This is a genomic window from Microcoleus sp. B4-C2, assembly GCF_036705265.1.
In the GTDB taxonomy this organism is placed as follows: Bacteria; Cyanobacteriota; Cyanobacteriia; order Cyanobacteriales; family Microcoleaceae; genus Microcoleus.
In genome coordinates this window covers 1-42,029 of record NZ_JAUBUB010000057.1, presented here as the reverse complement: position 1 = coordinate 42,029, position 42,029 = coordinate 1, and the positions used below count along the sequence as shown (strand labels likewise).

34 protein-coding genes and 1 pseudogene are annotated in these 42,029 nt (G+C 46.7%); 17 read left to right on the top strand and 18 right to left on the bottom strand.

Annotated features, from left to right (window positions below; translation table 11 throughout):
• A partial coding sequence (locus QUB20_RS17335; protein WP_333247593.1) for a transposase occupies positions 1-1,067 on the top strand: 1,067 nt, incomplete at its 5' end.
• Positions 1,068-1,242: 175 nt separating this feature from the next.
• Here the strand turns inward: QUB20_RS17335 and QUB20_RS17330 are convergent.
• On the bottom strand, positions 1,243-2,946 hold the full coding sequence (locus tag QUB20_RS17330) for an NAD(P)/FAD-dependent oxidoreductase (protein WP_333247595.1): 1,704 nt from the start codon (positions 2,944-2,946) through the stop codon (positions 1,243-1,245).
• A 93-nt stretch (positions 2,947-3,039) separates the two neighbouring features.
• On the opposite strand from QUB20_RS17330, the gene QUB20_RS17325 reads away from it, so the two are divergent.
• Complete coding sequence (locus QUB20_RS17325) at positions 3,040-3,954, top strand: PPC domain-containing protein (RefSeq protein WP_333247597.1); 915 nt, start codon at positions 3,040-3,042, stop codon at positions 3,952-3,954.
• Positions 3,955-4,032: 78 nt separating this feature from the next.
• Here the strand turns inward: QUB20_RS17325 and QUB20_RS17320 are convergent, their stop codons facing one another.
• From QUB20_RS17320 to ribD, 5 genes are all read right to left on the bottom strand, one after another.
• A complete protein-coding gene (locus QUB20_RS17320; RefSeq protein ID WP_333247599.1) occupies positions 4,033-5,514 on the bottom strand; it encodes a DNA-processing protein DprA in 1,482 nt (493 codons plus the stop codon).
• A 4-nt stretch (positions 5,515-5,518) separates the two neighbouring features.
• Positions 5,519-7,399, bottom strand: a complete 1,881-nt coding sequence (locus QUB20_RS17315) for a RecQ family ATP-dependent DNA helicase (RefSeq protein ID WP_333291520.1) — start codon at positions 7,397-7,399, stop codon at positions 5,519-5,521.
• 24 nt (positions 7,400-7,423) lie between these two features.
• Positions 7,424-7,615, bottom strand: a complete 192-nt coding sequence (locus QUB20_RS17310; protein WP_333247600.1) for a hypothetical protein — start codon at positions 7,613-7,615, stop codon at positions 7,424-7,426.
• 95 nt (positions 7,616-7,710) lie between these two features.
• Positions 7,711-8,322, bottom strand: a complete 612-nt coding sequence (locus QUB20_RS17305; RefSeq protein WP_333247602.1) for a hypothetical protein — start codon at positions 8,320-8,322, stop codon at positions 7,711-7,713.
• 52 nt (positions 8,323-8,374) lie between these two features.
• The gene (ribD, locus tag QUB20_RS17300) at positions 8,375-9,550 is read right to left on the bottom strand and encodes a bifunctional diaminohydroxyphosphoribosylaminopyrimidine deaminase/5-amino-6-(5-phosphoribosylamino)uracil reductase RibD (RefSeq protein ID WP_333247604.1); all 1,176 of its coding nucleotides are present in this window, start codon (positions 9,548-9,550) and stop codon (positions 8,375-8,377) included.
• A 148-nt stretch (positions 9,551-9,698) separates the two neighbouring features.
• Here ribD and QUB20_RS17295 point away from each other — a divergent pair, with 148 nt between their 5' ends.
• The 3 genes from QUB20_RS17295 to QUB20_RS17285 all read left to right on the top strand — a co-directional run bounded on the left by QUB20_RS17295 (position 9,699) and on the right by QUB20_RS17285 (position 11,278).
• Complete coding sequence (locus QUB20_RS17295; protein ID WP_333291518.1) at positions 9,699-9,854, top strand: hypothetical protein; 156 nt, start codon at positions 9,699-9,701, stop codon at positions 9,852-9,854.
• 20 nt (positions 9,855-9,874) lie between these two features.
• The gene (locus tag QUB20_RS17290; RefSeq protein ID WP_333247608.1) at positions 9,875-10,735 is read left to right on the top strand and encodes an FAD-binding domain-containing protein; all 861 of its coding nucleotides are present in this window, start codon (positions 9,875-9,877) and stop codon (positions 10,733-10,735) included.
• 129 nt (positions 10,736-10,864) lie between these two features.
• Positions 10,865-11,278, top strand: coding sequence for a hypothetical protein (locus QUB20_RS17285; protein WP_333247610.1), 414 nt, complete (start codon positions 10,865-10,867; stop codon positions 11,276-11,278).
• A gap of 167 nt (positions 11,279-11,445) precedes the next feature.
• On the opposite strand, the gene QUB20_RS17280 is transcribed toward QUB20_RS17285, so the two are convergent.
• Positions 11,446-11,982 (bottom strand): cyclic nucleotide-binding domain-containing protein, encoded by a 537-nt coding sequence (locus tag QUB20_RS17280; RefSeq protein WP_333247612.1) that lies wholly within the window; start codon positions 11,980-11,982, stop codon positions 11,446-11,448.
• Positions 11,983-12,640: 658 nt separating this feature from the next.
• Between QUB20_RS17280 and QUB20_RS17275 the strand changes: the two genes are divergently transcribed.
• The 7 genes from QUB20_RS17275 (at position 12,641) to QUB20_RS17245 (ending at position 24,352) form a co-directional block, all read left to right on the top strand.
• Positions 12,641-13,750, top strand: a complete 1,110-nt coding sequence (locus QUB20_RS17275; protein WP_333236578.1) for a hypothetical protein — start codon at positions 12,641-12,643, stop codon at positions 13,748-13,750.
• A gap of 232 nt (positions 13,751-13,982) precedes the next feature.
• Entirely contained in the window at positions 13,983-14,258 is a 276-nt protein-coding gene (locus QUB20_RS17270) for a hypothetical protein (protein ID WP_333236574.1), read from the top strand.
• Positions 14,251-14,592, top strand: coding sequence for a type II toxin-antitoxin system PemK/MazF family toxin (locus QUB20_RS17265; protein ID WP_333247616.1), 342 nt, complete (start codon positions 14,251-14,253; stop codon positions 14,590-14,592). Before QUB20_RS17270 ends, QUB20_RS17265 begins: the two co-directional genes overlap by 8 nt.
• Positions 14,593-14,656: 64 nt before the next feature.
• Positions 14,657-17,908 (top strand): AAA family ATPase, encoded by a 3,252-nt coding sequence (locus tag QUB20_RS17260; protein WP_333247619.1) that lies wholly within the window; start codon positions 14,657-14,659, stop codon positions 17,906-17,908.
• A 377-nt stretch (positions 17,909-18,285) separates the two neighbouring features.
• A complete protein-coding gene (locus QUB20_RS17255; protein ID WP_333247621.1) occupies positions 18,286-21,594 on the top strand; it encodes a PAS domain S-box protein in 3,309 nt (1,102 codons plus the stop codon).
• Between the two features lie 159 nt (positions 21,595-21,753).
• Positions 21,754-23,628 carry an adenylate/guanylate cyclase domain-containing protein gene (locus tag QUB20_RS17250; RefSeq protein ID WP_333247623.1) on the top strand — a complete coding sequence of 625 codons (1,875 nt, stop codon included), beginning with the start codon at positions 21,754-21,756 and terminating at the stop codon, positions 23,626-23,628.
• Between the two features lie 121 nt (positions 23,629-23,749).
• A complete protein-coding gene (locus QUB20_RS17245) occupies positions 23,750-24,352 on the top strand; it encodes a Uma2 family endonuclease (protein WP_333247625.1) in 603 nt (200 codons plus the stop codon).
• A gap of 9 nt (positions 24,353-24,361) precedes the next feature.
• On the opposite strand, the pseudogene QUB20_RS17240 reads toward QUB20_RS17245, so the two are convergent.
• The 5 genes and pseudogenes from QUB20_RS17240 to QUB20_RS17220 all read right to left on the bottom strand — a co-directional run.
• A pseudogene (locus tag QUB20_RS17240) lies at positions 24,362-24,556 on the bottom strand (YebC/PmpR family DNA-binding transcriptional regulator); the annotation flags it as partial.
• 242 nt (positions 24,557-24,798) lie between these two features.
• Entirely contained in the window at positions 24,799-26,316 is a 1,518-nt protein-coding gene (locus tag QUB20_RS17235; RefSeq protein ID WP_333247627.1) for a hypothetical protein, read from the bottom strand.
• Between the two features lie 661 nt (positions 26,317-26,977).
• Positions 26,978-27,745 (bottom strand): YebC/PmpR family DNA-binding transcriptional regulator, encoded by a 768-nt coding sequence (locus QUB20_RS17230; RefSeq protein WP_333247629.1) that lies wholly within the window; start codon positions 27,743-27,745, stop codon positions 26,978-26,980.
• A gap of 148 nt (positions 27,746-27,893) precedes the next feature.
• On the bottom strand, positions 27,894-28,532 hold the full coding sequence (locus QUB20_RS17225; RefSeq protein WP_333247632.1) for a histidine phosphatase family protein: 639 nt from the start codon (positions 28,530-28,532) through the stop codon (positions 27,894-27,896).
• Positions 28,533-28,697: 165 nt separating this feature from the next.
• The gene (locus tag QUB20_RS17220; RefSeq protein ID WP_333247634.1) at positions 28,698-29,690 is read right to left on the bottom strand and encodes an endonuclease NucS domain-containing protein; all 993 of its coding nucleotides are present in this window, start codon (positions 29,688-29,690) and stop codon (positions 28,698-28,700) included.
• 182 nt (positions 29,691-29,872) lie between these two features.
• Here QUB20_RS17220 and QUB20_RS17215 point away from each other — a divergent pair, with 182 nt between their 5' ends.
• The gene (locus QUB20_RS17215; protein ID WP_333247636.1) at positions 29,873-30,226 is read left to right on the top strand and encodes a DUF4864 domain-containing protein; all 354 of its coding nucleotides are present in this window, start codon (positions 29,873-29,875) and stop codon (positions 30,224-30,226) included.
• 16 nt (positions 30,227-30,242) lie between these two features.
• Here the strand turns inward: QUB20_RS17215 and QUB20_RS17210 are convergent, their stop codons facing one another.
• The gene (locus QUB20_RS17210) at positions 30,243-30,938 is read right to left on the bottom strand and encodes a class I SAM-dependent methyltransferase (protein WP_333247637.1); all 696 of its coding nucleotides are present in this window, start codon (positions 30,936-30,938) and stop codon (positions 30,243-30,245) included.
• Between the two features lie 333 nt (positions 30,939-31,271).
• Here QUB20_RS17210 and QUB20_RS17205 point away from each other — a divergent pair, with 333 nt between their 5' ends.
• Positions 31,272-33,134: a polysaccharide biosynthesis/export family protein gene (locus tag QUB20_RS17205; protein WP_333247640.1), complete on the top strand. Its 1,863-nt coding sequence runs from the start codon at positions 31,272-31,274 to the stop codon at positions 33,132-33,134.
• Positions 33,135-33,586: 452 nt separating this feature from the next.
• Here QUB20_RS17205 and larE read toward each other — a convergent pair whose 3' ends face one another.
• From larE to fraC, 5 genes are all read right to left on the bottom strand, one after another.
• Entirely contained in the window at positions 33,587-34,414 is an 828-nt protein-coding gene (gene larE, locus QUB20_RS17200) for an ATP-dependent sacrificial sulfur transferase LarE (RefSeq protein ID WP_333247642.1), read from the bottom strand.
• A 20-nt stretch (positions 34,415-34,434) separates the two neighbouring features.
• A complete protein-coding gene (locus QUB20_RS17195) occupies positions 34,435-35,214 on the bottom strand; it encodes a Uma2 family endonuclease (RefSeq protein ID WP_333247645.1) in 780 nt (259 codons plus the stop codon).
• 123 nt (positions 35,215-35,337) lie between these two features.
• Positions 35,338-36,111, bottom strand: a complete 774-nt coding sequence (locus tag QUB20_RS17190) for an ABC transporter permease (protein ID WP_333236544.1) — start codon at positions 36,109-36,111, stop codon at positions 35,338-35,340.
• 189 nt (positions 36,112-36,300) lie between these two features.
• The gene (locus QUB20_RS17185; RefSeq protein WP_333247647.1) at positions 36,301-37,299 is read right to left on the bottom strand and encodes a DUF5357 family protein; all 999 of its coding nucleotides are present in this window, start codon (positions 37,297-37,299) and stop codon (positions 36,301-36,303) included.
• A gap of 5 nt (positions 37,300-37,304) precedes the next feature.
• Entirely contained in the window at positions 37,305-37,823 is a 519-nt protein-coding gene (gene fraC / locus QUB20_RS17180; protein WP_333247649.1) for a filament integrity protein FraC, read from the bottom strand.
• Positions 37,824-38,050: 227 nt separating this feature from the next.
• On the opposite strand from fraC, the gene QUB20_RS17175 reads away from it, so the two are divergent.
• The 3 genes from QUB20_RS17175 to QUB20_RS17165 all read left to right on the top strand — a co-directional run bounded on the left by QUB20_RS17175 (position 38,051) and on the right by QUB20_RS17165 (position 41,648).
• The gene (locus tag QUB20_RS17175; protein ID WP_333039380.1) at positions 38,051-39,184 is read left to right on the top strand and encodes a cob(I)yrinic acid a,c-diamide adenosyltransferase; all 1,134 of its coding nucleotides are present in this window, start codon (positions 38,051-38,053) and stop codon (positions 39,182-39,184) included.
• 280 nt (positions 39,185-39,464) lie between these two features.
• A complete protein-coding gene (locus QUB20_RS17170) occupies positions 39,465-39,641 on the top strand; it encodes a hypothetical protein (RefSeq protein WP_333142473.1) in 177 nt (58 codons plus the stop codon).
• 6 nt (positions 39,642-39,647) lie between these two features.
• On the top strand, positions 39,648-41,648 hold the full coding sequence (locus tag QUB20_RS17165; protein ID WP_333247651.1) for a calcium-binding protein: 2,001 nt from the start codon (positions 39,648-39,650) through the stop codon (positions 41,646-41,648).
• The last annotated feature ends 381 nt before the right edge of the window (positions 41,649-42,029 follow it).

The following is a 42,029-nucleotide window of genomic DNA, read 5'->3' as shown; positions in this document are numbered from 1 at the left end:
AATTGCTGAAATCAGCATTTTATAGGATTCGTATGTCTATTTTCAGAATCCTATCAATAAGCGTTCAACACTTCTGCTTTCTGGGACTAATGAATGCGTTTAAGAATGGGGTAATTGCAGACCGCCCTAAATTACCAAAATATCGTCAAGGCCCAATGGCTGTAGTGACGTTTACAGGCAGGTCGGTAAAGCTTAAAGACGGAATGTTGAGATTTCCCCTAGGCAGTAAGGTTAAAGCGTGGTTTGGTTTAGATGCGTTTTACTTGCCTATGCCTTCTAATCTTGATTTCAAGGAGATTCGAGAATATCGCATTCTTCCTCGAAACGGCTGCTTCTACCTAGAATTTGTCTACAAAACTACTGAAGTCCAATCAGATGTAGACCCTGCCAGATGCTTGATGATTGACCACGGTATCGATAATTGGCTAACTTGTGTGAGCAACGTTGGTACAAGTTTTATTGTCGATGGTAAGCATTTAAAATCTCTCAACCAAGGTTACAACAAGCAAGTTGCATTTCTGATGAATGGGAAAGCTAACGGGTTTTGGTCTAAAAGACTTGCCAGTATAACCGAGAAACGAAATCGTCAGATGAGAGATGCCGTCAACAAGGCAGCCCGGAAGGTAATTAATCATTGTTTAAACAATCAAATAGGAACGGTTGTATTCGGATGGAATAAAGGACAAAAAAATTCTGCCAATATGGGAAGCAAAACTAATCAAAAGTTTGTGCAAATCCCTACGGGCAGATTGAAAGATAGGATTGCTCAACTGTGCGAGCAATACGGTCTGAGATTTGTTGAGACTGAGGAGTCTTATTCGTCGAAGGCTTCGTTTGTCGATAATGATTTGCTACCTACAATCGGCGAGAAACCCGAAGGGTGGCTTCCAAGTGGCAAACGAATTAAGCGTGGCTTGTACCGAACTGCACAGGGCTGGCTAATTAATGCAGATTGTAATGCCTGCGGAAATATTGGTAGAAAAGTAGCGGTGATGCTTGGACTCGCTCTAAGCGGAATCAGTAGGGGTGAATTGACAGCACCTTTAAGACAGAAATTGTGGTCTTAAGAATCCTCGTCGCTTCAGCGCGAGGAGTGTCAAAATCAGTAAAATGGCTTTAAGCTGTTGGGCATCTAAATTGTATTTTTGGGCGGGCTAGAAGCCCAACCCCTACTCCCCACAAGAATTAGATGCACGGCCTATAAGCAACGGCAAACAATAATTAGATGTACACCTGACGAGATTATCTAATACTAGGCTTTCTATTCCTAAGATTCCGCGCTCCGGGAATTTTCCGGCTGGGACGGCGATTGTTCAAACTGCTCGCAGTTCGAGTATTCACAGCATCAGCAGCAGCTATTAAACCTAAATCTTGCAAGATTTCAACAGCCGCCCTTTGTCCAGTTTCGCAACCGCCTTCCATGTAACCTTGATTTTCCAGCGAAGTGTGTTCTCCGGCAAAATATAAATTGCCAACTCGTTCGCCTTCAACGCCGTACATTTGCGTCCACTGTCCGACTAAATAGCAGGAATAAGAACCTTTAGAAAAGCGTTCTCCCGGCCAATATGCTCGCACAGCTTTGCCCGATCGCAAATTTCTCACTCCGGGAAAAACTCTTTCAAATTGGTTCAAAAATCTTTGTGCTTGGTCTTCTGGAGTTCCGGCACCGATCGACAAACCCTGCTTTCCTCCTGTAAAATTAGTAACTAAACCGTTAGGAGTAGGAGCGAAAGGCGTAGCTTCCCAGGTATTCTGGAATCCTAAATCGCTATAAACAGAAGCAGTCGATCGATAAGGTTCCCGCCAAATGCGGCTGCGGTAGCCAGTAATTAACTTAGAATTAGTACCGTAACCCAATTGCTCGATCGCCCTGCGCTTTGGTTGGGGCAAAGGTACGTTAATTTTAACGTCTCGCAGAGTGCTGAACGGTAAAGTTAACAAAACTCGCTCGTAAGTGCGATCGAACGCGCTTAGTCCCGATCGCAAATTTACCCGATAGCGGCCATCCGGCAAAAGAGTAATCGCTTCCAAAACCGTCCCCGCCTCGATCGAACCAGACAATTGACCCGCCAAACGGTTGATAATTTGACTGTTGCCGCCGTCAATTTGATAGCGCTCATCGCTGTCGCCGTACAATTCAAAACTGCCCGCTTCAGAACTGATTAAAAACAGCAGATTTAACGCCGACTGCTCCTCGGGATCTCGACCGTATTCCGTCGTGTAAGCAATGCGGAGTAACTGCCGGACAATCGTGCTAATCTCGGCTTGGTCTACATATTCAGCGATCGAAAGATTGTCCAATCTTTCCGCTGCTTCCGTAAAATCAAGATAGCTAATTTCATCGCCAACCGCCTGCAAATCAGCAGTAATTTTACTCGCTAGTGGCGCAAATTCCGCGATTAATTGCTCAAGAGAAAAGCGCCGTCCTTGAAAGAAAAAAGTATCCTTCACCAATCCACTCTGCACTTGGGCTAAGTCGATCGCCCGCAAACCCAATTCCGTCGCCAGCGAGATTAAATTAGTGTGGCCGGTGTCAATAAATTCTCCCCCCAAATCCGCCGGAATCAGCGTTCCAGCCACCTTGGGAATAGTGCGTATCCGCCCCCCCACGCGGTTCGTTGCCTCGATTATATCGGCACGCACACCCGCTTGGCGCAAGCGATAAGCCGCCGTCAAACCAGCAATTCCCGCACCCACAACCAAAATCGGCGATCGTCCACCCTGTTGAGCAAAAGCTCCCCCTCCATCCCTGGTAAAAGTCGCAGCAGTGGCAGCCCCCGCAGCAGCTAAACCCCCGTGCAGCAAGCGGCGCCGAGATATGGCAGAATTAGGAATGCGATCTGTCAGCATCCCCAGCAGTTCATCAGCCGGAATGCCCGTTTCCCTTGATTTCTGGGCAATGCTTGCAGCGCGGCGCAGCATTGCCATCAGTGCAGATTTAGCCATAATTAAGACATCCTCACAAAACAAAACTTTGATGTAAACTGGATTCTCGATCGTGCAATTTCCAGACTAAAGTCCAGAGAGATTTTTTTAATAATGCTAACCCTCAGAACACTGTTCGACAGCAAATTTTATCTCGAAAACAACCCAGATGTCGCCGTAGCAGTTGCCAGAGGCACGGTATCGAGTCCCTTCGATCACTACCGAAAAATTGGCAAATTTGAAAATCGCGACCCGAATGCCCTGTTCGACGCCAGCTATTATTTAGACACCAATACAGATGTAGCGGTATCAGCCAAACTCAATGGCTTTTCAGGGGCCGATCACTTTATCAGATTCGGTCAATTTGAACTACGCAACCCCAACCCATTCTTCGATGTTAATTTTTATCTAACAAGCAACCCAGACGTGCTGACTGCAGTCCAAACCAATCAATTTACCCCATTTGAACACTACTTCAAAGCCGGTCAATTAGAAAACCGCAAAGCCAGCATTTTCTTCGATCCCAGCTTTTATCTAGAAAAATATCCGCTGGTAGCAGCAGCAGTCAATAGCGGCGCAGTTAAAAGTGCGATCGACCATTACATTCAATTCGGTCAACAAGAAGGATTGTTGAGCACTCTCCCCGATCCCGCCGACAATTTGAACGCAGCAAAAAGCCTAGGCATTCTCACAGAAATTCAAACGGCGAGCGATTTTGTGGGAGAGGCTGAACCTGCCGACATTTACAGTTTTATCCTCAATACTCCCAGCCTTTTCAGTGTAACTGTTGACGGTTTGAGTGCAGATGTTGATGTTGAATTAATTCAGGATCTCAACGGCAACGGCGCAGTTGGATTAGACGATATTATTGCTTCGTCTAACAATTTAGGCACGGCTTCAGAAACAATTGTCAGCAATGGGCCTTTACCTGCGGGGACTTATTTTGTCCGCGTTTCTCAATTTCAAGGCGATACAAATTATGACTTGAGATTGCTATCTGCTCCCTCAGAAATAGCGCCCCAAATTTAAGAAGTCAATCGATTTTAAACTTTAAATTTTCGAGGGATAATTGCAGAAATTACCCACGGAAGTCTGAGACACCGTGGGTTATGCACCTTCCTCCAGCAAAGATAATAAAGCTGCTTTTTGATGGGCTACATAAGCCACGGGATTCTTAGTTTTTATCGCCTTACCTTCTGCCACTGCTCTTTTTAACCATAGCCGCATTTGCCCTATTTGAACATCCAGAAGTTCCGCAAGAGATTTATCATCTAACGGTTGCTCTAAATTACTGAGAATCAAGGGTAAAACTGCTTCGTAAATATCTTTTGGAGGAAATTGGACTGTTGGTGTTTTCTCGTGTACGCGCGGCGAAGCTATCCCGTAGGGAATCGCATCTTCCGAAGTTCCATTAGATGCAACATCTATTTCTTCCGAGGCTGGCACTGCCACTTCTGTTTTTGTAGATACAATGGTCGATTCCGAGTTTAACGGCACTGGATCTGCTGCAATTTCTGATGTTAATGAGCCTGTTATTTCCACTTCTGTAACTGGGGCTGCAATTTCTAACAGCGCACTTTGCTCTTGTGGATTTCTCTCCGTTTCTCTTGCAGTTTCGATTGCTCCAAATTCTGATGCTTTAGCCTCCAAAATTTCCCTTAATTTTCCCCTTATTGAGCTCCCAGGTATAAATGGAAATGTCAAAGGTTGTGCTCCTCGCTTTAGTAATTGCCTATTGCCTTCTGGCACAGCATCATCTAGCACAAAAACCGGGATATCTTTGATCTTTTCTAGCGCTTCCACCGCACCCGCCCAAGTACCGCCCGTACCGACTGAACAACTGATGACAAGGGCGCGATCGGCTAAAGCATAAATATATTTATTTCGCCCCATCGCATTGCCAACATTAAAACTAGCATTCGGATCGCAAGCAGATACTAAAGTCAGTCTGCCTTCTTTAATACCAGTGCGATATTTTCCAGCAACAGCAGAAGCTGCCAAACTGTCAGCCAGCACACCAACAGCCGTTCCTCCCGCCTCCAGCGCGCTTAACATTGCCGCCGTATCTACCCCGCGCGCGCCACCGGAAACTACCTGCATTTCTTGTTCGGCACAAGTCTGTGCAACTTTCTGAGTGCGATCGAGTCCTTCTTCATCAACATCGCGAGAACCGACAATAGCTAATCCTCCCTGACCTAGCAATTTTATGTTGCCAATTCCATAGAGAATTGCTGGTGCTAAATGTTTCAAGATTTGCTTGAGGCGCTTGGGGTATTGAGAGTCGCTTCTTCCCAATATCCACAGCCCTTGATTCGTCCATTTTTCAACAGCTAAACTCAGCATTACCCCTCGTTCTAATAATGCCGAAACTCTGTTAAAGTCAATCCTACTTGCCGGAATGGATTGTAACAGGTTTAAACAAGTTGGACTTAGCAAATCCGCAGGGCGCATCTGATTTTCGCGCAGCCAACCAGCCAAATAATTATATTCGCTAAGCGTTAGAGGCTGCGGTTCTGTTTGCCGATTTTGCCCGAAGCTGGCGCACAAGAGTAAAATTGCTTGAGTATCTGGTGGTAGTACATGATTCATATATCTAATCGGCGAGAGAGTTGAGGGATAATGCTAGCGGAAAAACTGACCCGCTACCACGTTGACGTAAAAGTGCAGCAATGACTGTAAAAGTCCACCGGGAATCTACCATATCGTCAACTAAGAAAACTGTTCCTTTTATTCCTTCCCAAGTGTCTATCGCAAATGCACCATCCAAATTATGAGCTTGCTGATAACTATTATTCATCTCTTTTTGAGGTCGTGTTGGGTTAATTTTCCGAATGACTGGCTTAAAAGGCAAATTTAATCGATCAGCCAGCTTTTGAGCAAAATTTGGTACTAACTCGGGACGATTTAAAGAAGGTACGCAAGTCACCCAAGTGGGAAATGGTTGAGGTTGCCAGCGCTGAATCATTTCAAAAGCCCCCTCAACCAGTACATCATTAAAATTATTATCCCGATACTTACCCAGTTTAACTAATTCTCCCCAACCTGCGTCGCCCCACAAAGACAGCGCCCTTCCGCCTTCCGCTCTTAAATTAGGTTGAATATTTCCCGAATAACGGTAAATTAGAAATGCTTTTGAAGGCCATTGTTTGCGGGGTTCGATAATTATATCGCACCGCCGTAGGTACTGAATTGCTTGATTTACAATTTCCAGAGAAGGGGTTTCTGGCAGTAAAGATTCACCTAAACATACAGCACATTTGCCACACTTAGTTGGATTGGGATCATCTAATTCTTTGGCAAGAAAAGCCATGAGGCATTGTTTTTTTTCGCCCATGTATTCTCGCATTTTGTCTTGTTCTTGGCGACGAATTTGCGTCAAACGTTCAATCTTATCACTGTCTGGCTGATAGTTAACAGGGGTAGCATACCACTTGGAATTTTGCTTGATCACCGGGGCTGGTGATTCCAGGGATAGCAGTTTTAAAACTTTCTCAATTTTACCTTTAGAAAAATTTAGTTCTTGCTCTAACTGGGGAACAGATAAGCCATTATCGGCTTGGTTAAGCGCCATTAAAACTTCCTGCGTATGGGCTTGTGGAGGAAAAGCTGTTCTGATAAAATAGTTTGTAATTTCGTCATCTTCATCGCCGCTTAAAAGGATACCATAGGCTTGTTCTACGGCTCTACCCGCTCGCCCTACTTGTTGATAATAATGAACGGCGGAACCGGGACGCTGGTAATGAATGACAAATCCTAAATCGGGTTTGTCAAAACCCATTCCTAAAGCGGTAGTTGCAACTAAGGCTTTAATTTCGCTGTTGAGAAGTTGGTCTTCTAAGGTTTGCCTCTCTAGATTTTCTAGATTGCTATGGTAGGTTTTAGCATCAATCCCTTGACTTATTAACCAGTCAGCAACCCGTTCGGCATCTTTGATAGTTAAGGTGTAAATGATTCCACTTCCCGGTAAGTTGGGCAACTGTTCTGCTAACCATGCCATTCTTGCTGCTGAACTTCCCAGAGCGATATTTTGGAGTTGCAAGCTTTCTCTAATTAAGTTTCCTCTGATGACGCGGAGATTTGAACTTAATTGCTCGACGATATCGTTAACAACTCGGTTGTTAGCTGTAGCGGTTGTGGCTAAAACAGGTATGTTTTGAGGAAGAGCTTGCAAAATTCGGACAATCCGGCGATAATCTGGTCGAAAATCATGTCCCCAGTCGGAAATGCAGTGGGCTTCATCGACGACAAATAACCCAATATTCTGAGAAATTGGTAACAGTATATCCTGGGTAAATTCTTCATTGGCGAGTCTTTCGGGGGAAATTAGGAGAACATCTATTTCTCCTGCTAGCAACTGAGTTTTTACGAGTTGCCATTCGTCTGTATTGCTGGAGTTAATTGTTGATGCTTTAATGCCCATTCGATCGGCGGCGGCAATTTGGTTTCGCATGAGAGCGAGTAGAGGTGAAATCAGGATTGTGGGGCCGGCTTCTCTATCTCACAGCAGCCAAGTTGCTAAAAAATAGACTAAGCTTTTACCCCAACCAGTGCGCTGTACCACCAGCAGTTTCGATCGCTCTTCGATTAACGAGGCGATCGCTTCCCACTGGCCGTCTCGAAAGTCAGCTTGTGTGTTGTTGAGGGCTATCTGGAGAAGCGCTCGCGCCCTATTTCTTAATTCTACTGTCATATTGTTAACCTGTTAGTGAAAGTTCCTCATCTTGTAATTTAGTTTTAAAAATAACAGGACTAATTACTAAGATGATATCACCAACTACCCAAGTCTTAATTCGTACTTGCTGGCCCGCTGGGAGAGGGCAAAGATTGAACAGGTGCCGGAGGCCAATTAGAGCGACTTCTGCTTAGAGTAGTAGACACCAAAGCATAGCCCAAAACAGCAGGAAGGACGATCGCACTCAGAAACACGATCGCCATAGCCCAAGTCATCGCATTCGAGATCGGGCCGTAATGAGTGCGGTAAGGGTCAAACATTGGTAAATTAGGCATCGGCGCGTCCCGCAGCGCGATCGGACGTTTGAACCGCACCCGCCTGTCGTCTAGCTTTTCGAGCAAAATCCAGCCAACTTCCGCCTCTTCCTCGCAAAGCTTGTGAAAAATCGCAGGATTGCGGAACAAATCGTTGCTAGCCCGCACAATCTTGTACTCCCAAACCGTCAAATCAACAGCATTAGGTTCTGATTTGGGATTGCCCTTGGATGGCGCATTTTCAGGCGCATTAAAATTATCCTCTTGAGATTCGTACCGAGTCAAAACTTCCTCCTCCTCATCGCATTTTTGCCCCGCATCCAATTGCTCGTGGCTCACCAAAAGACCCACAAGCGCAGCCTCCAAGCCGAGACTGCCAAGCATCAAACTCCAAATCAGAATTTCCACCATAAAAGGAGTTAAAAGTTAAAAATCAAAAACTCAAAAGACTCGCTTTTAACTTTCAATCTTTAATTTTTAAATAGCCTTCTACCACACAATCTGCACCCACTGTGCGCCAAGAAACCCGCTCTAAAGTCAAAGCATCAGTCATTGCCGAAAAGCCCAAATCTCCCACAGGAGTTGGAGCTCCTTGACCACCGACAATTTTAGGAGCAATAAAAGCCATAATTTTTTGAACTGCACCCTCAGCAATTGCCCTCGCGGCCAAAGTGCCGCCGCACTCCCAGAGTACAGAAAGAAAAGATCGATCGTACAAATAAGCCATAACATTAGTCGGTGTCAGAGGCGAGAGCTCCACAACTTCCACCCCTTTGGCGATCAAAAATTCCTGAAATTCCGGGTTAACCCCAGGCTCAGTCAGCACCAAAGTAGCCGCCACAGAGGTTTCCCACAACCAAGCCGACTTCGGCAAATCCAAAGTGCGGCTCATCACCACCCGCAGGGGATTATTCCTATCAGGCTGGTGGCTCGTCAGTAGGGGATTGTCCAGACGCACCGTATTTCCCCCAACAATCACAGCATCGCAGCCGACGCGCACCCGGTGTACCTCGCTCCGAGCCTCCTCGCCTGTCACCCAAGCGCTGTGGCCGCTACTGGTAGCAATTTTACCGTCCAAAGTCATTGCATATTTCAAAATTCCAAAAGGCCGGCGGTGCAAAATCCGGTGCACAAACGCCTCGTTGAGTTTCTGGCAAGCTTCCCCTTCCACTCCCGCCACCACTTCAATGCCAGCCTCTCGCAACCGGGCCAGCCCAGTTCCAGCTACCAAAGGATTCGGATCGACCATGCCAGCCACTACTTTTGCCACCTTGGCCTTAACTAAAGCTTCGGAACAGGGAGGAGTCCGGCCGTAGTGGTTGCAGGGTTCCAGGTTCACGTAGACAGTCGCTCCTTCGGCGAGTTCCCCCGCTTCCCGGAGCGCAAAAACTTCGGCGTGAGGTTGACCGGCACCGGGATGAAACCCTTCGCCGACAATCTTGCCGTCTCGGACAATTACAGAACCGACAAGGGGGTTGGGTGCGGTTTTGCCCAGAGCACGGCGAGCCAATTCTATGCAGCGGCGCATCATGGCTCGATCGAACTCTTGAATTTCGCTGTTTTCCAGTTGTGTTGTACCTTGCTGCTGTCCGTTAGCTAAGCTGGCGATCGCTTGAGCGTGCGCCGGAAAAGTTTCCATGAGATTTTGCTATGATATCTATCCCTGAGTGTACTGACTTTGATGCTAATTTTGGCTACGAACCGACGATCAATTGCTGCTGGGGCAAACTGTACGTTACCACTGAGATATTGCACCATTCTCAATTAGCCTTTTATGAACAGGCAAGATGCCTGTTCCCCAAGAAAATTTATCTTTTGTGGAACAGGCCGGACAGCCTGTTGCTGACAAGGGTGCAAGATGTGAGTTACCAGGAGTGAAAAGCAATTTAGGGCGATCGACCCCGCACGCCCGATCGCATAGCTTTAACATTAAGAAACAATAGCAGGTGCTTGAGAAAAAACAATGAGTCAGGACATGAAGCGGGAATTTGCCAGCCGCGACGAATTAATTGCCTACGTGCGCCAACAGTTCCCCGAAGCCGGGGCCCGGGACAGCAGCGTACCCCCGATCCTAGGCGGGCGGAAAGCAGCCGAGACAGCCCTGCAACAAATTGACCCCGGCAAATACGCCTCAACCCGCAATTTCCTCAACGGTGCGGTAACGCGCTTGTCGCCCTATTTGCGCTACGGCGTTTTGAGTCTTGCCGAAGTCCGGGATGCCGTGCTGGAGAAGGTGCGGCATCCAGAAGATGCTGTGAAACTTGTCAACGAGTTGGGTTGGCGGGATTATTGGCAGCGACTCTACGCCGAATTGGGCAACGGAATTTGGCAAGACCGGGAACCCTACAAAACTGGTTACACTGCTAAAGATTACAGCGAAACTCTGCCGCAGGATGTCGTCGAGGGCACGACTGGTTTGGTTTGCATCGACAGTTTCAGCCGCGAGTTGCGAGAAACTGGTTATTTGCACAATCACCAGCGGATGTGGACTGCCGCTTATCTCGTACACTGGCGCCGCGTGCGTTGGCAAGCCGGAGCTCGCTGGTTTTTGCAACATTTGCTAGATGGAGATCCGGCGAGCAATAATCTTTCTTGGCAGTGGGTAGCAAGCACTTTTAGTCACAAACCTTATTTTTTTAATCGGGAAAATTTGGAGCGTTACACTAAGGCGGTTTATTGTCGCGATTGTCCTCTGTATGGGCAATGCGATTTTGAGGGAACTTACGAATATTTGGAAGGGCAGTTGTTTCCTAATGGAGAAAAGGTCGATCGTAGCGGCGGTTCTAAAAGTTGGGATCGGCCTAAAAAAGGTCGCAGAAATTAAAATGTCAGTAGTCAGTTGTCAGTTGTCATTAGTCATTAGTCATTAGTCATTAGTTATCAACAGTTAACAGTCAACAGTCAACAGTCAACAGTCAACAGTCAACAGTCAACAGTTAACAATTACTAATTTATGAACAATCCGATTATTTGGCTGCACGGTGATTGCTTGAGTCCTGAAGGCCCGGCTTTTCAAGCGCACCCAGAGGCACCGGCCATCTGGGTTTGGGATGATGCGCTGATTGATGAATGGCAGTTGAGTCTCAAACGAATGGTGTTTATTTACGAATGTTTGCTGGAGTTGCCGGTAGTTATTCGGCGGGGCGATGTGGCTGCGGAAGTTATCGCTTTTGCGATCGAATCCGGCGCGAATCAAGTGGTAACTACCGAAAGTCCCAGTCCTCGGTTTCAGGATATTTGCCGGGAAATTAAGCGATCGCACCCAGTAGAAGTTTTGCCACCGGAACCCTTTGTCCGCTACGATGGTTACATTGATTTGAAGCGTTTTTCTCGCTATTGGCGCGTCGCTGAAAAATATGTTTTCTAATTGTAATTGGAAATTGGAAATTGGAAATTGGAAATTGAAAAGAGGTGTTCTTTTCTCTTCTTCCCTCTTCCTTCTTCCCTCTTCCTTCTTCCTGAAATCCGTTACATCCGTTACATCCGTTACATCCGTTACATCCGTTACATCCGTTACAGAACTTCCTTCTTCCTTCAACTCCCCTTCAAACGCTCCAACAGCCATTGAAATCTCGATGCCGCCAAATCGGGATTTTCGACATTTTGCGGGATGCCGTCCTCGCCGGGATCTTGATATATTAAACAATCACTCTCATCGCCGAAGCGTTTGACTGTACCCCGCAGTCTCGACGACAGAAATTTGGTAATCGCCCGATAAAACCGCAGGGAAAAAAGCACGTCTTGCTCGAGTTTTTCAGTTAACAGTCGCCGGGGAATTGACAGGATGAGGCACTCTTCAATTGCCGTGACGCTAGCAGAAGGAAGCCTCCCGTCTACAAAAGACATTTCGCCTAACACTTCCCCGGAAATAATTTTTCCAATTTCTTTGTCGCCCAAAGATGATACAGCAACGCTCAAAGTTCCCTCCAGAACTATGTACAGGGCGTCTAAGGGCTTACCTTCGGTGATCAGGGTTGTGCCGGGGAGGACTTGGGTGCGGGTGCCGTTGGCGAGCATCCAATCGATGTCGCGATCGCTCAATTCGCCTAATATCACTAGAACTTTGCTCATAAAGTCAGGTTGAGATGAGATAATTTGTATTTTTTTACTTGTTTAGTTGCGTGCTGTTGTGAGATGGTCAGACCCTGAGCGAAAGCGATGGCTAAACTTTACAAATAGAACACTAAATTTTACACAATTTTCATAATATTCAGTAATTTTGACACGATCGAGCCACAAATCTTTCTCCAATCGGTGGTATTATTCTACATTACTTGTCAGGAACCCTGCAGCAGCCGATCGCGTTGTATTAACTGCACTTGCTTGGGACGGCGGGGTTGCCCAAACTGTTTTAAAAGCTTGTTGTCTCTTGGTTTAGAGCTGGTGCGCCCTCAAAAACCGGATTTTTCCGGCGTGGCTGCGAGTGCAGCGCCCCCAAGTAAAGTATTGTAGGATGCAAGCGAGGCGAACGATCGACCCCTCAATTAAACAGGATTAAGGATGAAATCATCCCTAGGATTGATTTTTTGCCGATCGATCTGTAAATTAAAATTAGCCTCTAAACCCACCGTCCGTTCTTGAATCTAATCAGCTTGAGAGTTGACTATTCAACGGTAAAATGGCAATCTAGGAACAACACAACTCATATTTGTGTCTTTTTTTCCCAAAGCTCTCGACGTTCTCCCTCAAACACTTACACTTTTAACACACCCTTCATTGAGGAGTTGCTATGAATAGTCTATTTTCCAAGTCTACTTTTGCGTTAATAAATCTTGCAGCTTTAGCTGTTTGTTGTAGTACCATGTCAGCGAAAGCTGAAACTGGCAACTTGCCCGATGTCGCTACAACTGCAACAATCGCAGCTCAAAATATTGACCAAACTTCTGAGCCAGCGGCAACTTCAGCAGTTAAACCCGACGCAGAAACAACGGCTAGTAATAAAAAAATTGATTCAATCAGTTGGAGCGAACTAACAGAAGCGGCAGAGCCAGCAGCCTCTGAACCTGCCGCCAACTTGCAAGTATCTATTGCTGCACCCGAAAAATCGGAAGCAGCAACATCTGAAATTGCTGAGACAGAAACAGCGCAAAATACATCCATTGCTGCTGAGACCCAAAAGTCGGAAGAAACCGCTAAAATTGCTGATAATGGTGTCAAAGTGCAGTCAACAGTCGAGACTGTCAAAAAGAGCGATCGACCTACCTCAATTGTTGCCCAGAGCAATAATCTTGAAGTAACAGCAACAAAGGAAGAAAAAGAAGTCCAAACAGCACAAGAATTGTTGAGCAATCCTGTCAGCACTTCCGCCTCAGCTCTGACAAACCAACCGAAAGTTGCCCAAAAACCTGCAACTGTCTCCGAAGCAACTGAAAAAGTAGCTCAAGGAACTCAAATCCGACCAGGCCGAGCAACCCGTTCTGGGCCCAGCTACATCGGCATTGGCGGCAATCTAGGTTTTGGCGGAGATTCAGCTTTAGGCGACGGTTCATTTGCCATTATTAGCAAAATCGGTTTGACGAACAATTTGTCGGTGAGACCGACTGTTTTGTTCCAGGACGACTTAGCTTTTCTAATTCCCGTTACCTTCGATTTTGTATCTCAAAATACCGTCGAAGTCACCGAGGATTTTGTGATTACTGCTGCTCCTTATGCAGGTGCTGGCGTGATAATTTCTACCGGGGATGACGGTACTTTGGGCTTCCTGATTTCGGGGGGTGTAGATGTGCCGCTGACGAGAAATTTTACAGCCACAGCCGGACTGAATATTGGTTTTGTAGACGGAGCTGAAGTGGGATTGTTGGTCGGTGTCGGCTATACGTTCCCGAATATTGCCCGGTAGTGTTGCTGTTTGAGCAAACGCATGACAAATAAATAAGCGCGGGGTTGGCTGTAGGAATACAGTCAACCCTTTTTGATGATGGAAAATCTGCCTATGCGATCAATGTAGGGTGCGCCATAAGCACAGAGCGGTAATGTAGGTTGCGTCATAAGCACAGAGCGCCGATAGGGATTTTTGTGAAAGATATAATGATGGTGCGATCGCACTTTCTCACCAACCACCCGAAAAAACCGTGACTAAAACAGAAATCTTAGCAGCACTCAAAAATCTGACAGCAGAAGAACGCCTAGAAATCATTGAAACAGCTTCGCGGATGATGCGCGAAGAAATAGAAGAAAAAGCCCAGCGCAAAGTTGAGAGAAAGCGGAGACTCAGAGCCGCAGCAGAAGCAGCGGTTCCTTTGTATGAACCAGGAGGGCCACTGCACGATTTGTGGTCGCCCGACAGCGAACCCTATTTCGATTCAGAGGAAGAATACCTGAGCGCAGGGGTAGAAACTAATGCGTAAGGGCGAAATTTGGCTTGTCAGACTAGATCCAACGGTGGGAGATGAAATTGGGAAAACTAGACCTGTTGTGGTTGTCAGCGATGATGAAGTGGGAAATTTGCGGCTCAAAGTAATTGTTCCAATTACAGCATGGAACGATCTTTTTTCCCCGCTTGATTGGATGGTGCAGCTCGAACCGACATCAGAAAATGGCTTGGCGAAACTCTCCGCCACCGATACTTTTCAAGTCCGTTCCGTTTCCCAACAAAGATTTGTCCGACAACTCGGAACCCTGTCCGAGACAATTATGGAAGAAATTGCAGAAGCACTGACAATTGTTCTGGATCTAGATTGAATAACTAGGCAACAGCGTACAAATAGTGTTATTTATAGATAGATTGTATGGCGCGATGGCCTAAATGATTCCTATACAACTTACACTCAAAAATTTTCTCAGCTATCGCGAAGCTGCTTTAGACTTTCGCGGCCTGCACACCGCTTGCATTTGCGGGCCTAACGGTGCTGGCAAATCCTCCCTCTTAGAAGCCATATCCTGGGCACTTTGGGGCTGTTGTCGCAGCGATACGGAAGACGATATCATCCATATCGGCGAAACTGATGTGCGCGTTGATTTCACTTTCTCCACCGGCGGCCAAATCTACCGGGTGATTCGCAACCGCCGGCGCGGACAATCGGGAAGTTTGGAATTTCAAGTAGCAACAAACCCCCCCTTCCCCCCCCTTGGTAAGGGGGGGCCACAAGAAGTGAATTCTTCCCTTGGTAAGGGGGGGCCACAAGAAGTGAATTCTTCCCTTGGTAAAGAGGAACCCGAAGAAGTAAATTCTTCTCCCCCCCTTAGTAAGGGGGGGTCGGGGGGGGTGAATTTTCGCACGCTCACAGACAAAGGTCTGAGAACAACTCAGCAAAAAATCCTCGAACACATCAAACTAGATTACGATACTTTCATCAATTCGGCATATTTGCGGCAGGGGCGAGCTGATGAATTTATGCTCAAAAAGCCGATCGAACGCAAGCAAGTTTTAGCCAACCTACTCAAACTCGACTCCTACGACACTTTATCCGACCAAGCCAAAGATACGTCCAAACAATTTAAAGCTCAAGTCGATGTACTCAAACAGAGTTTGCTAACCGTACAAGAGCAACTGCAACAAAAAGAGACCATCGCCGCCGAACAAACTCAATTGCAGCAAGCAACCGATTTGCTTCAGCAGCAGCAGCAAGCCGACACAACCGAGTTACAGCAACTGCAACTCCAGCACCACAACCGTCAAACTTGGCAAAAACTCCTCGCCGGCCACCAGCAACAGCACTACAATATCACTCAAGAATGCCGCCGCTTGCAGCAAGAACTCAGCGCCGCCAAACAGCAGCAAAATGAGCTACAAGCCCTCCTAGTTCAAGAAAATGAAATAACAGAAGGGATTGCGTATTTCCACAGCTTGCAAGCCACTGAAGAGACTCTGGCTGGTAAATTCAAAGCTAACCAACAAGCCCAAAACCAGCGTCAACAATTGCAAGAACAGCAGCGGCAAGAACTGAGCTTTTTGCAAAGCAAAATTCAGCAGTTGCAAGCTCAATTAGATGTTTTAGAACAGGATGAAAAAGATGTTCTGGAAATTCTCAAACAGCAGCCGGATGTTGACAAAGGACTCGCACAGTTGCAAGCAGTTCGATCGCGCCTCAACGAACTAGAGCAACTGCAACTGCAAGTTTCGCCGCTGCTACAACAGCAGCAGCAAAAGCAACAAAAGCTCGATCGCGCCCGCGCCGGTTTAACCGCCCGCTTAGAGGAAATCAACCGACAGGTGCAAGTTCAGCAGCAGCAGCGACAACCGCGATTACAGGAGGAAATCTCCGCCATCGCCAATCAAATTTTGCAGTTGGAAAACAAGCGGGTTTATCAGCAGCGAGTCCGCGAAAAAGGTCAAGAAAGGCACGACTTTCTCGGAAACCTGCAAGCCAAAAGCCGCGACTATCAAACCAGACTCGCTGAAATCGACCAAAAACTGCAACTGCTGCGGAAACATGAAGGAGAAAAAACCGCAGGCGAAGGTAAAGCCTCGAATTTTGCGGAAAACGAGCCATCGAATTCGCCTTTAATGGTGCGGGATACAAATTTTGGCAATTGTCCTTTGTGCGATCGACCTTTAGACGAACACTACTGGAATTTGGTAGTCACAAAACACCATACCCAACAGCAGGAAATCTGGAATCAACTGTGGGTTGTGCGCGAACAGTTGGCCGTCTCCGAGCGCGAAATTCAAGTTCTCAGACATGAATACCGCGAACTAGAAGAGGAATTAGCGCCCTACCAAGAATTGCGGGAACGTCGCAGTCATTTGCAAGCACAATTAGATAGCCTGAGTCAAGATGAAAATCGCCTGCAAAGTATGCGTCAAGACGCGGCAGAAATAGAGCGGTTGCTACGCACCGGCGAGTATGCAGCGGAGGATTTGGGCGAACTCCAGCAAATCGAACAGCAACTGCAACAGCTCAATTACAGCGATCGCAGCCACTCCCTCGCCCGCAGCGATGAAAAGCGCTTGCGGTGGGCGGAAATTAAGCAAGCTCAAATCAAAGACGCTCAGCAGAAACTGAATAAAATTAATGCCCGCCGCCCGGATTTGCAAACTCAATTAGCCACAGTACAGCAACAGTTAGAACAGCAAAAAAATAGCTCGGAAATACAGCAGCAAATTCTGTCTTTAGATAGATACATTGCGGAAATTAGCTATAATTTGGAACAGCACGAACACGTGCGGAGCGAAATGCGCCGATCGCAGTTTTGGATCGCCCGCGCCGAAAAATTGCGCTCGGCAACTGTGCAGTACCCACAAGTGCAGCAGCGCGTTAATGAAATAGCAACTTCCATCGCAGTGCGCGATCAAGATTTGCAAGCTGTCAGCGCTCAAACTTCCGCGATGAACCAGCAATTGCAAGAACATCCCGATCCCACAGCCCGCATAAGTGCGATCGAACAGCAAATCAGTCGCCGCCGCCAGCAGCTAGACCAACATTTGGGAAGTCTTGGACGCCTTCAGCAGCAGCAGCAAAATCTGGAAAATCTGCAAGTTCAGCTAGTAGCTCAAAAAGAGCAAATGCAAGTTGCCAAACGCCAGCAGCGAGTTTATCAAGAGCTGGGTCAAGCCTTTGGTAAAAACGGCATTCAAGCTTTAATGATTGAAAATGTTTTGCCTCAACTCGAAGCTGAAACTAATCAGATATTGTCGAGATTGAGCGCCAATCAATTGCACGTTCAATTTATTACTCAGCGGGCTGCTGCTTCTAAAAAAGCAACTAAATTGATTGACACTTTAGACATTTTAATTGCTGATGCTCGCGGTACTCGCGCCTACGAAACTTACTCTGGCGGTGAAGCTTTTCGGATTAATTTTGCGATTCGGCTGGCGCTGGCGAGACTGCTTTCTCAGCGGGCGGGTACGGCTTTGCAAATGTTGATTATTGATGAGGGGTTCGGGACTCAGGATGCTGAAGGGTGCGATCGGCTGATTGCTGCAATTAATGCGATCGCCTCCGACTTCGCCTGCATCCTCACCGTTACCCATATGCCCCACCTGAAAGAAGCTTTTCAAGCCAGGATTGAAGTCAGCAAAACTGCTCAGGGTTCTTGCATTAGCTTGTCAATTTAAAAGGGTTGATGAACCGGATAAAAGGAGGATAAGAAAAAAAGTTAAAAATATCAGTATTTTCACCTTCTATTTTCTTTGGGCATTCGGTATTTTTACCTTCTGTTTTCTGGAAAAGTGCCTAATGCCTTCGGTGATACTAATTTTCCAAAAGAAGGCAACTGTAGACCCATCATCCAAACCATGATGGAATCAGTCATTGCCAATCCCAAATCTAACATCTAAAATGGTATTAGTCGTCTCCATCGCCGACTTTTTTGGGCTGCTGACTTTGTTCACAAAGCTAAATTAAAAATAAGATTATAGAATAAGAATAGCTTAAGGTGTGTATAATTTTTTATTCTTCTGTCCGCTCCGCAGGAGCGTGAATATTGCTACAGATGACAACAGACTCTTTCAACCTGTCTCTCCTAGAACGGGCGATCGCAGCCTCGAGCAACAGCATCCTCATCGCGGATGCTACTAAGCCTGACACACCTATTATCTACTGCAATCCTGCTTTTGAGAAATTGACCGGTTACAGTGCCGAAGAAGTTATTGGACGCAACTGCCGGTTTTTGCAGGGCCCCGATACCGATCAGGCAGAATTAAATAAACTCCGCCGCAGCTTGGAAGCGGGAACGGAAATTCAGGTAGTGCTCAAAAATTATCGCAAAGACAAAACTCCTTTTTGGAACGAATTAATGGTTTCCCCCATCCTAGACAATGAGGGAAAAGTAACTCATTTTATCGGAGTTCAGAACGATATTAGCAAAAGAGTAGCAGCCGAAACTGCCAGGGAAGAAAGCGAAGAAAGATTGCGCGTGATCGCCAGTACAACTCCCGTTCCCCTGTTAATTACGCGCCTAGAAGACAGCATTATTTTGTATGCAAATCCTGCTCTTGGTGAAAGTTTAGGTTTGAGTAACGAAGAACTAATTTTTGGCAAAAGAATTGAAATTTATGCTAATATCAATGACCACATTCAATTGCTAGAATTAGTCCAAGAAAATGGCTTTAGCGACCGCGAAGAAATCTGCCTCAAGAAAGGAAATGGCAGTTTTTTTTGGGTAAAAATGTCGATGCGAGCGATTAATTTTAATGGCGAAGCCGCAATTTTATCGGCATTTTACGATATTACCGATCGCGTAGAAGCAGAAACAGCACTACGGCAAAGCGAAGCGAGGTTTCAAAAACTAGCCGCCAATGTTCCGGGAATGATTTATCAATTTCAGTTAGCAGCAGACGGCACTATGTCATTCCCCTACGTCAGTTCCGGCTGCCGCGAACTCTGGGAATTAGAACCTCTTGTACTGCAAAACTCAGCTATTCCCGCGCTCGAAATGATTCATCAAGACGATGCGCCAAGCTTCCATGAATCTGTTGCTATCTCAGCTAAAACTTTAGAGCCTTTGCGGTGGGAAGGCAGATTTGTTTTTCCGGGCGATCGGATTAAGTGGGTTAGCGGGGCTTCCCGGCCAGAACCGGGCGAAAAAGGTGACATTATTTGGGACGGCGTGTTGATTGACATTAGCGATCGCAAACTTGCAGAATCAGCACTGCGGCAAAGCGAAGCCAGATTTCAAAAAATGGCCGCCAATGTGCCGGGAATGATTTATCAATACTTGCTGCATCCCGACGGTTCAAATGAATTCATTTATCTCAGTTCCGGCTGTTGGGAACTCTACGAATTAGATCCTGAAAAAGTTCAACAAAACTCCGATTTAATTTGGGCAAGGGTGCATCCAGAAGACCTAAAAAATCTGTTAGAATCAATCGCCCTTTCCGGCAAAACTCTCAAACCTTGGATATATGAAGGGCGGATCATAACCGGATCGGGAAAAGTGAAATGGATTCGTGGTATTGCCCGCCCCGAAATGCAGCCTGGGGGTGATATACTGTGGGAGGGAGTGACAATCGACATCAGCGATCGCAAGCTAGCAGAAATCGCCCTGGGCCAGTCAAAAATCGCCCTACTGCAAGTCAATCAAGAACTTGAAAAGCGCGTTCTAGAACGCACGGAAGCCTTGCAAACATCCAAAAAAATGTTGTGGTCGGTAATCAACAACATCCCTCAGTTAATCGCCTGGAAAGATCGAGATTTAGTTTACTTGGGAGGCAACAAAAACTTTGCCAAAGTCGCAGGTTTCAATCACCCCAGTGAAATCGCCGGTCTCACCGACTTCGATATGCCCTGGAAGCCGGAAGAAACAGAATTTTTTCGAGCCTGCGACCGCCGGATTATGGCAACCAACACCCCAGAATATCACATCATAGAATCTAAAATGCAAGCCGACGGCACCCAGTGCTGTCTGGATACAAATAAAATACCTTTACACGACAATTCCGGCAATGTTGTCGGCATTTTGTCTACCTTTGAAGACATCACCGATCGGCTTTCGCTAACAGCTAAAGTCCGGGCTAGCGAGGAACTATTTCGCACAATTTTTGAAGATGCACCCATCGCTATCTACTTAGCTAATTTAGATGATAACAAGTTAGTGAGAGTCAATAAAACTTACTGTGAAATGCTGGGATATACCGCAGCAGAATTGCTAGCCAAAACATTTATTGAACTTGGGCATCCCGACGATTATCCCAAAAATGTCCAAGTTGCTGATTCTCTCGATCGGGGAGAAATTACTCACTATCAAATCGAACTCCGCCAGATTACCGCTACAGGTAAAATTGTTTGGGTAAACGTGACAGCTACTTTGATTCGAGACGGTGAAGGACAACCTATTTACAACTTAGGGATGATTGAAAATATAACCAATCGCAAAATTTCCGCCGCCGCACTCCAAGCTTCCGAATCTCAATTAAGAAAACAAGCCGCCCAATTGCAAGAAGCCTACGAACAACTACAAAACGCTCAAATCCAATTAGTTCAATCAGAAAAAATGTCGAGTCTTGGTCAGATGGTGGCTGGGATTGCCCACGAAATTAACAATCCGGCAACTTTTATTAACGGCAATATTTCTCATACTTACAACTATTTTCACGATTTAATTGAACTGTTAACTCTCTACCAGGAATGCTACCCGTCCCCTGGGCCTCAGATTGCTGAAAAAATTAAGGACTTAGAGTTAGATTTTCTGAAGGAAGATTTGCCAAAAATGCTAAATTCCATGAGAGTAGGAGTAGAAAGAATCAGTAAAATTGTGTTGTCGCTGCGGAATTTTTCGCGACTGGATGAATCTGAAATGAAGTTGGTAGACGTTCATGAAGGGATTGACAGTACACTATTAATTTTGCAGCACAGATTGCATCAGGCAAGTATAAAAAGCGGGATTGAAATTATTAAAGAATACGGAAAGATATCCAAGATTTACTGTTGTGCGGGTCAGTTAAACCAGGTATTTCTCAATATTATCAGCAACGCGATCGACGCTCTAGAAAACCAACCGCAACCTCGGACGATCGTGATTCGCACCCTCATGAAAAAAGCTGGGTTGAAAAGCCACAGTAAAAACCAGCTCAGTAATTGCGATCGCATTGTAATTTGCATCGCCGACAGTGGGCCGGGAATGAGCGAAGAGGTTCGCAAGCGGCTATTTGACCCGTTCTTCACCACCAAGCCCGTAGGGGCTGGAACCGGCCTAGGATTATCCATCAGCCATCAGATTGTGGTAGAAAAACATAAGGGAAGCCTGCGGTGCATCTCAGCGCCCGGACAGGGAGCGGAATTCTGGATTGAAATCCCCTGCTGAGCGATCGTCGATTAATCTAAAAGTTTAAATATCTAACTTTTAACTCCCAATTGCCGTCGGTGCTTGAGTTATCAGGGTTTTGAATTAACCGCACTCAGAGACCGGAACAAATCGCACTCAGCGGTGTGCTAATCTGCTGCCCTTATTCGCTAGGCAATTATGCTCAAAAAACTACCTTTATCCTGGTCTCGCTACATTCCAGCCGGGTTGACGCTGGGTTTGGGTGTGGGACTGTCGCTTCTCACATTCGCCTTGGTTTGGGACTGGGAAGACAAGCGCCGCGACTACGAAATGCACCGCCGCATTGACGATATTTCGATCGGCATCGAACGCCAGCTCAACTCCGACTTAGATACTGTTCTCGCCCTCAGCGACTACATGAAAGCCTTCAACACCGTCGAGCGTTCCTCTTTTGCCCGGTTTGTCGCCCGTCCCCTATCCGTCCACCCTAGCCTGCAACTCCTGGCTTGGGCCCCCCGCGTCCCCCAGGACGAGCGGCCGGGCTACGAAACCAAAGCTAGAACCGAAACCGACCCCAGCTTCGAGATTACAGAGCGCGGGCCGCGAGGAGAACTCCGCAAGGCCCTCCAGCGTTCCGAATACTTCCCGGCTTTCTACGTCGAACCACCAGCCGGAAACGAGACAGCATTAGGCTTTGACCTCGCCTCCCACCCAGAAATCCGCGCCGCGCTCGATCGAGGACGCGATACAGGAGAAATGATTGTCACCAACTACATCGGCTTAACTCAAGGCAATTCCCCGGAACTAGGTCTTTTGGCCATAGTTCCGATTTACGAAAACAGCAGTAACCCGACTACCCTGGAATCCCGTCGCCAACTGCTACAAGGATTTGTTCTGGGCGTATTTCGAGGCAAAGATATTTTCCAAACCTCTTTAAAAGGACGCAATACCGAATACCTCAATATTTATCTCGTTAGCGAGGCTCCAGACAAGCAACAAGCAGCGTCACTGTTACCCCAAACGGCCAACCCGGTTCTCAAAAATCTCCCTGCTGAGGGCCAAATTCAGCAATTTGCGGTGCAGTTCCAATCCGCGAGCCAACAAGTGCTTCCAGTATCAGCCGCTGCTGACCGATCCCTCATGCAAAACTGCCCGATTCTTGACAATCCAGGCCCGAACTATACAGCTTGCAGAAGGCGGCTAAAAATTAGCGGCCGCCAGTGGTCTATGTACGTGTCGGCAACCCCGGAAATTCGCAGGCTTCGCAAGCACTGGCGCTCTTGGGGAACTCTGACGATGGGGATGCTGTGGACTCTGATTCCGGTGACATATATGCTGACATCTTTGAGTCGCACCGCCCAAATCGAAAAGCTAGCCGGAGAAAGAATTCGCCAAGCCGAACAGTTGCAGGCTGCTTACCTACAGTTGGAACTCGAACAAGCTAAATCCGAGCAACTGCTGCTGAACGTTTTGCCCGCAGCGATCGCCCTGCGTTTGAAGGATAATGAACACAATATCGCCGAAAGTTTTGCGGAAGTAACTGTGATGTTTGCCGACATTGTGGGGTTTACAGAGCTTTCGTCGAGAATTTCAGCGACGGCAGTGGTGGAAGTGCTCAACGATATTTTTTCGGCTTTTGACCACTTGGCCGATCGCCACGGTTTGGAGAAAATTAAGACTATTGGTGACGCTTACATGGTTGTCGGCGGTTTGCCTACGGCTAGAGAGGATCATGCCGAGGCAGTTGCGAACATGGCGATCGATATGCTACACGAAATTAGGCTGCTGAGTTTAGAACATTCGGAACCTTTCAGCATTCGGATCGGGATTAGCAGTGGGCCTGTCGTTGCAGGCGTTATCGGCTTAAAAAAGTTTATTTACGACCTCTGGGGCGACACAGTAAATATTGCTTCGCGCATGGAATCCCACGGGATTACCGGCTGCATTCAAGTCACCGCCGAAACCTACGAGAGATTAAAAGATAAATATACTTTTCAGAAGCGCGGCGCCATTCAAGTTAAGGGCAAGGGATACATGGTTACTTATTTACTGACTGGGAAAAAAGATTATTAACTCAGCCCAAAAACGGATACAAGCCTCCGATTCCCCGATCGACTAAGACTTTCGATCGCCAAGCTAAAATAGTGTAAGCTCAAGGTATTCTGTCACACCTGCACCAAAAAAAGGAAAAACCATGACGACGCTGCTAATCCAAACCGAAAGCGTCCCACTGACGGTCAATTTCCCTGCGATCCAATCGATGACTGTTGAACAGTTCTATGAATTCTGTATAGTTAATCGCGATTTGAGAATTGAGCGTACAGCCAGTGGGGAAGTCATTATCATGTCACCAGCCTTTTCAGATACAGGCAATCGCAACGGTAAGATTGCCCTACAATTGGGGAACTGGGCAGAACAAGATGGCACAGGTGAAGCGTTTGACTCCAGTGCAGGCTTTACCTTGCCGAATGGAGCAACCAGATCCCCCGATGCCTCATGGATTAAACTAGAGCGCTGGAATGCCTTAACTGAAGAACAAAAAGCCTCATTCGCACCGATTTGTCCAGACTTTGTGATTGAATTGCGGTCTGCTAGTGACACTCTCAAGGGATTGCAAAACAAGATGCAAGAATATATTGAGAACGGTGTATCCCTCGGCTTTTTGCTCGATCGCAAAAACAGAAAAGTCTACATCTACCGTCCCAATCGCGAACCTGAAATCTTAGATAATCCTGAAACAGTCAGCGCCGATCCAGAGTTACCGGGATTTGTCTTGCGGATGGCAAAAATCTGGTGATTTAGATCGTTAAACCATACTCAAAGACATCAATTCATCGGTCATTTCAAAATTCGCCGTCACGCTTTGCACATCATCCAAATCTTCCCGTGCGTCCATTAACTTCAGGAGCGATCGAGCTTTTTCAGGAGTGTCTATTTCCACTGTATTGCTGGGAATCCAGCGAGTTTCCGACTGCACAACTGCAAAAGTTTTTTGTTTCAAATGATACTCCCCGCTCTTTCATAGACTGGGATTCTTGGTTCATAGATCCCTTATTTTTTAGCTCGAATCACTAAATCAATTAACTGTTATCGTCCCAGAGTTTTACCCCATTCGCTTGAGCCAGTTTATGAGCATTGGATTTGACATTTCCGGGCGTGAACGCACGGAGTAGTTTGCGATCTAGCTTAGACTTCAGTTTGTGCTTCAGTGGCTTCCGATACCCCATCCTCGATCGAAGTTGGCTAGGCTTGCTTTTGAGCTTGCTTTCTTTTCCTCAAAACAGCCCGTTGAATTGTCAGAAAAATTTTCCCCTCTTGTTCATTAATTTCACCGTCAGCCTCGATCATCTCAGTGCATCGCTTTAAAAGTGGTTCGGCAAAGTCGAGTTCGAGTTGTGCGAGTAAAATATCCAACTTGGGAGGCAATTTAGACTTATTTTTCACAGCTTCAATCTCAGCTAAAGACTTGGGATTTAAATTTGCCGCTTGTAATTGAGGTAATAACTCATCCCATCGGGTGAATTTTTGGGTGGTATAGACGACATACACCAAAATCCAATCCATCACCGTTTCTTGTGCGATCGCTGTCTCTAAATATTGCTCACTTTCCGCTTGCAATACCTCTTGTAAATCTTCGAGCTTGGTTTCGATTTTCGAGGAATCGATATCGGCTTCATAAAACCGACAGGCACCGTATCCCAGCGCGTAAATCATTGTCGCACTGGCGCTAGCATTAATTACCGCACCCGCCAAGGGAATATTGCTGACAAGCGTAACTCCAGCTTCGATCGCTAAATTGCTACCCAAGGATAAACCGAAAATAGCGACAACTTCTTTTTGGCGATCGCTCGATTGCAAATCCTTTCCATAGGCGGCAGCTATTTGATAAACCAACTCGGCGGATAACACCGTCATTGCCGCTAAATCCATGCCAGCCAATGCCAAAGCTGCGCCCGGAACTAAACTGCTAACCAAGCCACTTCCTGCAGCTAGCAAGGCTTTTTCCACCATTAAGCGATGTGCGATTTCTTGAGGTTTCTCGTGAGGATATTGGCGCTGCAACTCTCGAACTTGCGCCTCGGCAGTCACAACATCAACTTTATTGATCGCATTAACTAACCAGTCGATTTTGAAATTTTCAGTCAGTTTTTTTAGGATAGGACTCTGGGAAATCGAACCGAGGGCTGAACCAAAAAAATTGGGAAATTGGAGTGCTGCACTTCCGGCATTCCCTACCGCATTCCCTACCGCACTCGCGGTATTAACAACAATCTCACCTCCAGCACTGGTTGCTGCATTGCCTACCGCACTCGCGGTATTAACAATCGCACTTCCGGCATTCCCTACCGCATTGCCTACCGCACTCGCGGTATTAACAATCGCACTTCCGGCATTGCCTACCGCACTCGCGGTATTAACAACAATCGCACCTCCTGCACTGCCTGCTGCATTCCCCACCGCACTCGCGGTATTAACAATTGCACTTCCGGCATTGCCTACCGCACTCGCGGTATTAACAACAATCGCATCTCCAGCACTGCCTGCTGCATTGCCCACCGCACTCGCGGTATTAACAATTGCACTTCCGGCATTCCCTACCGCATTCCCTACGGCACTCGCCGTTGCAGAGACGGCTCCGAAAACGGAACCGAACCAATTGGATTTACCCCCTGGTTCAGCCTGCACATTCGATTCGGATATATCCTTGGTTTCGGATACTTCGGTTGCTGACAGAACTTCTTCTGAGTGCGTGCTGTCCATTTTGCTTTCGTTGTTATCAAAAAATTTGGTTTAAAACCCCTTCTTCAGTGGCCGGCTTTAATTTCTTAAATCCATGCCTAAAAATCAGGGAACTGCTGGTATTTGTAGTATACTACAATCGTCAAGGTTAAACTCCTGTGCCATCGTGAAACAGTTAAGACACACTTTTAGGCATAAATTGTTGGACTCAGAGCAGCGAATACTCTTAAAACAGCTAGAGAATCAACGCATTCTCTTTACCAGAAAACAAATAATTTGGTTCATTTGTTAAGTAGGGTAGGGCATACCCGAACTCGCTTGTTCATATCAAGCGTACGCTTTTGGAGATAGACCCTCTGGGGTTGCTGTGAGTTGAACTCGTCAATTGGTATTTTGTACGGTTGAAAGGTTTAAGAATTGCCGCAAGGACATAGCGCTTAAAGGTCAGTCGATGAATTAAGAATCCCCACGCCTTCAGGCCCGGGAGTGTCAACTAGCATGGCTTTACTGTGGGTTGAGATTTTCAATGCAGCTTTTTCAGCAATGCGTTGGATTGACACTCCCCATTCGCCTAGAGATGGGAATTCGTTTCCTGGTAATAGTGTAGCGCGATCGTCCCGCTGGCCAGTTTTCGTCTTTTGCAGTGCCAGCAGGACGATCCCGATCCCTCATCTTTCAACCATTAAACCATACTCAAAGACATCAATTCATCGGTCATTTCAAAATTAGCTGTCACGCTTTGCACGTCATCCAAATCTTCCAGTGCGTCCATTAACTTCAGGAGCGATCGAGCTTTTTCAGGAGTGTCTATTTCCACTGTATTGCTGGGAATCCAGCGAGTTTCCGACTGCACAACAGCAAAAGTTTTTTGTTTCAAAACATCAGCCAACTGTTCCAAATTAGCCACACTTGTAAATACCTCTGCACCTTCAGTATCCTCATCAATTAATATCAAATCATAAGATTCCGCCGCCGCCTCTAGGGACGCTTCAAACAATTGTTCCTCATCAATCGGGCCGCGTACCGTACAAACTCCTTTGTTGTCAAACATCCAGCCCACACAACCAGTTTCGCCCAAGTTTCCGCCATTTTTAGTAAAAGCTTCTCGCAAGTCAGCCGCTGTGCGGTTGCGGTTGTCTGTCAGCGCTTCAATCAGAATAGCAACCCCGCCAACGCCGTAACCTTCGTAGCGAATAGCTTCTAATTCCGAACTTCCCCCCGCCAAGCCGGCACCTTTGGCGATCGCCCTTTCTATGTTTTCATTAGGAATATCCGCCGCCTTGGCTTTTTCAATAGCCGTCCGCAGTTGAAAATTGCCAGCGGGATCGGGAACTCCACTGCGGGCCGCGACAATAATTTCGCGAGATATCCTAGCAAAAACCTTGCCTTTAACGGCATCAACTCTCGCTTTTTGGCGTTTAATATTCGCCCACTTACTGTGTCCAGCCATACCGATTTAAGATTTTCGATTTAAAATGTGCGATCGAGATTAAACAATAACACCCAGATTCGGACTAATCAGATGAACGTAGGGTGCTCTTCTGCCGCGCACCTTACACACATAGCATAAAATGCGATTTTTCGCACGAATCTCAACTTTAATTAAACCGGATCGCGGTTTCAGAGTCAGTCAGGTGAGAAGTATCGCCATTAAGTGCGATCGACCATTCTCCCTCACCCCGCACCACTTTCACCAAACAGCACAAAGAAGCGTTAATTTCCGTTTCCGCACAGCCCACCAACCCGATCGCAGTGCCTAAAACCGACGCACCGTGACCTACCAATAACATATCTTCGGGAAACTCAGCCGCGAGGCGTTTAGCAGTTTCCCCCGCCCTTTTGAGACAAGCTTCCCCAGTTTCGGGATAATTAGCAATACCGCCTTTGTAGGAAGCATCAATCCTGGGAAAACGCTTGCACAAAGCTTCGACTGACTCAGTTTCCGGCATTTCTGTCATCCATTCAGGATTCAGCCATTCGCACAGTCCCCAATCTAGTTTAATTGACAAATCGAGAGCTTCTGCCGCGTGATTTGCTGTTTGGACAGTTCGCAGAAAAGGGGAAGCAAAAATATGAGAAATTCCTTCACCTTTGAGGCGATTTGCGAGTTGTTTAGCTTGAATGTGACCGTCTTCGGAAAGGTGGGGATCGTAGCGGTGTTCTGCGGTGAGAAACCAGTCGGGGTTAACGAAGTCGATGCGGTTTCCGTGTCGTGCGATCCAGACTGTTTGTGGCATGAGTTGGTTTTAATTTAGGATTTCTATTTTATACGATCTAGGACTTACTCACGGGTGGTCATCACCTTTGTTTTTTACAAAAATCTTTCGCATTCACCCACAGATTCGGTAAAAAACCCGGTTTCTTTGGCATAGATGCGCGAGTCCCGCGATCTCTACTTTAAATTACAATCTTTTCTGCCATTTTTCTAAAGCTATCTCAACTAAGGTTTGTAAAGGATCGGGTTGCTTCTGTTGAGTGATGAGATTTACATACTCTTCTAACTGCCAAGATTGGTGATAAGAATCATATCGCGAACCTTTACGTCTGTAAACTACATATGAATATTTGTCTATTATGCTAAGACTGTAATAACTATTTATTACTCTATTGTAAATCATCATTCTACCAAGTTTTTGGCAATTATTATTCCACGGATCGAGTGGTAGCCACAAAAATAGAGCGGGTTTTTGATACTGATTTCTCCTATCATCTATACAACAAAACTCTGCACACAATTTGTTTTTACCTTTCCCATAACTGACAATTCCCGAATTGGTCATTTCTTGGATGCGGCTGTCAAATCCAAGAATCTTTTCTCGGATTTTTAATACAGTCTGCTGTTCCTCGTTAATAAATTTTTTGATAAGATTGCGTAACTGTGTAGATGGATTGGGTATATTATTTGTACTTGCTGTTTGCTGATATGCAATCTCTACTTGTGAAATATGCCCACTATCTACATCTTTCAAATGGAGATATAATTTTTCCCCGTCAGGAACGATCGCAAATTGCAAAAACTGAAAAAATAGCCCGTGATACTTCCTGTCTGTAAAATTATCCCTGTGAAATTTTGGCGTAATTGCTATTAAGCGAACGGGTTGAGCGTAATCCACGCGATCGCCAAAAGGTTTGTGTTCTAACAAAGCATCGTAATAACGGGTTAACTGCTGAACGACATATCTATCTTCGCCGTTTTTCAACTCCAGCACAACTAACCGTTTATTCTCGTCCACCGCTATAATATCGCATCTTTGCTCGTTGACAGTGAATTGCCGCTTGATGACTGTCAAACCGAGCAAACTCTGCAAGTGAACTTCGACAAAATCCTCTAACGCTTCTTCATTTGCAAATTCCCACCCAGACCCTGTTTTCCTCAATGCGGCGCTGCTTAGCATTTTGACAATTCTTAAAGTCTTTAACCAATTTTACCACTAATGTCTGCAGTGCGCTGGGGGTTTAAATAAATCCCCAGCACCCTGACAGCTTCCCAGCCATCCCGCAACAAAATCGTCTTTAAGCGGGAGCGCTATAATAGTAACTATTCGACACCCCCATCTCTTGACAAATCATTAAAGATATGCTCATCAGTGAAAGCGATCGCGCTACCATTCGCTCAGTTGTAGAACAGCAACTACAAGCCTTTCAAAAAGACGATGCTGCTGGGGCTTTTGCCTTCGCCAGTCCCGGAATTCAGCAGCAGTTTCGCACAGCCGAAAACTTTATGCAGATGGTAAAAATTGCCTATGAAGCTGTATACCGTCCGCGCTCGGTATTATTTGAAAACCTCGCCACCGTAGAAGGAATTCCCGCTCAGCCGGTGCTGTTGCTGGACTCGGAAGGCATCCCAATCCGAGCCATTTATCTCATGGAAAAACAGTTTGATAATAGTTGGCGAATCAATGGCTGTTATTTGGTTTCCATAACAGCCTAATAAGTTATGCCTACTTTTAGGCTGAGTTTTTTTTGCTAACTCGCAGCATCTTATTCCCGCCTTTTTGAAACTCATAAGGAGTCTCTTGAATTTCTACACTAAAACTTCTCTTTTTCAAGTCTGTGAGAATCGGATTTAAGTGATCGGATTCCTCCCCGCTAAAACTCTGCAATAGAGGGAAGACTCGGACTTCTTTCGCAACCCGACACATTTCTGTAATTGCTGACCGATGAAATTCTTCGGAAAGCAGGTGAGAATAAGCAAATAAGAAATGGCTGCACAAAGCTAAATCGAATTGACCGTTCTCGAAAGGCAAAACAGGGAGTTCAGCATTCAGGTAGCGGCCTTGCTGCAAGCCTGATGGAAAATCTTCTAAAAATTCCTGCATCGCCTTCATTCGCACTTCGCCTAGCTGGTAGGGCGATTCAAAATTGTTCCACAGGTAGCCGTCTAAATTAGCTTTAACACCGTCAATCACAGTTTGATATGTTTCTTTGATGCGATCGCCAATTTCCACCGCAGTAAACTGATAAACTGGATCGCAAGAAATTACCTTTTTACCTTGGCGAGTCATTTCGGCATTGAAACTCGCCGGGCCGCCTGCACAATCAAGAATTGCTAGTTTGAGGTCACTTGATGTCAAGCTAAACATTCCTATGTATTCATCCAAGCAGCGTCCCCAAGGAATTACTTTATCCAATTTTAGTGACACTTGTCTTTGTCCTGCAGATAGAATTATTTAACATTTTACCTCAAATCAGGGTGGTTTTTTCCTATCTCCTTTCTGCGGCGGGTTGATTTGTATGCGGACTTATGTATGAATAATTTTGCTCAAACGAGATATTAATCCTGACAACAGTTGGCGGGCTTTACACTTTCTTTACAAACAAGGGGCAAAATAGTTAAGTGCGATCGCACAATTTTTATGCTTCCACCTGTGGATTTTGCAGCGAAGCGAGGCTACACTGGACAGCAGGGAAAATAAACTAAAATCCACTAGCTAAATTGCTCTTGTTCAATGGCAGGCTGCAACCAGGGAAGAAAGATGAAACATACCATTCAAACCGCTACAAGTCTGAGTTTGTCAGCACTCCTGGTGCTATTGAGTTCGCTGCCCAGTAGAGCTCAGTTACCTGCAGTCAGAAATCCTGCGCCTGCTAGGAACCCAAATCAACCGAGAGTACCGCCGCCACCTCCGGGTTCGAGTTTGCCGCCGATCGGCAATTCTGGTTCGCTGACACAAGAAGCAGCTTATACTTTAGGATCGGGCGATCGCATTGCTTTAGAGATATTCGGCGTCCCTGAATTCAGCAGAGAATATCAAGTGTTAGTTGACGGGACGCTCAATTTGCCAATCATTCGTAGCGTCTCAATTCAAGGGTTGACGCTGCAACAAGCTGCTAATGTGATTACCCAGCGATACGAACCCTTCATCAATGTTCCCGTTGTTACCGTGACTCTGGTAGTCGCTCGCCCCCTAAATATAGGTCTTGCCGGTGAAGTTACTCGCCCGGGTTCCTACAAGATTAATCCCACTAGAGATGGAGGAGGAGTAAAATTCCCGACTTTGATGGAAATGCTGCAACTTGCACAAGGGGTGACATCAGCAGGAGATATGCGAAATGTCCAAATTCGTCGTCCCCGCAGAGGCGGGCCGGAGCAAGTTACTACTGTTGATTTGCAGGATTTTTTAGAGACGGGAAATTTGCGTCAAGACGTTACCATTCGAGATGGAGATACAATTTTTATACCGACAGCAAGTGCCCTCAATACTCAAGAAGTTCGTCAAAGAGCCAGTGCTAATTTTTCCGCTGATATTACTAAACCAATTGGGGTAGTAATTGTCGGGGAAGTAAACCGGCCGGGGCCTTATACTGTATTTGCTTCGGATGTGCGATCGAGCAACCAACAAACAGAGTTGAGTTTTGTATCTATCGACCAACAGCAAGGAGCAGTTGTGGGCTTACCAACAATAACTAGAGCACTGAAAATTGCTGGTGGTATCACTACAGAAGCTGACATTCGCCGCGTACAAATCCGCCGCCGAGTCAGAGGTGGCAACGAACAAACTATCATGGTAAATCTGTGGGATTTGCTGCAAAAAGGCGACGCAACTCAAGATATTTTGCTGCAAGAAGGAGATAGTGTAATTATCCCGACAGCAGCTACGGTAGACTTAGCTGAAGTTTCTCAAGTTGCAAATAGCAGTTTTTCTCCGAACGCGATTAGCATCAATATTGTAGGAGAAGTAATTAGGCCTGGGGCTTTGCAGGTGCGGCCTAGTACATCCCTGCACCAAGCTTTGCTCACCGCAGGCAGTTTCAATCAATTGCGGGCTAAAAAAGACAAGGTAGAACTATTGCGATTGAATCCCAACGGTACTGTTTCTCGCCGCACGATCGAGGTGGATTTTGCTCAAGGGTTGAATCCTAATAATAACCCCACTCTCCGCAACGACGATGTGATTCTGGTAGCGCGATCGGGCTATGCTAGGGTAGCAGACAATATCAACACTTTCTTGCAGCCAATAACAGGAGTAGCAACAGGTATCGGCGCTGTTAGCAGCGTTTTTACTGGGTTTCAAGCAACTATCAACGCTTTTCAAAACTTATTTTTGGGAGGGGATTTCGAGCGACGAAATCAGCTCAGAGAGCTTCGCGAACAACGTGAAGACAGACAAGAGCAACGTCAAGACAGACTGCTAGACAGAGAGCTACAACGTGAAGATAGATTGCAGCAAGCAGAAGACAGAAGACTGCAACTTGAAGACAGACGCTTGCAACTCGAAGACAGACAGCGACAAATAGATCTTGAGAATCGGCAAATCGAGATCCAGGAGCAGCAACTTCAGCTCCAAAATCAGCAGCAGCAAATGCAGCCACAGCAAATTCAGCCAACTACTCCTTGATAAGGCTCGGGTGTTGAAAGTTAGCCACCATTTTTATGAAGAGGTGGTTGAAACCGCTGCATAGAGTCAAACTTTCGTCCGAGCAAAGGCAGGGCTGTTTCATTATCCGTAGGGGCCGTGCCAAGAGTGCCGGCCCTCTAGGCGTTGCTGATTTACGGTATGAAACGTTAAATATGCCCGTCAGAGAAACCAGTATCCACAAAGCGGGTGGATTTTAAAGTGATTTTTTTTTCATACCCTGATTAAGTAACGCCACCTTGAGATTGCTTCACTGAGTTCGCTGGGCAACAGAAATACCTTACTTTTGCGTAAGTCCTGTAATCCTAACAATTCGAGCCTTGAAACGTATAAGTTGCTACATCAAAGATAAAGGTTCGATTGAAATTGTTCCCCTTTGTCCATGTCCCAAACTACATCAATCATGAGAAAATTTTTGTATTCGGGAAAATTAATCAACCTTTCGTTTCCAACAACTGCGGCTGCAAAACCTGATTTAATTTGCCGCTGCGAAACCCCTCCAAATCCAAAGTAGCGTAAACAAAACCAAACTCTTGAAACACCGCCACCAATGCAGGCAAATCCGTGTTTACCACAAACTCCTGAATCTCCTCTGCGGGTAACTCAATGCGTGCCGTATCTCCGTCCGATCGCACTCGCAGATTTTTCAGTCCCAACTGCCGCAAATACCGTTCGGCGCGCCCCACTCTTTGCAACTTTCCAACGGTGATTTCTTCGCCGTAAGGAAAGCGCGAACTGAGACAAGGTTGAGCCGGTTTGTCCCACCAAGGCAAACCCAATTCTTTTGCCAATTGCCGCACCTCAAATTTAGTGATTCCTACTTCGGCTAAAGGCGATCGCGCGCCGCGTTCCTTTGCCGCCTGAATTCCGGGACGATAATCCTTTAAATCATCCGCATTAACCCCATCCACCACATAAGGATAACCCTTTGCTAGTGCTAGGGGTTTCAAAGTATCGTGCAGTTCGCTTTTGCAGAAATAGCAGCGGTTAACCGGGTTAGAAGTGTAATTTGGATTTGCCATTTCCTGAGTTTCTACTTCCTCGTGGGCAATACCAATTTCTGCTGCTTGAATCCGCGCATCTTCTAAATCTTCGGGCAGTAGAGAGGGGGAAACTGCCGTCACTGCCAAAGCGCGATCGCCCAACACATCAAAAGCGATTTTTGCCACCAAAGTGCTGTCAATTCCGCCGGAGTAGGCAATCAAAGCCCGTTCCATTTGTGCGAAAATAGTTTTTAATTTTTCGAGTTTTTCTATTAACATGATTTCAACTTTTATTACTGCTATTCTGGATCGATACCGAGGGCTGCCAATCGAGCCAAAAGTTCTTGATTTCGCTGTCTTTCCTGTTCCAGCAGCGTCTCGGCTAACTCTTTGTCTTGCTGTTGGCGATCGGCCCGCTGGCGTTCATTTTCGGCCCGTTCTTCCGGCCACAAAAGCACCTCGCCCGCCGTATTCCACCAGCGCAGCCAATATCCCGTTCTACCTTCGCGAGTTCCCTGCCACACTCCCAAAAATAGATTTAATCCAGGTATTAAATAACGGCCGTTTTCATCAGGATTTTGATTCTCATAACGCTCGGATTCTAGCGCATAAACTTCTATTCTGCCTGTATGGGGCCGAAAAATGACATAGCGAGGAACTTTGATTACTTGTTCGTAAAAAAAACACTTGCCGATTTCTTCTGTGTGTTCGACAGAGTATTCATCGCCGTAAGTAGCTGATAGAAATTCCATCACTACAAAAGGGACTGTTCCTTCGGTATGAGGTGTGTAACTGCGGCGGGGATAGTTGTGAGGCAAAGGTTGAACCTGCTGCACGTACATCCAGTCTGGGGCTTTGCAAATAGTGCGATCGTCCACAGCAGCACACAAAGCAAAATTAGAAACTATTAGTGCGTCTTGCATTAGTTCCGGGGAATCCACTACAGACTGGCGCAAACCGTTAGCTAGCAAGGGATGGTCTATATCGTCTACAGGGTCGTCTGGTAGGATGAAATCATCGGGTAGCAGAGGCCAAGTAATCTTGAGCTGCGATATCGGTTTGTGAATTACAGTAGTCATAAGTCACCTCATTTTACCAATAAAAGTTTTAGTTTTAGTCGAGATTTCTGAGCGATCGCCTCCTTTATATTTTAGCGTGATAATTTGATATACTCACACTTTTGAAAGTAGCGAAGGCGCGTTTTAAAATTCCCTACGGGAAAATATGGCGATCGCAATTGACAGCAGCAGCACCACATACAGCAAACCGTAGCCAGCATCTGTAATCAAACCTGCCAAGTAAGGAACTTGTCCGTAAACAGCATCATTTCTCAAATTGAATCTGGCTAAATCCGGCAAAACCAGATATAGTCCCATCATCAATTGTTCTAGGCCAGGATTTTTAGTTAACTTGCCCAAAGCCACTAAATCCCGCGTCGAATGTCCCATCAAATAAACGCCAAATGTCAGTAAAGTTGCCAACAGCGAACTGCTGAACACCCCAAATAAAATCCCTACACCAGCCATGAGACAAAGCTCAAACCAGATAAACAGCGAAGCGATTAAAATGCTTCCCAAAGGGAAAGGAATGCTACTCAAACTCAGAATAGCCAGATAGATAACAGTCATTGCCGCTACAAGCACCGCCAGCACCGCCGACAGTCCTAAGTGCTTGCCCACAATTAACTCAGCCCGACTTATCGGCTTAGCAACTAACAGATAAACAGTGCGCTTTTCAATTTCTTTGTTGACCAATCCGGTAGCCACAAACACTGTGGCAATTAAACCGAGAATGCTCATAGCAGCCAAACCGATATCTAAGATAATTTTCTTTTCGGTTGTCGCCGCCAATTCCGGTATCAACCGTACCGAGGCGCCCATCAACAGAGCAAAAATAATAATTAAGTAAAGGATGCGATCGCGAATTACTTCCCAAAATACATTTGTCGCGACTGTCAAGATTCTTCTCAAATTCATCTAGTTATTAACCCGCTGGAAACTTTCGCCATACTTTAGTGCAAGGAAGAAGGAAGAAGGAAGAGGGAAGAAGGAAGAAGGAAGAGGGAAGAAAGAGGATTTTTTCCATCTCAGACTCTCAGACTCTCCCACTTTCAGACTCTCCCACTCTCCCGCTATACCCATCGCAATTAGTTAACACAGACAGAATCAAACTTGAGTGTCCCCCGGCGTTCCATCTTTTTTCTGTCCGGGTTGAGAGCGTTTGATGGCATCGCAGGTTACAGTCGCCCTATTGGCTATCTGGAACACCTCGCAAGATTTGGTAAACGAATATATTTCCGGTCTAAAAACCACTCCCAGCCAAGTTGCCTGCATATCTAACTGATAGCGAGACTCTCCTTGGACGATCGAAGTTTTGACATCCCACCTCCCATCTTCTGCGACTACCCCAGTTGTTTGTAAGGCTTGATTCCGCAGAAAAAATCGCTCATTGTCAATATCTATTAACATTTGCTCTACCTGCGCCCACGGTTTTGTGCGGGCTTCATTTCGCAGGTATCGCTCCATTTCATTGAGGATGACAACTCCTCGGGAGCGATTAATAGTTGGCTGTTGAAATGTCACCACATAATCGCTTTGCCTTAAATCCTGAGATAAAACACTCGGATACTGTTCTATCCAACCTTGAATTAAAAAGTGAAAAGCAAACCAACAGGAAAACAGCAGGTGAACGAGAGTAATCATCAAAAACTGAGGGCGCACCAACGACCTGATACCTTCCCGTTTTGACTCGCTATTCCAAATCTCTATTGTAGCAAGAACTGCTACTGCTATAAGTGGGCCGGATATCCATGCTATTTCCTTCCTATCCGACGGTAATCTTATCAGTAACCACAAGCCAATTAAGATGCTTGTCACCCACGGACTCAGACTTACTCCTTTAATCACAAAAGGTTGCTGGCTGGTCAGCAAACCCATTGAAAGTGTAAATAATAACCAGCTCATGTCAAAAAGCAGAGTTCTCGTCCGCCAGTCAGTTACGGCTGCCACTGTCAGCAAAGCTAAAAAGATGCTGAGTAGTAAAGGAGTCTTCCAGTGGACAACTTTAGGCGGAATCATCGCCTTTTGGATTTTTTTATTAGTTTCCCAAAGGTTGTTCGTCAGCTTAGTTAGCTGCTGAGTGACATCAAAAAATTGCTTCATCATAAATTTCAATACACGCTTTGCAAAAACAACACGGTTAAAATAACGAGATTGCTAACAGTGTGGGCGATTAAAATTCCCCCAAACTGGGTAGTTACTTGAAAAGTTTTTTTGGGAGGACGGCGGGTGAGGGTTGGTGGTCCTAAAAACTGAGGTGTGGAAGCTTTTTTATTGCCGACAACCATGTTTTCTATGAATTCTAAGCCCTGCCATTTAGCTAGAAAAGTTACTGCTAATACGGAGAGTGCTATCATAGTTATTGGAGCGTAAACATTATCCCCACGTCCTAATAAAATATAACCGATAAGCTGTTCCCGCAATTCTTTGCTAAGAACGCTTTCAATGCCGAAGAAAACTAACCAGCCTACGCAAGTGCAAGATAGATTGAGGATGGCTGTATATTCAATGCTGGTTTTGGGGCCGAGTTTAAGTAGTTTTTGCAAAAACCACGATTCGATCGCGATCGCCAAAAACATAATTAAAATTTGCACCAAAACAGTCCGAAATGGGAAAACACTCGCAATCATAAGCCTTTAGGTATATCAGTCCGTGTTAAATTTTAATTGTACAGCACAAACGGAATAATCTTAACCGGAGGTTTGAGCACCTGATTCCGTTAGATCGCTGCTTAAAAGATTGGGAGTTAGAAGTTATCGTATAATCTGTTGAGATCCGCCAACAGAATGGAAAAATTAAACATTCAAGGCGCGCGATCGAATACCCACCCCGATACAGACTCAAACAACTGCTGATTATGGTAAGGAATGGCATTGGTATTCGGACAGCCTCATCCCGCTCGGAACGCGCCGCGGGTCAGATTCACGTGTACGACGGCGCTGGTAAAGGCAAGTCTCAGGCAGCTTTGGGAGTAGTGTTGCGCTCGATCGGGCTGGGTATCAATTCTGACTCGCCCACGCGAGTCTTGTTGCTGCGCTTTCTCAAAGGCCCCGGCCGCTCCTACGACGAAGATGGGGCAATAGAAGCCTTGCAACGGGCATTTCCCCACTTGATCGACCAAGTGCGAACCGGCAGAGCCGAATATTTTGGGGCCGAAGCAATCACCCGCTTCGATCGCGCCGAAGCTCAGCGAGGCTGGGATATCGCCAAAGGAGCGATCGCCAGTGAGCTCTATTCCGTCGTGGTACTAGACGAACTAAACCCCGTATTGGACTTGGGTTTGCTGCCAGTTGACGAAGTAGTCCAAACCCTCAAAAACAAACCAGAATATTTAGAAGTCATCGCCACAGGCCGAGCGGCCCCCGAAGCTTTGCTGGAGATTGCCGACTTACACTCAGAAATGAAGCCCCACTATCACCCCGCAGCGGCAGAGCATCATATTTCGGGGATCGAAATATACACCGGAGCGGGGAAAGGCAAGTCTACGAGCGCTTTGGGAAAAGCTTTGCAGGCAATAGGTAGGGGTATCAGTCAAGACCAATCTCACCGGGTGTTAATCGTGCAATGGCTCAAAGGTGGCACCGGTTATACAGAAGATGCGGCGATCGCAGCTTTGCGGCAAAGCTACCCGCAGCTAGTAGATCACCAGCGGTGCGGCCGAGATGCTATAGTTTGGCGGGGGCAACAGCAAGAGCTAGACTGCATAGAAGCAGAACGCGGCTGGGAAATCGCTAAATGTGCGATCGCCAGCGGCTGGTACAAAACGATTATTCTCGACGAACTCAATCCCACAGTAGACTTAGAACTGCTGCCGGTAGAGCCGATCGTCGAAGCCCTGCTACGCAAGCCGCGGGATACAGAAATTATTATCACCGGGCGCTGCCACAAACCCCACGCTTACTTTGACTTGGCAAGCGTACACTCCGAGGTATACTGTCACAAACACTACGGCGATCGGGGCGTAGAACTAAAGCGGGGCGTAGACTTTTAAAGCCCGGATCGGTACCGAGTTCAATCCGGGCCAGAATTATTAAATGACGGCCCTGCCTGGAAAACCGGAAATTGCCACAAAGCCTTGTTACCAAGTAACAAATCTCCCAATTTTCCTTGTCTTCGGGATCACCCAGATCAGCCTTTTTTAATCTTTAATTTCCTCCCCCGGACGCGATCCCCGACCGCCAATCCAGAATGGAACATTAAGAATATGAGCCGCGTCTTGTAGAGCGTGAGCACCTGAGACAGTGCACCAGGATTATTAAAGGGTGAAGACATTGAATATAAAAGCTTACAAGCAAAAAATCCGCGAGGGAGAAAGTCTAGACAGGGTTAACGCCAGTAGGCTAGACTTGCGGCTGGCAAACAGGTTAAACTACAGCGGAATCCAAACATTCGGTGTTCTAGGCAGTGTCTGTAGTCGCACCAGCGATGACCAACAAGTAGAGGAGTGAAGCTTTATGACAACGTTAAATGACGATTCTAATCAACTAGATTTAAACCTTCCGGGACTGGGCCCGGATACAATCTTCGCCGCAGGCGGGGCGGATTTCGTTAGAACTTCCACCCTGGGCGGCAGCTTAATATTTGGCCAAGCCGATAACGATACTCTGATTTCAGTTGGCCCGAACGATACACTGTACGGCGGCGACGACGAAGATTCAATCAGATCTCAGCGCACTCCGGCTTTGCTGTTTGGCGACAGAGGTAATGACACCATAGTCGCTGAAGCCCGCGCTACCCTGTACGGCGGCGAGGGAGAAGACTTCCTCCAAGGTACTGTCGAAGCTAACCTCATGTTTGGTAATGAGGGCGCAGATACGATGCTGGGAGGGGCGCAGAGAGGAGATTCCCTCTATGGCGGTAAGGACAATGACGCGATCGGCTTCTTCATCGCAGGCGGTGGCAACAACCTCTCTTTAGAGGGTGGCTTGGCTATTGGCTTCGCTGGCAATGAAGGCAGCAACTTCTTGCGGGGTGATTTGGGCGACGACTTAGTTGTAGGTATCAATGTAAGAGACAGTCTTTATGGCGGTAAAGGCAACGACACGCTACGTGGTGTGGCCAGCAACAGCTACCTGTCGGGCGATGATGACAACGACACCTTAGTCATTACCAACAGTACGCAAAGCAGCCCATTTACTACCGACGTCATCACGATCGGCATTGAGAGAACCACCTTGATTGGCGGTGGCGGCGACGATTCTCTCAACGGCGCGATCGGCGACTTTGGCGGCGGCAGAAACTTCTTTGACGGCGGCGAAGGCAACGACACGATCAACGTTTTTGCCTTTTCTGATACCGCGTTGGGAGGTGAAGGCGACGACTTCATCCGGTCGGCGTCGGTGCCGGATGTAATTTCGAGCGTAGGCGCGCGGAGTTCATTTCCAGGTTTCGCGGGTCGCAACTTGCTCGACGGCGGAGTAGGCAATGACACGATCGTTGCAGCTTTTGCGACGGATACAATGATCGGCGGTGAAGGCAACGACAGCCTCAGCGGAACCTTTACTAATGCAGCCGGTGGAGATGGCAACGATACTATCAATGCTAGCAATGCCATTTTTGCTGGTACTGGTACTGCTTTGATTACTCTCGAAGGCGGGCTGGGCAACGATCTGTTAATTGGCTACACCAATCCTACTACTGGCAGCAGCTTCACCGTCACCAACCTCATGAACGGTGGCGTGGGAAGTGACACCATCATCTTTGGCAGCCAGTTCGATCGCCTGATTGGCAACTTGGAGGGTAACGACTTCATCTCCTACGCTAGCACCGTCACCTTTAGCGGCACAGTCGCCAGCTTGATTACCGATACCTTAGGCAGCAACTTCATTATTGGTGGCAACGGCACTGATGTGATCACTACTGGTAACGGGGATGACATCCTGTTCGGCGACTCATCCAATGCTACCGACGCCGCTGGAGGAGCCGGGGACGATACCTTAAATTCCGGTGCCGGAAACGACACCTTGCTGGGCGGGTTTGGTAACGACTATTTGATCGGAGGCGACGGTAACGACTCTCTCGGCGGCGGGCCTGGTGCTGACACGCTGATTGGCGGAGCGGGTAATGACAGCTTCTACTACAACAACTTCGGCGAGGGCGCCGCGGCGGGTACTACTAACGTAGACCAAATCGGCGATTTTACAGTCGGCCAAGACAAGTTTATCTTCCAAATCAATGGCTCCAACGGCTTCCCCAACTTGAGGGTAGTGCCAAATACGAATCGACTTTCTTCGCAGGCGTTCTTGGCGCTTGAGAGTGGGGCGTACGAGAGCAAGTTTGCTCCAGCCGGGGCGGGCCCGACAGAGCCGTTCGTCTTCTATGAAGGTGCAAACGGAACCCAAGGCGGACGACTAGGATTTGACCCTGACGGTATTGCTGGTTCTAACCCAGGCGTTACGCTGGCAATTCTGAATGGCAGACCGGGCATTACGGCTGCTGACATTATCCTGATTTAATTTGGGTAAAAGTGGGTGAGGTCGATTCTGAAACATCGCCCTACCAACTCTCAAAACTCATTGTGCTATGTTTCGAGCTGGGGATATCCATCCCTGGCTTTTTTGTGGGCATGGGGGATTGGGCCGAAAAGTAGAATCTGTAGGAGCGGGTTCACCCATAAATTTTGCCACCCATCAATAATCTCGATAAACCCGCCCCCACCCAACGAATAACCCCGATTAAGCATAGTCGCCCAACCGTTAAATTTAATTAATGGGGAATTGGGCCTTTATAGCATGGGGAATTGAGCCGAAAATTAGAATCTGTAGATACTGTCTTGAACTGTCAAGGGGTAGCAAGTAAATAATTGGGGTCGAAAGGCTTTTGGGACTTTAAAATAC

What these genes read in the sequence shown, in the direction of transcription:
- QUB20_RS17330 (WP_333247595.1), bottom strand. Translation starts at nt 2,946, where the DNA reads ATGGCTAAATCTGCACTGATGGCAATGCTGCGCCGCGCTGCAAGCATT.
- QUB20_RS17325 (WP_333247597.1), top strand. Translation starts at nt 3,040, where the DNA reads ATGCTAACCCTCAGAACACTGTTCGACAGCAAATTTTATCTCGAAAAC.
- QUB20_RS17320 (WP_333247599.1), bottom strand. Translation starts at nt 5,514, where the DNA reads ATGAATCATGTACTACCACCAGATACTCAAGCAATTTTACTCTTGTGC.
- QUB20_RS17310 (WP_333247600.1), bottom strand. Translation starts at nt 7,615, where the DNA reads ATGACAGTAGAATTAAGAAATAGGGCGCGAGCGCTTCTCCAGATAGCC.
- QUB20_RS17305 (WP_333247602.1), bottom strand. Translation starts at nt 8,322, where the DNA reads ATGGTGGAAATTCTGATTTGGAGTTTGATGCTTGGCAGTCTCGGCTTG.
- ribD (WP_333247604.1), bottom strand. Translation starts at nt 9,550, where the DNA reads ATGGAAACTTTTCCGGCGCACGCTCAAGCGATCGCCAGCTTAGCTAAC.
- QUB20_RS17295 (WP_333291518.1), top strand. Translation starts at nt 9,699, where the DNA reads ATGCCTGTTCCCCAAGAAAATTTATCTTTTGTGGAACAGGCCGGACAG.
- QUB20_RS17290 (WP_333247608.1), top strand. Translation starts at nt 9,875, where the DNA reads ATGAGTCAGGACATGAAGCGGGAATTTGCCAGCCGCGACGAATTAATT.
- QUB20_RS17285 (WP_333247610.1), top strand. Translation starts at nt 10,865, where the DNA reads ATGAACAATCCGATTATTTGGCTGCACGGTGATTGCTTGAGTCCTGAA.
- QUB20_RS17280 (WP_333247612.1), bottom strand. Translation starts at nt 11,982, where the DNA reads ATGAGCAAAGTTCTAGTGATATTAGGCGAATTGAGCGATCGCGACATC.
- QUB20_RS17275 (WP_333236578.1), top strand. Translation starts at nt 12,641, where the DNA reads ATGAATAGTCTATTTTCCAAGTCTACTTTTGCGTTAATAAATCTTGCA.
- QUB20_RS17265 (WP_333247616.1), top strand. Translation starts at nt 14,251, where the DNA reads ATGCGTAAGGGCGAAATTTGGCTTGTCAGACTAGATCCAACGGTGGGA.
- QUB20_RS17260 (WP_333247619.1), top strand. Translation starts at nt 14,657, where the DNA reads ATGATTCCTATACAACTTACACTCAAAAATTTTCTCAGCTATCGCGAA.
- QUB20_RS17255 (WP_333247621.1), top strand. Translation starts at nt 18,286, where the DNA reads ATGACAACAGACTCTTTCAACCTGTCTCTCCTAGAACGGGCGATCGCA.
- QUB20_RS17250 (WP_333247623.1), top strand. Translation starts at nt 21,754, where the DNA reads ATGCTCAAAAAACTACCTTTATCCTGGTCTCGCTACATTCCAGCCGGG.
- QUB20_RS17245 (WP_333247625.1), top strand. Translation starts at nt 23,750, where the DNA reads ATGACGACGCTGCTAATCCAAACCGAAAGCGTCCCACTGACGGTCAAT.
- QUB20_RS17235 (WP_333247627.1), bottom strand. Translation starts at nt 26,316, where the DNA reads ATGGACAGCACGCACTCAGAAGAAGTTCTGTCAGCAACCGAAGTATCC.
- QUB20_RS17230 (WP_333247629.1), bottom strand. Translation starts at nt 27,745, where the DNA reads ATGGCTGGACACAGTAAGTGGGCGAATATTAAACGCCAAAAAGCGAGA.
- QUB20_RS17225 (WP_333247632.1), bottom strand. Translation starts at nt 28,532, where the DNA reads ATGCCACAAACAGTCTGGATCGCACGACACGGAAACCGCATCGACTTC.
- QUB20_RS17220 (WP_333247634.1), bottom strand. Translation starts at nt 29,690, where the DNA reads ATGCTAAGCAGCGCCGCATTGAGGAAAACAGGGTCTGGGTGGGAATTT.
- QUB20_RS17215 (WP_333247636.1), top strand. Translation starts at nt 29,873, where the DNA reads ATGCTCATCAGTGAAAGCGATCGCGCTACCATTCGCTCAGTTGTAGAA.
- QUB20_RS17205 (WP_333247640.1), top strand. Translation starts at nt 31,272, where the DNA reads ATGAAACATACCATTCAAACCGCTACAAGTCTGAGTTTGTCAGCACTC.
- larE (WP_333247642.1), bottom strand. Translation starts at nt 34,414, where the DNA reads ATGTTAATAGAAAAACTCGAAAAATTAAAAACTATTTTCGCACAAATG.
- QUB20_RS17195 (WP_333247645.1), bottom strand. Translation starts at nt 35,214, where the DNA reads ATGACTACTGTAATTCACAAACCGATATCGCAGCTCAAGATTACTTGG.
- QUB20_RS17190 (WP_333236544.1), bottom strand. Translation starts at nt 36,111, where the DNA reads ATGAATTTGAGAAGAATCTTGACAGTCGCGACAAATGTATTTTGGGAA.
- QUB20_RS17185 (WP_333247647.1), bottom strand. Translation starts at nt 37,299, where the DNA reads ATGATGAAGCAATTTTTTGATGTCACTCAGCAGCTAACTAAGCTGACG.
- fraC (WP_333247649.1), bottom strand. Translation starts at nt 37,823, where the DNA reads ATGATTGCGAGTGTTTTCCCATTTCGGACTGTTTTGGTGCAAATTTTA.
- QUB20_RS17175 (WP_333039380.1), top strand. Translation starts at nt 38,051, where the DNA reads ATGGTAAGGAATGGCATTGGTATTCGGACAGCCTCATCCCGCTCGGAA.
- QUB20_RS17165 (WP_333247651.1), top strand. Translation starts at nt 39,648, where the DNA reads ATGACAACGTTAAATGACGATTCTAATCAACTAGATTTAAACCTTCCG.